This window comes from Streptomyces sp. NPDC056169 (genome assembly GCF_042268445.1).
Taxonomy (GTDB): Bacteria; Actinomycetota; Actinomycetes; order Streptomycetales; family Streptomycetaceae; genus Streptomyces.
Genome location: NZ_JBHJUO010000001.1, coordinates 223,440 through 280,526, shown reverse-complemented (window position 1 = coordinate 280,526; position 57,087 = coordinate 223,440). Strand labels below are relative to the sequence as shown.

Genomic DNA, 57,087 nt, shown 5'->3' with positions numbered 1-57,087 from the left:
AGATCAACAACGTGCTGGGTCAGGCCCTGCTGACCAAGCGCATGGGCAAGACGCGGGTCATCGCCGAGACCGGCGCCGGTCAGCACGGCGTGGCCACCGCCACCGCCTGCGCCCTCTTCGGCCTCGACTGCACCATCTACATGGGCGAGATCGACACCCAGCGCCAGGCCCTCAACGTGGCCCGGATGCGGATCCTCGGCGCCGAGGTCATCGCCGTGAAGTCCGGCAGCCGCACCCTCAAGGACGCCATCAACGAAGCGTTCCGCGACTGGGTCGCCAACGTCGACAGGACGCACTACCTGTTCGGCACCGTGGCCGGCCCGCACCCCTTCCCCGCCATGGTCCGGGACTTCCACCGGGTCATCGGCGTCGAGGCCCGCCGCCAGATCCTGGAGCGCGCCGGACGCCTCCCCGACGCGGCGATCGCCTGCGTCGGCGGCGGCTCCAACGCCATCGGCCTCTTCCACGCCTTCGTCCCCGACGCGGACGTGCGCCTGATCGGCTGCGAGCCGGCCGGTCACGGCGTCGAGACCGGCGAGCACGCGGCCACCCTCACCGCCGGCGAGCCCGGCATCCTGCACGGTTCGCGCTCGTACGTCCTCCAGGACGAGGAGGGCCAGATCACCGAGCCGTACTCGATCTCGGCCGGCCTCGACTACCCGGGCATCGGCCCCGAGCACGCGTACCTCAAGGACAGCGGCCGCGGCGAGTACCGCGCCGTCACCGACGACGCCGCCATGCAGGCGCTGCGGCTGCTCTCCCGTACCGAGGGCATCATCCCGGCCATCGAGTCGGCGCACGCTCTGGCCGGCGCCCTGGAGGTCGGCAAGGAGCTCGGCAAGGACGCGCTGCTCCTGGTCAACCTCTCCGGGCGCGGCGACAAGGACATGGACACGGCCGCCCGCTACTTCGGCCTGTACGACGGGGAGGGTTCCAAGTGACGACCGGAAACATCCAGCTGCTGAGCGAGACCCTCGCCAAGGCCAAGGCCGAGAACCGGGCGGCGCTCATCGCCTACCTGCCCGCCGGCTTCCCGACCGTCGACGGCGGCATCGCGGCCGTCAAGGCCGTCTTCGACGGCGGCGCTGACATCGTCGAGGTCGGTCTCCCGCACAGCGACCCGGTCCTCGACGGACCGGTCATCCAGACGGCCGACGACATCGCCCTGCGCGGCGGCGTCAAGATCGCCGACGTCATGCGCACGGTCCGCGAGGCCCACGAGGCCACCGGGAAGCCGGTCCTCGTCATGACCTACTGGAACCCGATCGACCGCTACGGCATCGAGCGCTTCACCGAGGAGCTCGCCGCCGCCGGCGGCGCGGGCTGCATCCTGCCCGACCTGCCGGTCCAGGAGTCCGCCGTCTGGCGCGAGAACGCCGACAAGCACGGTCTCGCCACCGTCTTCGTCGTCGCGCCCAGCAGCAAGGACGCCCGCCTCGCCACCATCACGGCGGCCGGCTCCGGCTTCGTCTACGCCGCCTCGCTCATGGGTGTCACCGGCACCCGCGAGTCGGTCGGCGAGCAGGCGGCCGATCTCGTCCGCCGCACCCGCGCCACCTCCGAACTGCCGGTGTGCGTCGGGCTCGGCGTCTCCAACGCCACCCAGGCGAAGGAGGTCGCCGTCTTCGCCGACGGCGTCATCGTCGGCTCCGCCTTCGTCCAGCGGATCCTCGACGCCGACGGCGACGAGGCCGCCGGGCTCGCCGCCGTAAGGGAACTGGCAGGCGAACTCGCGGCCGGCGTGCGTCGCGTTTCGTAACCCATTTGGGTGGATCTGAAACCGGGGAGGCACGTACGTGCCTCCCCGGTTCGTTGCTGTGGGCGTGAGCGAGAAGAACCGTGGTGACGGTAACCGGAGCGCGCGGGAGCGCCTCCAGCAGCAGCGCGAGCGCGACAAGGCCCGTGAGAAGCAGCGGCGCGTCCTCATCGTGTCGGCGGCGGTGGTCGGTGTCCTCGGCCTGGCCGCGGTCGTCGGGGTGATCGCCGCGAACAGCGACGGCGGCGGCGGATCGGACAAGGCGGGCCCGGTCGTGGCGCCGACGGGGGCCATCGAGGGCGACAAGCCCGCCGTCCCCACGGGCAAGGCGGACGCCCCGTCGACGCTCACGATCTGGGAGGACTTCCGCTGCCCGGCGTGCGCCCAGTTCGAGAACGTCATGCGGGACACCATCCACGAGCTGGAGGCCTCCGGCGCGCTCAAGGCCGAGTACCACCTCGCCACCCTCATCGACGGGAACATGGGCGGCAGCGGCTCGCTCCGCGCGGCGAACGCGGCCGCGTGCGCCCAGGACGCGGGGAAGTTCACCGCGTACCACGACACGCTCTACATCAACCAGCCGCCGGAGACGGACGACGCCTTCGGGAACAACGCCAAGCTGATCGAGCTGGCCGCGAAGGTGCCGGGGCTCGACACGCCCGCCTTCCGCAGCTGCGTCGAGGACGGCACGCACGACAGCTGGGTGGCGAAGTCCAACGAGGCCTTCCAGAACGGCGGCTTCCGCGGCACCCCGACCGTCCTCCTCAACGGCGAATCGATCTTCCCGACGAAGGGGAGCGAGCAGATCTCCCCGGAGAACCTGAAGAAGTGGGTCGCCGAGGCCAACAAGGGCAAGAAGTCCGGAACGGCCTCTCCGGCGGCCTCCTCGGCCGCTCCCTCGGCGGGTTAGTTACCCATACGTTGCCGGGTGGGCTGCCGTCGTGCCCGCCCGGCAAGGTAGCGTCGGACCTGCCATGGACCTTGCCTATATTCCCAGCCCGTCGACCGGCGTGATCAACCTCGGACCGATCCCGCTGCGCGGCTATGCCTTCTGCATCATCATCGGTGTCTTCGTCGCCGTCTGGTACGGCAACAAGCGCTGGATCGCCCGGGGCGGCACCGCCGGCACCGTGGCCGACATCGCCGTCTGGGCGGTGCCCTTCGGCCTCGTCGGCGGACGCCTCTACCACGTGATCACCGACTATCAGCTGTACTTCAGCGAGGGTGAGAACTGGGTCGACGCCTTCAAGATCTGGGAGGGCGGCCTCGGTATCTGGGGCGCCATCGCGCTCGGCGCGGTGGGTGCCTGGATCGGCTGCCGTCGACGGGGCATCCCGCTCCCGGCGTACGCGGACGCGATCGCGCCCGGCATCGCCCTCGCCCAGGCCATCGGCCGCTGGGGCAACTGGTTCAACCAGGAGCTCTACGGCAAGCCCACCGATCTGCCCTGGGCCCTGAAGATCACCGAGAGCGCGAACCGCGAGGCCGGGCTCTACCACCCGACCTTCCTGTACGAGTCGCTCTGGTGCGTCGGCGTCGCCGCCCTGGTCGTCTGGGCCGACCGCCGCTTCAAGCTGGGCCACGGGCGCGCCTTCGCGCTCTACGTCGCCGCGTACTGCGCGGGCCGCGTCTGGACCGAGTACCTGCGCGTCGACGAGGCGCACCACATCCTCGGTCTGCGCCTGAACGTGTGGACGGCGATCATCGTCTTCCTGCTCGCGGTGACCTACATCGTGATCTCGGCGCGGATCCGGCCGGGACGCGAGGAGATCGTGGAGCCCAAGGCCGAGAAGACCGACAAGGCCGACAACGCCGATGAGGGCGACGAGGGCGAGACGGCTGATGAGGCCGGGAAGTCCGGGGACGACGCCGTCGGTGGTGAGCCCGGGGACGCCGTGACGGACACGGATACGGACACAGACACGGATACGGATACGGATACGGACGTGGATCACGGTGCCGACAACGGCGCCGGATCGGCCGCCAAGGGCTGATCCTCCGTCGTCGAAGGGCCGTCGGGACCGAGAGGTTCCGGCGGCCCTTTCGCATGCGGCGGGTCAGGCCGTGCGGGAGGCGAGGGCGAGGACCCGGTGGGCGCCCTCCACGACCGCCGCGTCGACGAAACGGCCGTCGGGGAGAGCCAGGGCACCCCGGCCGGTCCGGGCCGCAGCGACGACCTCCCGCGCCGCGTCGACCTCATCCGGGGTGGGGAGGTAGGCCCGCTCGATGACGGGGAGCTGGCGGGGATGGATCGCCGCCCGGCCGAGGAAGCCCATCGCCCGGCCCCGGGCGCAGCCGGCGGCCAGGGCGTCCAGGTCGCCGATGTCGGGGTGGACCGACTGGGCCGGGGGCGGCAGGGCGGCCGCGCGGGCGGCGACCACGACGCGGCTGCGCGGCCAGTCGAGGCCGCTGTCGTCCCGTACCCCCAGGTCGGCGCGGAGATCGGCCTCGCCGAGCGCGATGCCGCGCACGTCGGGGTGGGCGGTGGCGATGGCGTAGGCGTGCTCCACGGCGAGGGCGTTCTCCAGGAGCGGGTAGAGGGGCAGACCGGGGGCGAGGCCCGCGATCCGGTGGATGTCAGTGGCGTGTGTCACCTTGGGTACACGGAGACCGCAGAGGCCGGGGAGGGGGGCCAGGGTGGGGATGTCGAGCGGGGAGTGGACGCGGACGTGCACCGGGACGGGGTGGGCGTCGGCGAGCAGATCGACCGTGGCGTCGAGGGCGTACGCCTTGCGGTGCGGGGCGACCGCGTCCTCCAGGTCGACGATGACGACGTCGGCGCCGGAGAGCAGGGCCTTGGACACGACCCCGGGGCGGTCGCCGGGCGCGTACAGCCAGGTGAGGGGAGTGCGCAGCCGCTCCATACCGGTCATACCGCTCCCTGGGCGCGGAGGGCGTCGATCTCGGCGGGGGTGAGGCCGAGCTCGGTCAGGACGTCGGCGGTGTCGGCGCCGTGCGGGCGGCCGGGCCAGCGGATCGCGCCGGGGGTCTCGGAGAGCCGGAAGAGCACGTTCTGCATCTTGATCGGGCCGAGTTCCGGGTCCTGCACCTCGGTGACGGTGCCGAGTGCCCGGAACTGCGGATCGTCGAGGACGTCCCGGACGTCGTAGACCGGGGCGATGGCGGCCTCGGCCTTCTCGAAGGCGGCCATGGCCTCGTCGCGGGTGTGGCGGGCGATCCAGGTGCCGACCGCCTCGTCCAGGACATCCGCGTGCGCGGCGCGGCCCGTGCCGTCGGCGAACCACGGCTCGTCGACGAGCTCAGGGCGGCCGACGAGACGCAGCACCCGCTCGGCGATCGACTGGGCGGAGGTGGAGACGGCGACCCAGGAGCCGTCGGCGGTCCGGTAGGTGTTGCGCGGGGCGTTGTTGCGGGAGCGGTTGCCGGTGCGGGGCTGGACGTAGCCGAGCTGGTCGTACCAGAGGGGGTGGGGCCCGATGACGGAGAGCATCGGTTCGATGATCGCCATGTCGACGACCTGGCCGCGGCCGGTCGTGGTCCTGGCGGTGAGCGCGGTCATCACCGCGTACGCCGTGGCGAGGGCGGCGATGGAGTCGGCCAGGCCGAAGGGGGGCAGGGTGGGCGGGCCCTCGGGCTCGCCGGTGATCGCGGCGAAGCCGCTCATCGCCTCGGCGAGGGTGCCGAAGCCGGGGCGGTGGGCGTACGGGCCGAACTGGCCGAAGCCGGTGACGCGGGCGAGGACGAGACGCGGGTTGACGGTGGAGAGCTCCTCCCAGCCCAGACCCCAGCGTTCCAGGGTGCCGGGGCGGAAGTTCTCCACGATCACGTCGGCTTCGGCGGCGAGTCCGAGGAGGGTGTCGCGGCCGCCCGGTGCAGAGAGATCGAGGGTGATCGTCCGCTTGTTCCGGCCGAGGACCTTCCACCACAGACCGACGCCGTCCTTCGCGGGGCCGTGGCCGCGGGACGGATCGGGCTTGCGGGGGTGCTCGACCTTGATGACGTCGGCGCCGAAGTCGCCGAGCATCGTCGCCGCGAGCGGGCCGGCGAAGAGCGTCGCGAGGTCCAGGACGCGCAGTCCGTGGAGGGGAGGTGCGGGGGCGGCGGGGGCGTGGGGGGCGGTCGTCATGCGGGGTCGGCCTCCAGGTCGTCGAGGGAGCCGAAGGCCGCCTCGATCTCGGTCCGGTACGGCATCGAGGTCGACGCGCCCTCGCGCTGGACGGAGAGCGCGGCGGCGGTCTGCGCCCAGGCGAGCGCCTCGGGGACGGGCCGGCCCTCGCCGAGGGCGACCGCGAGGGCACCGACGAAGGTGTCGCCTGCGGCGGTGGTGTCCACGGCCCTGACACGGGGGGCGGGCACGGTGACCGGTTCGGCGCCGCGCGCCGCGTACAGGCTGCCGGCCGCGCCCAGGGTGACGACGACCTCGGGGACGTCCCGCAGCAGGGCCTGGGCGGCGGCGTGCGGGTCGGTGAGTCCGGTGAGCGCGGTGGCCTCGTGCTCGTTGGGCACCAGCAGGTCGGTGGCGGCGAGGAGTTCGGGAGGGAGCCGTTGGGCGGGGGCGGGCGTCAGGACGGTGCGGACGCCGAGACGGCGGGCGGTCGCGGCGCCCTCGACGACGACGGAGAGGGGGAGTTCGAGCTGGAGGAGCAGGGCGTCGGCGGTGCCGATCAGGGCCTCGTCGCCGTGACTGAGCGAGACGACGGCGGCGTTGGCGCCGGGGACGACGACGATCGCGTTGCCGCCCTCGTCGTCGACGACGATGTGGGCGGTGCCGGAGGGGCCCTCGGCGGTGCGCAGGAGGTCGGTGTCGACGGCGCAGTGCTCCAGGTTGGCCCGGAGCCGCGCGCCGAAGTCGTCCGCGCCGACCGCGCCGATCATCGCGACCTCGGCGCCGGCGCGGGCGGCGGCGACGGCCTGGTTGGCGCCCTTGCCGCCGGGGATCGTGCGGAACGCGCGGCCGGTGACCGTCTCGCCGCGGGCGGGTGCCCTCGGGACGTAGGCGACGAGGTCCATGTTCGTGCTGCCGAGTACGACGATGCTGGTCATGGGCGTACTGCCTCCAGATGTGTCAGTTCGGCCAGGGTGTCGAAACCGATGCCGTCGAAGGACGGGACCGAGGTCGCGAGACGGTTCTTGAGGGGGGTGGTCCAGTGCTCGGGCAGCCGGTCGGGGTGACCGGCGAGCAGCCCGGCGACCGAACCGGCGGTGGCGCCGTTGGAGTCGGTGTCCCAGCCGCCCGAGACCGCCGCGCAGACGGAGCGGGAGAAGTCTCCGTCGCCGTGCGTGAGGGCGGCGGCGAGCAGGGCGGCGTTGGGGACGGCATGGACCCAGTGGTACCCGCCGAGTTCGGCGTGCAGACGGTCGACGACGGTGTCGAAGTCGCTCTCCTCGCGGGCGGACGCGATGCCCAGGCGGACGGCCGCGGCGAGGCGGGAGCGGGGCGGGATCACCGCGAGTCCGGCGGCGAGCGACCGGTGGACGTCGGCGGTGCCGGTCGCGGCGGTGGCGAGGGCGGCGGCGACGAACATGGCGCCGTAGACGCCGTTCGCGGAGTGGGTGAGCGCCGCGTCCCGGTAGGCCTGCGCGGCGGCGGCGACCGGGTCGCCCGGGTGGGTCCAGCCGTGGACGTCGGCCCGGATCTGGGCGCCGATCCACTCACGGAAGGGGTTGCGGTGGACGGCGGTCAGCGGGGGTTCGACGCCGTCGAGGAGATTGCGGTAGGCGACGCGCTCGGCCGTGAAGGTGCGGCCTGCGGGGAGTTCGTCGAGCCAGAGGCGGGCGACGTCGGCGGTGGTGAAGTCGCGGCCGTACCGCTGGAGGAGCAGCAGGTTGAGGAGGGGGTAGTTGAGGTCGTCGTCCTCGGGCATCCCGTCGATGTTCTCGGCGAGGGAGGTGGGGGCGGAGCGGCGGTTCCAGGGGTGGGCGGCGAGCAGGTCCGGGGGGACGCCGCGGGCGGTGAACCAGGTGGAGAGGGGCCAGTTGCCGGTGGCGCGGGCGAGGGCGCGGATGGCGGGGAGGGGCAGCTTCTCGACGGGCTTGCCGAGCAGACACCCGACGGCCCGCCCGAGCCAGGCGGCGTGCAGCCGGTGGAGGAGGGAGCCGCTTTCCCCCACCCCGCCCCTTCCCGAAACCCTGACGGGACCGGGGGCGACACCCCCGAACCCCGGGGTCCCCGGCGCTTCGCGCGGGGGGTGGTGCGGGGCTTCGCCCTGGAGTCCCTGGGGTCCCGGCGCTTCGCGCGGGGGGTGTTGGGGGGCTGCGCCTCCGAGTCCTCGGGTTTCCGGGGCTTCGCTCGGGGGGTGGTGGGGGGTGTCCGGTGTCGGGGGGTGTGGCCGGGCGTTCCTGTCTCCGGTGAAGCCGGGGGTGGGTGCTTCGTGAGGGGGTTCGGCGGTGGAGACCCCGCTGCCGGCAGGGTCGGGGGGAGGGGTGGTGAGAGGGGTCGTCAGAGTTTGGATGCTGGACAGTGGTGTCGGTTCGTGCTTCGCCGACGGTGTGGGGAGGGTCGCGAGGGCGTCCAGGAGTTCCTCCGCCAGGGGGCGGAGGTCCGGGCGGGGTACGGCGGAGGCACCGGCCGTCTCCGGGGCCGGCGGGCCGCCCGCCGCGTGCCAGCGCGCGGCGATCGCGGCGGCGTCGCGGCCGTCCTCCGCCGCCTGGCGCAGCTCGTGGCCCACCAGGTCCTCCGGCTGCACCCAGGTCAGCCGGAGGTTCACCGGTCCGCGCTCGTCAGTGTCGTGAAGGCCGCCTCGTGCGCCCGGCGCGCCTTCTCGTCCTGGGCGAAGACCTCGCGCGTCACCCGGGCCAGCGCCGCCGCCGGGGCGTGCAGGTCGAGGCGGCTCGCCTCCGCGACCCGCTTCGCCCAGTCGGCGGGAACGGCGGACTCGCCGTGCAGGGCGCCCACGATCGCGCCCGCCATCGTGGCGATCGAGTCGCAGTCGCGGCCGTAGTTGACCGACCCCAGGACCGTACGACGGAAGTCGCCCTCGCCGACGAGCAGCATGCCCAGGGCGATCGGCAGCTCCTCGATCGCGTGCAGGCGGGACGGGCGGCGGGCGCCGAGGGAGGGGGAGCGGTAGTCGGGGCCGACCGTGTCGAAGGGGGCCACCGCCGCGCGGAGCGGGGTGAGCGCGGACTCGAAGTCCGTGTGGCGGGCCGCCACTTCCGCGACCGCCTCGATCGCCGACCTGGTGCCGTCCTTCGCGAGGGTGAGGGCTGTGTCGACGATCGAGGAGGGCGTCGCGCCCGGCGCGCAGGCCGCGGCGACCGCCGCCGCGAAGACGCCCGCCGCCTCCCGGCCGTACGAGGACTGGTGCGCGCCCGCGACGTCGAGGGCCTCGGCGTAGGCGGCCGCGGGGTGGCCGGCGTTGACGAGCCCGACCGGCGCCATGTACATCGCGGCGCCGCAGTTGACGATGTTGCCGGCACCGGCCTCGCGCGGGTCGACGTGACCGTAGTGGAGCCGGGCCACGAGCCACTTCTCGGCGAGGAAGATCCGCTGGAGGGGGAGGGCCTCGGCCTCCAGCTCCGGGATCCAGACGGGGGAGCCCATGAGTTCGGGGACGAGGAAGTCCGCGACCGCGTACGCGTCGAGGTGGCTGCGGACCTTCTCGTACACCCGGATCAGGGCGTGGGTCATCAAGGTGTCGTCGGTGACGTGCCCGTCGCCCTTGTGGTACGGCGCGATGGGGCGGGCGGTGCGCCAGTCGTCGCCGTTCCAGGGGCCGACGATCCCGGTGACGCGGCCGCCGTGCCGCTCCAGGATCTGCTGGGGGGTGTAGCCCTCGACGGGGCCGCCGAGCGCGTCGCCGACGGCGGCCCCGAGGAGGCTGCCGGTGATCCGGTCATCCAGGGTGGGCACAGCCAGTGTGGGTGTCATGTCGGAATTGTCCACCTGGGGAGGCCGGTTCCGTGGCTCCCAGGAGCCCGGCGAGTTCGACCAGATCCGTCCCCGCGAGCCGGGGCAGCGCGCACCCCGCGAGCGTCCGGCAGGCCTCGCGCCAGGTCGCCGGCACCGAACGGCCGCCGCCCAGCGCGCCGGTGAGCGCGCCCGCGAGCGCGGGGGCGGAGTCCGCGACCCGGGAGAGGCAGACGGCGGCCGGTACCGCCGCCGTCATCTCGCCCCGGGCGGCGGTGGCGAGCGCGAGGGCGACCGGGACGGTCTCGGCGGCGGCGATCCCGTAGCTGTAGACGTGGTCCACGATCCGGTGCTCCAGGAGCGGGACCAGCTCGAAGGCCGAACCGGCGGTCCGGGCCAGCTTCACCGCGTACCGGGCGTTGCGGCCGATCTCGGTGACGGGCGGGAGTTCGGCGAGTGCCGCCTCGACGGCCTCGTCGACCGTCGCCCCGCCGAGGGCCGCGGCGACGGCCGCCGCCGTCGCGCGGGCGCCGTGGACGCCGTCCCCGTCCTGGGTGTACCGGGCGTCGAACTCGGCGAGTTCGGCGGCGGCGTGCGGGTCGCCGGGGTGGACGACGGCGAGGACGGCCGCCCGGACGCAGGCGGCGTCGTCGAAGTAGTGCGGGTTGTCGTGGCCGGTGGCGGGCGGGCGCAGACCGGTGGCGAGATTGCCGAGCCCGGCGCGTACGGAGATGCGGGCGCGGAGGGGGAGGACGGCGGACTCGACCTCGGGGGCGCGCTCGGCGGCGGCGGCGACCTGGCCGGCGAGGGCGTTCCAGGCGAGGTCGACGGCGGCGCGGAGGCGGCGCTCCGGGGGGAGGCCGGCGAAGACGGGGCCGGAGGCGGTGAGGATCGCCTCGGCGGTGAAGGCCGCCCACTCGGCGTCGTCGGAGGGGCCGAGGCGGAGGGGCTCGGGGGGCTGGTTGAGGGCGATGGGGACGGGGAGGGTGGTCGTCGCGTTCTGCTCGGCGAAGGTGTCGAGTTCGCGGGTGAGGCGGCGGGTCCACTCCGGCATGCGGGCGGCGCGGTGGCGGGCGGCGGGCCAGCCGGCGGCGTCGCCTGCGGCGAGGCCGAGGAGGAGGCCCTCGGTCTTGTCGCGACCGGCCCTGCGGGGGGCCTTCGGCTGAGGGGCGTCGGGCTGCGGGGCCTCGTGGGCGCCGGCGCCCCATGATCCGGTCCCGCGTACTGGGGCGGGGGCCAGGGGGTGGGTGTCCGGGAGTGGGGTGGGGGCCTGTGTGTCGGTGCCTGGGAGTGGGGCGGGGGCCAGGGTTTCGGTGCCCGGCAGTGGGGCGGGGGCCAGTGTGTCGGCGCCCAGTAGCGGGGCGGGGGCCTGCGGGTCACCGAGCAGGGGGCCGGTGCCCGGCATCGGGGGCTGTGCCCACCCGTCCCGCCCTGCGGGACGATTGCCCACAGCCGGCGCGGTGGTGGTGCCCACAGCGTTGGTGGCGGTAGCGCCTGCTGGGGCGGCGGTGTCCGCAGCGGTGGCGCCCGTGGTGGCGGTGGCGCCCGGGGTGGCGGCCGCGGCCGCCGCGGTGGTCGTCGTCGTGTTTGCGGTCATGTCAGGGTCTCCTCCGGGGTCAGCAGGTCCGCGATGTCCAGGACGTGGTAGCCGCGCATGGAGGGCAGGCAGCTGCCGGTGACCGGGGCGATGGCCGTCGACCATTCCTCCGGGATCGCCGAGGCGCCCGCCATCGCTCCGGCGAGGGCGCCCGCGACCGCTGCCGTCGTGTCGGCGTCGCGGCCCATGTTGACCGCGGTCAGGACCGCCGTACGGAAGTCCCCGCGGGCCGCCGCGAAGGCGCCGAAGGCCAGGCCCACCGCCTCCGGTGCCAGGTCCGTCCACGGGTAGCCGCCGATGACGACCGCCGAGCGGACCTGCCGTTCGCGGGTGAGCGGGTCCGGCTGGACGCGTTGCGCGGCGACGACCGCGCGGCGCAGGGAGCGGGCCGTCCAGGAGTCCATCGGGACGACGGAGAGCGCCGCCGCGATGATCGAGGTCACCCCCGCGCCCGCCATCGCCGCCGCGACGCCCGCCGCGACGGCCTGGCCCCCGTAGATGCCCTCGCCCTCGTGGCTGACGCTGCCGTCGATCGCGACGAGGCGCGCCGCCTCCGCCGGACGTCCGGCCGCGAAGACCCCGAAGGGCGCGGCGCGCATCGCGAGCCCGTCGCTCCAGGCGTGGCGGTGCTGGGCGGAGATGGGTGCGGCGAGGCCCCGGCGGAGGTTCTCCAGCGTGCCGCGCTCCGAGAAGCCCGCGCCGCGGAAGGGGCCCTCGTCGAGGTCGGCGATCCAGTGGTGCCAGGCCCGTTCGACGTGGTGGACGGTGAGCGCCGAGCCGTGCCGGGCGAGGAGCAGGGCCGAGAAGATCGCGTACTCGGTGTCGTCGGTGCCCGCCGGGCGGTCCGTCACGAAGCCCTCGATGCGGCCCCATCGGCGGCGGATCTCCGAGGGGCGCATGTTCTCGGCGGGCGCGCCGAGCGCGTCGCCGACGGCGAGGCCGAGGAGCGCCCCCCTCGCCCGTTCGCGCGTGTCGCATGCCGTGGTCGTCATTCTCGCGGCCCCTTCCTCGGTGGGGGCGCGCAGTGCGGCGTGCCCCGATGCCTGGATCTGTGCCACCGCGCGCCGCGAACTCGCTGAAGAAACGTCTCTGTCACCCGGCTGACACCTCGCCAGAACCAGGTTCACCCGGAGGGGCACTCCTAAGGGGCGCCTTAGTAAGTACGGCCTGCCTTGCTGGCGGGCCCCTTACATCGCGCGTATTTTCGAGGTGTTGGGGGCGGCGGGTGCGACCCGGCCCGCCGGAACGAGGGGAGAGCCATGTCCATCATCGAAGCTCAGGCGCCACTGCACGAGGCCCACCGCGACAACCACACGCACCGTGACGTGAACGGCGGTTGGCTGCGGCCCGCGGTGTTCGGCGCGATGGACGGACTCGTCTCCAACCTCGCCCTGATGACCGGTGTCGCCGGCGGCGCGGTCTCCACGCAGACCGTCGTCATCACCGGCGTCGCGGGGCTCGCCGCCGGTGCCTTCTCCATGGCGGCCGGCGAGTACACCTCCGTGGCCTCGCAGCGCGAGCTCGTCCAGGCGGAACTGGACGTCGAGCGCCGCCAGTTGTGCAAGCACCCCATCGACGAGATGGAGGAGCTCGCCGCGCTGTACGTGTCCCGGGGCGTCGAGCCCGCGCTCGCCCGCGAGGTCGCCATGCAGCTCTCCCGGGATCCGGAGCAGGCCCTGGAGATCCACGCCCGCGAGGAGCTCGGCATCGACCCGGACGACCTGCCGTCGCCGATGGTCGCCGCGGTGTCGTCCTTCGCCTCCTTCGCGCTCGGCGCCCTGCTCCCCGTCCTGCCGTTCCTGCTCGGGGCGACCGCGCTGTGGCCCGCCGTGCTGCTCGCGCTCCTCGGGCTCTTCGCCTGCGGCGCGCTGGTGGCCCGGGTGACGGCCCGCGGCTGGCTCTTCAGCGGGATGCGCCAGCTGGTCCTGGGCGGGGCCGCGGCCGCCGTCACGTACGGGCTCGGGATGCTCTTCGGAGCGGCGTTGTAGCTCCGGATATCGGAACGGATTCCGTACCCGCAGAGAAGGCCGGGAGGTCCCTACAAGGGGCCTTTTCGGCATTTTGGGGCACCTTTTCGGGACGAAGGGCCCGTATCGGTTGTGACGTATATCCCTGGCTGGATCCGCCGCGGCGATGAGACACTATGCACGACGCCACATAAGTAGCCGGTTACCCGGCGGTTTCGAACCCGTGACCAACGGGAAGAAGGCATGAGCGTCGTTGGGCAATGAGGCCCACTCAGTGTCGGACCGCCGGAAGCCCGGAGATCCTCCGGCTCCCCCCCCGGTCCGTCCCCCGCGGGACAGCCCCCTGTCCTCGCACCCCACAGGTGAGAACACACCACCATTGCGTGTCGGTGGTGTCCGCATGCTGGAATGAGCTATCCACTTCGCGAGAAGCCAGCCATCATGTAACCTGCACGAAATTTCGCGGAGGGCCAACGTCGTCCCTCGGCATCTGCATATGCCAATACGACGACGGGAGAGCCGATGCGTTCCGACGCCTGGTCGCCCATGGACGGTCGCCCTGCTCCGCAGGGGATGTACGACCCCCGTAACGAACACGACGCCTGTGGTGTCGGATTCGTGGCCACCCTCACTGGTGTAGCCAGCCACGCACTGGTCGAGCAGGCGCTGACCGTACTGCGCAATCTCGAGCACCGCGGCGCCACCGGCTCCGAGCCCGACTCCGGAGACGGCGCCGGCATCCTTTTCCAGGTCCCGGACGCCTTCCTCCGCGAGGTCGCCGGATTCGAGCTCCCCGAGGCCGGCGCGTACGCCGTCGGCATCGCCTTCCTCCCCGAGGACGGCACGGACGAGATCGTCTCGAAGATCGAGACGATCGCCGCCGAAGAGGGCCTCACCGTCCTCGGCTGGCGCGAGGTTCCCGTCGCCCCCGAGCTGCTCGGCGCCTCCGCCCGCTCCACCATGCCGGTCTTCCGCCAGCTGTTCGTGAAGGACGCCGACGGTACGGCCACGGGCATCGTGCTGGACCGCAAGGCGTTCGTGCTGCGCAAGCGCGCCGAGCGCGAGGCCGCGACCTACTTCCCGTCGCTCTCCGCCCGCACGATCGTCTACAAGGGCATGCTGACCACCGGCCAGCTGGAGCCCTTCTTCCCGGACCTGTCGGACCGCCGCTGCGCCTCCGCCGTGGCCCTGGTCCACTCCCGCTTCTCCACCAACACCTTCCCGAGCTGGCCGCTGGCCCACCCGTACCGCTTCGTCGCCCACAACGGTGAGATCAACACCGTCAAGGGCAACCGGAACTGGATGACCGCCCGCGAGGCGCAGCTCGACTCCGCCGTCTTCGGCGAGGGCTCGCTGGACCGGATCTTCCCGATCTGCACCCCGGACGCCTCCGACTCGGCCTCCTTCGATGAGGTCCTGGAGCTGCTCCACCTCGGCGGCCGTTCCCTGCCGCACGCGGTCCTGATGATGGTCCCCGAGGCGTGGGAGAACCACGACTCGATGGACCCGGCCCGCCGCGCCTTCTACCAGTACCACTCCACGATGATGGAGCCCTGGGACGGACCGGCCTGCGTCACCTTCACCGACGGCGTCCAGGTCGGCGCGGTCCTCGACCGCAACGGCCTGCGCCCCGGCCGCTACTGGGTCACCGACGAGGGCCTCGTCGTCCTCTCCTCCGAGGTCGGCGTCCTCGACATCGACCCCGCCAAGGTCGTCCGCAAGGGCCGCCTCCAGCCCGGCAAGATGTTCCTCGTCGACACCGCCGAGCACCGGATCATCGAGGACGACGAGATCAAGGCCGGTCTCGCCGCCGAGAACCCGTACCAGGAGTGGCTGGAGACCGGGGAGATCGAGCTCTCCGACCTCCCCGAGCGCGAGCACATCGTGCACACCCACGCCTCGGTCACCCGCCGCCAGCAGACCTTCGGCTACACCGAGGAAGAGCTCCGCGTCATCCTCGCCCCGATGGCCCGCACCGCCGGCGAGCCGCTCGGCTCCATGGGCACGGACTCCCCGATCGCGGCCCTGTCCGCCCGCCCGCGGCTGCTCTTCGACTACTTCACCCAGCTCTTCGCGCAGGTCACGAACCCGCCGCTGGACGCCATCCGTGAAGAGCTCGTGACGAGCCTCCGCTCCTCGCTGGGCCCCCAGGGCAACCTGCTCGAACCGACCTCCGGCTCGTGTCGCAGCGTGACCCTGCCCTTCCCGGTGATCGACAACGACGAGCTGGCCAAGCTCATCCACATCAACGCCGACGGCGACATGCCCGGCATGAAGGCCGTGACCCTCTCCGGTCTCTACCGGGTCTCCGGCGGCGGCGAGGCCCTCGCCGCCCGCATCGAGGCGATCTGCGCCGAGGCCGACACCGCGATCGAGGGCGGCGCCCGCCTGATCGTGCTGTCCGACCGGCACTCCGACGCCGAGCACGCGCCGATCCCCTCGCTGCTGCTCACCTCGGCCGTCCACCACCACCTCATCCGCACCAAGCAGCGCACCAAGGTGGGTCTGCTCGTCGAGGCCGGTGACGTCCGCGAGGTCCACCACGTCGCCCTGCTCATCGGCTACGGCGCCGCGGCGGTCAACCCGTACCTCGCCATGGAGTCCGTCGAGGACCTGGTCCGCGCCGGCACCTTCATCGAGGGCCTGGAGCCCGAGCAGGCCATCCGGAACCTGATCTACGCCCTCGGCAAGGGCGTCCTCAAGGTCATGTCCAAGATGGGCATCTCCACCGTCGCCTCCTACCGCGGCGCGCAGGTCTTCGAGGCCGTCGGCCTGGACGCCGGCTTCGTCGCCACGTACTTCAACGGCACGGCCACCAAGATCGGCGGCGCCGGTCTCGACGTCGTCGCCAAGGAGGTCGCCGCCCGCCACGCCAAGGCGTACCCCGTCTCCGGCGTCCCCTCGGCGCACCGCGCCCTGGACATCGGCGGCGAGTACCAGTGGCGCCGCGAGGGCGAGCCGCACCTGTTCGACCCGGAGACGGTCTTCCGCCTCCAGCACGCCACGCGCAACAAGCGGTACGACATCTTCAAGCAGTACACGGAGCGGGTGAACGAGCAGTCCGAGCGCCTCATGACGCTCCGCGGCCTCTTCGGCATCACCTCCGACCGCCCGTCGATCTCCGTCGACGAGGTCGAGTCCGTCAGCGAGATCGTCAAGCGGTTCTCGACCGGCGCCATGTCGTACGGCTCCATCTCCCGCGAGGCGCACGAGACCCTCGCCATCGCCATGAACCAGCTGGGCGCCAAGTCCAACACCGGTGAGGGCGGCGAGGACCCGGACCGCCTGTACGACCCGGCGCGCCGCTCCTCCATCAAGCAGGTCGCCTCCGGCCGCTTCGGCGTCACCAGCGAGTACCTGGTCAACGCCGACGACATCCAGATCAAGATGGCGCAGGGCGCCAAGCCCGGCGAGGGCGGCCAGCTGCCCGGCCACAAGGTCTACCCGTGGGTCGCCAAGACGCGTCACTCGACGCCCGGCGTCGGCCTCATCTCGCCGCCCCCGCACCACGACATCTACTCCATCGAGGACCTGGCTCAGCTGATCCACGACCTCAAGAACGCCAACCCGGTCGCCCGCATCCACGTGAAGCTGGTCTCCGAGGTCGGCGTCGGCACGGTCGCCGCCGGTGTCTCCAAGGCCCACGCGGACGTCGTCCTCATCTCCGGCCACGACGGCGGAACGGGCGCCTCCCCGCTGACCTCGCTGAAGCACGCGGGCGGCCCCTGGGAGCTCGGCCTCGCCGAGACCCAGCAGACCCTGCTGCTCAACGGCCTGCGCGACCGCATCGTCGTCCAGACCGACGGCCAGCTCAAGACCGGCCGCGACGTCGTCATCGCCGCGCTGCTCGGCGCCGAGGAGTTCGGTTTCGCGACCGCGCCGCTCGTCGTCTCCGGCTGCGTCATGATGCGCGTCTGCCACCTGGACACCTGCCCGGTCGGCATCGCCACCCAGAACCCCGCCCTGCGCGACCGGTTCTCCGGCAAGGCCGAGTACGTCGTCAACTTCTTCGAGTTCATCGCCGAGGAGGTCCGCGAGCTCCTCGCCGAGCTGGGCTTCCGCACCATCGAAGAGGCCGTCGGCCACGCCGAGCTGCTCGACACCAGCCGTGCCGTCACGCACTGGAAGGCGCAGGGTCTCGACCTGGAGCCGCTCTTCTACGTGCCCGAGCTGCCCGAGGGCGCGGTCCGCCACGCCCTGATCGAGCAGGACCACGGTCTGGAGAAGGCCCTCGACAACGAGCTGATCGAGCTCGCCGCCGAGGCCCTGAACGCCGCCTCCGCCGAGGAGGCGCAGCCGGTCCGCGCCCAGGTCGCGATCCGCAACATCAACCGCACGGTCGGCACCATGCTCGGCCACCAGGTGACGAAGAAGTTCGGTGGCGCCGGCCTCCCGGCCGACACCATCGACATCACGTTCACCGGCTCCGCCGGCCAGTCCTTCGGCGCCTTCCTGCCGAGCGGTGTCACCCTCCGCCTGGAGGGCGACGCCAACGACTACGTCGGCAAGGGCCTCTCCGGCGGCCGCGTCGTCGTCCGCCCGGACCGGGGCGCCGACCACCTGGCCGAGTACTCGACCATCGCGGGCAACACCATCGGCTACGGCGCGACCGGCGGCGAGCTGTTCCTGCGCGGCCGCACCGGCGAGCGCTTCTGCGTCCGCAACTCCGGCGCGCTGGTCGTCTCGGAGGGCGTGGGCGACCACGGCTGCGAGTACATGACCGGCGGTACGGCGGTCGTCCTCGGCGAGACCGGCCGCAACTTCGCGGCGGGCATGTCGGGCGGCGTCGCCTACGTCGTCGACCTCGACCGGGACAACGTCAACTCCGGCAACCTGGGAGCGGTCGAGTCCCTGTCGGACTCCGACAAGGCGTGGCTGCACGACGTCGTGCGCCGCCACCAGGAGGAGACCGGCTCGACGGTCGCCCAGAAGCTCCTCGCCGACTGGGACGCGAACGCGGACCGGTTCAGCAAGATCATCCCCACCACGTACAAGGCAGTGCTCGCCGCCAAGGACGCCGCTGAGCTCGCCGGTCTCTCCGAGACCGAGACCACCGAGAAGATGATGGAGGCGGCGACCAATGGCTGACCCCAAGGGCTTCCTGACCACCGGGCGCGAAGTCGCCAAGACCCGGCCGGTGGGCGAGCGAGTCAGGGACTGGAACGAGGTCTACGTTCCCGGTTCCCTGCTGCCGATCATCAGCAAGCAGGCCGGCCGCTGCATGGACTGCGGCATCCCGTTCTGCCACAACGGCTGCCCCCTCGGGAACCTGATCCCCGAGTGGAACGACTACGCCTACCGCGAGGACTGGTCGGCGGCGCAGGAGCGCCTGCACGCCACCAACAACTTCCCGGAGTTCACCGGCCGCCTGTGCCCGGCTCCGTGCGAGTCGGCGTGTGTCCTCGGCATCAACCAGCCGGCCGTCACCATCAAGAACGTCGAAGTCTCCATCATCGACAAGGCCTGGGACGCGAACGACGTCAAGCCGCAGGTGCCCGAGCGCCTGTCCGGCAAGACCGCCGCCGTCATCGGCTCGGGCCCGGCGGGTCTCGCCGCGGCCCAGCAGCTGACCCGGGCCGGCCACACCGTGGTCGTGTACGAGCGTGCCGACCGCATCGGCGGCCTGCTGCGCTACGGCATCCCCGAGTTCAAGATGGAGAAGCGGCACATCAACCGCCGCATCGAGCAGATGCGCGCGGAGGGCACCAAGTTCCGCACCGGCATCGAGATCGGCCGCGACCTGACGTCGACGGACCTGCGCAAGAGGTTCGACGCCGTGGTCATCGCCGCCGGCGCCACCACCGCCCGTGACCTGCCCGTCCCGGGCCGCGAGCTCAACGGCATCCACCAGGCCATGGAGTACCTGCCGCTGGCCAACAAGGTCGTCGAGGGCGACTTCGTGGCCCCGCCGATCACCGCCGAGGGCAAGCACGTCGTCGTCATCGGCGGCGGCGACACCGGCGCGGACTGCGTCGGTACGGCGCACCGCCAGGGCGCGGCCTCGGTCACGCAGCTGGAGATCATGCCCAGGCCGGGCGAGGACCGGAACGCCGGCCAGCCCTGGCCGACCTTCCCCATGCTGTACAAGGTCACCTCGGCGCACGAGGAGGGCGGCGAGCGGGTCTACTCCGTCTCCACCACCCACTTCGAGGGCGACGAGGACGGCAACGTCCAGTTCCTCCACCTCGTCGAGGTCGAGTTCGTCGAGGGCAAGCTGACCCAGAAGCCGGGCACGGAGCGCAAGATCCCCGCCCAGCTGGTCACGCTCGCGATGGGCTTCACCGGAACGGACGTGGAGAACGGCCTGGTCGCGCAGTTTGGTCTGGACCTGGATGCGCGGGGTAACATCGCCCGTGACGCGGACTTCGCCACCAACGTCGATGGCGTGTACGTCGCCGGTGACGCGGGTCGCGGCCAGTCCCTCATCGTGTGGGCCATCGCCGAGGGCCGCTCCGCCGCTCGTGGCGTGGACCGCTTCCTGACCGGAGCCAGCTCGCTGCCGGCCCCGATTCGCCCGACGGACCGTTCGCTGACGGTCTGATCCCGCCGGATCACCCCTGAACGTCCCGTACAACGACGTGCGGAACTGAGCGCGGCGCCCCCCGAATGTCCCCGACCGGACGACTGGGAGGGCGCCGCGGTGCGTTCACCCGCCGGAGAGCGCCCGGAAGTGCGGGATGACCTTCGTGCCCCACTGCCGGATCGTCTCCAGGCAGACCTCCTGCGGCACCGTGCCCATCTGGATCAGGCACATCACCTCGTCGACGCCGATCTCCCGCAGCCGCTCGACGTAGGCGATCGCGGTCGCGGCGTCCCCGTACGCGTGGTCGGTGTTGTACGTGCCGGTGTCGACCGGGCGGGCCGGGATGCTCGCCTCGTGGAGCCGGGCCACCAGCTTCCGCCGCTCCTCCTCCAGGGCGCCCGTGTGGTCCTCGTCCTCCGCGTAACCGGTGGGCGCGGGGGCGCCGCCGTACCAGTGGGCGATCGACTCGGCGAAGAAGCGCTGGCCGCGCGTGCCGAGCCGCAGCGCGCGGTCGGCGTCGTCCAGGACGACCGTCGGGCACAGGGCCGAGAAGTGGTCGTTGACCTCCGTGGAGACGAACCGCGACCCGTCCCGTACGGAGATGGCCCCGTCGTACACCGCGCGCATCGCGCGGACGTCGTCGGCGCCCGCGAAGCCCATCACCAGCGCCCCGATGCCCAGTTCGGCCGCCTGCCGCAGGGAGTCGTGCTGCGAGCAGGCCATGAAGAGGGGCGGGTGCGGGTGCTGCACGGGGCGCGGCAGGACCGCGCCGGGGCCGATGTCGAGGGAGCCGTGCCACTCGAACTCCGGCTCGCGCCACGCGGCGGCGAAGATCCGCAGGGCCTCCTCGGTCTGCGGCCGGGTGTCCTCGGGGTCCACCCCGAACATCCGCATCTCCTGGCGGGTCGCGCCCCGGCCGGCGCCCACGTCGAGCCGGCCGCCGGAGAGCACGTCGAGCATGGCGGCGCGTTCGGCGACCCGGACCGGGTGCTGGTAGCCGAAGGGCATGGTGACCACGCCGTGGCCGACGCGGATCGTCCGCGTACGGGCGGCGACCCAGGTCAGGAAGATCTCGGACGCGCTCATGTGGGCGTACTGGGTGAGGGAGTGGTGCTCGACCGCCCAGACGCGGTCGAAGCCCATCTCCTCGGCGAGGACGGCCTGTTCGACGCAGTCGTGGATGACCGCGCGTTCGCGTGCGGGGGTGGGGTCGACGAGCTGTGCTTCGAAGATCATGGAGAACTTCACGGTGAGCTCCTCCCGGACCTGAGCGGGGACCTGTGCGGGGACCCGTGCAGGGACCCGTGCGGGGTCCTGCGTAGGGTCCTGCGCGGCGGATATGCCTAATCGAAATACTTCTAGCAGGCATAGGGAGAGGAGGGAAGCGCCGTACACTTCCGCCCGTGGACGAGAAGACGGAGGGGACTCCGGAACCGCTGCCCGGGCTTCCGGCGACCGGCTGGGCCGTGCTCGGACTGCTCTCCTTCGGACGGGAGCTGTCCGGCTACGACCTCAAGAAGTGGTCGGACCGGTCGCTGCGCCTCTTCTACTGGAGCCCGTCGTTCAGTCAGATCTACAGCGAGCTCAAGCGGCTGGAGAAGACCGGCTACGCCACCTCGCGCCTGGTCGCACCGGAGGCCGGCACCCGTGACAAGCGCGTCTACCGGATCACCGACGAGGGCCTCGCCGCCGTCCGGACCTGGGCCCGCACGGCCCCCCTCGACCCGCCCGTCCTCAAGCACGGCCCGATGCTGCGGCTCTGGCTGGGCCATCTCGTCGAACCCGACCGGATGCGCGAGATCCTGGCCGGACACCGGGAGTACGCCGAGAGCATGCGGCTCCGTGCCGAGGCCGACGTGGCGGACGCCGGTGCCGACGAGGCGTGGGCGTACCCCCGGCTCACCCTCACCTGGGCCGAGCGGTACTACGCGGCCGAGCGCGACCTCGCCGACGCCATGCTCGCGGACATCGAGCGGCTGGACATCGAGCGGCTGAAGGCCGAGCGGCTGGAGACCGAGCCTCCACGGCCGTGAGTGTCGGCTTCAGTCCTCCTTCTTCCCCAGGCGCGCGAACTGCTCCTCGGTGAGGGTGACGTCGAGCGCGCCCAGGTTCTCCAGGAGGTGCGCCGCCGAGGACGTACCGGGGATGGGGAGGATGTGCGGGGCCCGGTGCAGGAGCCAGGCCAGGGCCGTCTGGGACGGGGTGGCGCCGACCTCGCGGGCGACCCGGGCCACCGGGCCGTCCGGCCCCGCGTGCCCGCCCATGGCGATCGGGAAGAAGGGGACGAAGGCGATGCCGCGGCCCGCCGTGTGCGCGACCACGGCCTCGTGGTCGCGGGTCGCCAGGTTGTAGAGGTTCTGCACCGCGGCGACCGGGGCGACCGCCTCGGCCTCCTCCAGCTGGGCGACCGTCACCTCCGAAAGACCGATGTGCCGGACCTTGCCCTCCTCCTGGAGCCGGCGCAGCGCGCCCACCTGCTCGGCGACCGGGTAGTTCTCGTCCAGGCGGTGCAGGTACAGCAGGTCGATCCGCTCCGTCCGCAGCCGGCGCAGGCTCAGTTCGGCCTGCTGGCGCAGATAGGCGGGGTGGCCGAGCGGCACCCACTCGGTGGGGGAGGGCCTGACCACACCGACCTTGGTGGCCACCGCCACGGCGTCGCCGTACGGAGCCAGCGCCTCGGCGAGGAGCTCCTCGCCCGCCCCCAGCGCGTACGCGTCGGCCGTGTCGAAGAGGGTGACCCCCGCCTCGGCGGCCGTCCGCAGCAGGGCCAGCGCGGCCGCCCGCTCGGCCGGGGCCGACCAGATGCGGGCCTCGGGTCCCGTCGGGTCGCCGGGGCCGTCGGCGAGGCGCATCGTGCCGTATCCGATGCGCCGGACCGGGAGGTCGCCGCCGAGCTGGAATATCGTCGGGTCGATGCCGGACGTCCGGTCGGTACGGGCTTCGGCGTCCGTGGTGTTCGTGTCATTCGTGGTGTTCGTGCTGTTCGTCATGTCCGGAACCGTAGGAGCTCACACCGGTGTGAGCTTCAAGCGGGAACGGGCCGATGTGAGGGGGGTCACAGTGAAGATCGGTGAGCTGTCGCGTGAGACCGGGGTCGGCGTCCGGCTGCTCCGCTACTACGAGGAGCAGGGCCTCCTCTCCTCGGAGCGGACCCCGGGCGGGCAGCGGGTGTACGGCGCCGACGCCCCCGCCGTCGTCCGCCGCATCCGGGCCCTCCTCGGCGCCGGACTGCCGACCAGGGTCATCGCCGAGGTCCTGGACTGCGTCTGCGGCAGCGAGGCGGAGATCGAGCCCTGCCTCAGCCCGATGCTCGTCGCCCAGCTCGACGCCATCGACGAGAAGATCCACGGCCTCCAGGACACCCGTTCCTCCCTCGCGGCACTCGTCGCGGTCACCGAGAACCGGCAACTCGCCGCCACCGACCGGGCGATGGGTATTCCGGTGGCCGGCGCCGCGACGCCCGGGCGATCATGACGCCATGACTTCTCTCGTACGCCACGTGACCATCGACTGCGCCGACGCCCACGCCCTGGCGAGCTTCTGGGCCGCGGCGCTGGACGCGAAGCTCGCCGACGACGACTTCCCCGGCGACCCCGAGGCCACCGTCGAGTCGCCCGGCGCGAACCTCCTCTTCATCCAGGTCCCCGAGGCGAAGGCGGTGAAGAACCGCGTCCACCTCGACCTCCAGCCGCAGGACCGCACCCGCGACGAGGAGATCGAGCGGCTGCTCGCCCTCGGCGCCACCCTGCTCGACGACCGGCGGAACGCCGACGGCACCGGTTGGGCGACCCTCGGGGACCCGGAGGGCAACGAGTTCTGCGTCGAGCGCAGTGCGGCGGAGCGCGCCGCGGCCTCCTGAGCCGGCCGCCCGAGCCTTTCGGGAAACGTTCGGAGTAATCCGGACAGAAGATGTCGGGTATCCGGGGTTTCCTGGAGTCATGGGAGACACCGGAACCACCTGGTCGGCCTTCGAGGCCGCCGAACCCGAGCTCGCCGCGGCCGTGCGCGAGCGCTTCGGGCAGTACACCCATCACGCGCTCGCCACCGTACGGAAGGACGGCTCGCCCCGCCTCAGCGGCATCGAGGCGGACTTCCGCTTCGGCGAGCTCTGGCTCGGCATGATGCCGAACTCCCGCAAGGCGCTCGACCTGCGCCGCGACCCCCGCTTCGCGCTGCTCGCCAACCCCGGCTCCGGCACCGACATGGGCGGCGGGGACGTCCGCGTCTCCGGGCGGGCGGTCGAGATCACCGACCCGGAGACCGTCGACCGGTACGCCTCCGAGGCCGGCGCGCCGCTGCCCTTCCACCTCTTCCGGGTGGAGCCCACCGAGGTCGTACGGACCCGGGTGGACGGCGAGGAGCTGGTCGTGCGGACCTGGGCCCCCGGGCGTCCGGCGCGGACGATCCGGCGCGGCAACGACGACAGCCCGCCGCGCGGGGAGTCCTGAGACACCCGCTGGGGCCAGAATGGACGGGTGCCGAACACTGTCAGCAAGAAGAAGACCCAGGTGAGTGCCGGGCCCGAGCGGCGCCGTGAGCTCCTCGACACGGCGGCCGAGGTGTTCGCCGCCCAGGGGTACAACGCCACCACCGTGCGCAAGATCGCGGACGCCGCCGGCATGCTCGCCGGCAGCCTCTACTACCACTTCGACTCCAAGGAGTCGATGCTCGACGAGATCCTCTCCAGCTTCCTGAACGAGCTGTGGGAGGGGTACGACGCCGTCCTCGACGCCGGGCTCGGGCCCCGCGAGACCATCGAGGCCCTGGTCACCGAGTCCTTCCGGGAGATCGACCGGCACCGCGCCGCCGTCGCCATCTACCAGAAGGAGTCCCGGCACCTCACCGACCTGCCCCGCTTCCACTACCTCGTGGACTCGCAGGAGAGGTTCGAGAAGGCCTGGCTCGGCACGCTGGAGCGCGGGGTCGCGGCCGGGGTGTTCCGGGCGGACCTCGACGTCCGGCTGACGTACCGCTTCGTGCGCGACACCGTCTGGGTCGCCGCGTCCTGGTACCGGCCCGGTGGGCAGCACAGCCCGGAGGAGATCGCCCGCCAGTACCTGAGCATGGTCCTGGACGGCGTCGCCGTACGCGCGTGAAGGGAGTGCCCGACAGGGCCGGGTCCACCCGACGATCACCGAACGGCTGTGAAGTCGCCCACGTCGCGGCGTCCGGGCCTGGTCTGATCCGTCCGGGCATCGGTCGCGCGGGGCGGGAAGGTCCTGAGGCGCACTATTGTTCCGGTAGAGACATCCGGAGTGCGTATCGCGTGTTCCGGGAGAAACAGCCGGGGTCCGTTCACGTGCTCCGGGAGACACAGCCGGGGCCCGTTCGCGTGTTCCGGGTAGAACAGCCGGGGCCCGCATCGTGCAGGTGCGGGCCCCGGCTGTGCCGCGAGCACCGGCCAGGAAGGCACGCATGACCCGCTCCGAACGCCCCTTTAAGCGCGGCCCCCGCACCGCCCAGGCGAAGTCCACGTCACAGCCGAAGGCCTCCCGCGGTGGCCGTCGTCCCACCGCGCCCCCGCCGCCGAGCGAGTTCACTCCGCCGGAGACGGTGACGCCCGCGCTCCCCGCGGTGGCCTCCTTCGCCGACCTGGACATGCCCGAGGGCCTCCTGCGGATTCTGGGCGAGCAGGGTGTGACGGAGCCGTTCCCGATCCAGGCCGCGACCCTCCCGAACTCGCTTGCCGGGCGCGACGTCCTCGGCCGGGGCCGCACCGGCTCCGGCAAGACGCTCGCCTTCGGCCTCGCGCTGCTGGCCCGCACCGCCGGCCGCCGCGCCGAGCCGACCGCGCCCCTCGCGCTGGTCCTGGTGCCCACCCGTGAGCTCGCGCAGCAGGTCACCGACGCCCTCACCCCGTACGCCGGCGCCCTGCGCCTGCGGATCACCACGGTCGTCGGCGGCATGTCGATCTCCCGGCAGTCCTCCGCGCTGCGGCGCGGCGCCGAGGTGCTCATCGCCACGCCCGGCCGGCTCATGGACCTCATCGAGCGCGGCGACTGCCGTCTCGACCAGGTCGCCGTCACCGTCCTCGACGAGGCCGACCAGATGGCCGACATGGGCTTCCTGCCGCAGGTCACCAAGCTGCTCAAGCAGGTCGAGCCCGGCGGCCAGCGGCTGCTCTTCTCGGCCACGCTCGACCGGAACATCGACAAGCTCGTCAAGATGTTCCTGGACGACCCGGTCGTGCACTCGGTCGACCCCTCGGCCGGCGCGGTGACCACCATGGAGCACCACGTCCTGTACGTCATGGACGAGACCGACAAGAAGGCCGTCACGCTGAAGATCGCGGCCCGCGACGGCCGGACGATCCTCTTCCTCGACACCAAGCGGTCCGTGGACCGGCTGGTCAAGCGGCTCCTCGCCAACGGCGTGCGCGCCTCCGGCCTGCACGGCGGGCGCTCGCAGCCGCAGCGGAACCGGACCCTGGACCAGTTCAAGAACGGCCAGGTCACCACGCTCGTCGCGACGAACGTGGCGGCCCGCGGCATCCACGTCGACGACCTCGACATGGTCGTGAACGTCGACCCGCCGATGGACCACAAGGACTACCTGCACCGCGGCGGCCGGACCGCCCGGGCCGGCGAGTCCGGCAGCGTCTTCACCCTGGTCCTGCCCGAGCAGAAGCGGGACATGGGCCGGCTGATGTCGAACGCGGGCATCAGCCCCCGTACGGCGCAGATCAAGTCCAGCGACCAGCACCTGACCGATCTGACCGGCGCCAAGGAGCCCTCGGGCGTCCCGATCGTCATCGAGACGCCGCAGCCGACCCCGCCGCGCAAGGCGGCGGGAGCCGGCGGCTCGGGCTCCGGCGCCGGCCGAGGCCGTCGTCGCCGTCCCGCGGGCACCGGTGGCGGTACGGCCGCCACCGGCACGTCGATGGGTTCGGGGCGCGCCTCCGGCTCCGGTACGTCCACGGGCCGTGGATCCGGTTCCGCGGGCGGCTCCGGGCGCTCCGCGGGCGGCACGGGCCGTTCCGCGGCCGGTGCGGCGCGCGGCTCCGGCACGGGCCGGGGCTCCGGTTCCGGCGCGGGCGCCGGGCGCGGTGCCGCCGCGGGGGCCGGCCGTGGTGGGCGTCAGGCGCCGGCCACGAGCCGTTCCCGCAGCGCCAGCACGTCGCGGAACTCCAGGCCGAGGCCGACGGAGTAGTAACGGGCGAGGCTTCCGTACGAGGCCCGGACCTGGTCGAGGGCGGTGTCGAGATACTCCGGACGCACCTCCTGGAGCGGCACGATCAGGTCCGGGTTCTGCATGAACCCGCCCTGCCGGAGGCCCTCGCGCACCTGGGCGTCGTAGGCGGCGCGGATCGTGTTCGAGGCCAGGTAGTCGGCGCGGGCCTCCGCCGTCGGCACCCCCAGCAGGGTGAGCAGGAGATAGCCGGTCCAGCCGGTGCGGTCCTTGCCCGAGGTGCAGTGGAAGAGCAGCGGCCCCCGGGCGGGGTCGGCCAGGTCCCGCAGGTTCGCGGCGAAGGCGGCCCGGTTCGCGGGCTCGGTGACGAAGGTCCGGTACACGTCGCTCATGAAGGCGGCGCCCCGCCCGCCGCCGAGCATCTCCTCCTGCCGCACCGGGTCGCGGGAGCCGATCGCGGCCATGAGGCGCCCGAAGAGACCGTTGTCGGTGACGGGCCGGGCGACCGGGAGCACGCCGGACGGCAGCCGGTCGGCGCCGTCGTATCCGACCTCCAGCGGGATCCGCAGGTCCACGACCGTGCCGAGGCCGAGCCCGGCGAGCGTGGCGAGGTCGGCGGCGGTGAGCTTTCCGAGGTGGTCGCCCCGGTAGGCGAGGCCGTGACGGACCCGGCCGCCGTCGTAGGTGCGGTATCCACCGAGGTCACGGACGTTGACCGCGCCCTGGAGCGGGATCTGCCGGATCGTGTTCCGGGGGGCTCGCGGTGTCGTGCGCGCCTCCGCGTTCGCCGGCAGGGCCGCGAACAGGGCGGTGGCGCCGGTGGTGGTGAGCAGCGCGCGTCGGGACAGGGGCATGACGGACTCCCTCATGGACGTACGGGCTGACGGGCGGACGGGCCCACCAAACGTTTGTTAGACGATTGGGGAGGAAGGTAGCAGCCGCCGGGTCCGGGCGGGAGGGTCCTGCTCGTGATCGGTGACGCGTGCCCGGTGGCGAGACCGGTGACGAGCCCGGCCGGTGGCGAGCCCGGCTGGTGGCGAGCCCGGCTGGTGGCGAGCCCGGCTGGTGACGAGCCCGGCCGGTGACGAGCCCGGCTGGTGACGAGCCCGCCGGCGTGCTCGGTGAAACGTCGTGCACGACATCCCCACGACTGGTGACGAGTGGTGAACGTCCGGGGAATTGAAGGGCGTCGGCCTTCCGGGGGCCGCTCTACGCGCGTCATCATCCAGCCATGCGCATCCCCCCTCGATTCACCCTCGCCGGCGGTGTCGCCGCCGCCCTCCTCTCCTCCCTCCTCCTCGGCGCCCCCGCCACCGCCGCGCCGGCCCCCGCACCCGTCACAGTCGCGTCCTCGCTCGCGGCGACCGCGGCCGTCGGGGACATCTGCTACTCCGACCTGCCGTCCCAGGCCCACGACACCCTGCGGCTGATCGACGCGGGCGGCCCGTTCCCGTACCGCCAGGACGGCGTCGTCTTCCAGAACCGGGAAGGGGTCCTCCCGTCCCACTCGCTGGGCTACTACCACGAGTACACGGTCAAGACCCCGGGCGTCTCGACCCGCGGCGCCCGCCGCATCGTGACCGGGAACTCCGTCCAGGAGGACTACTACACGGCCGACCACTACGCCACGTTCGACCTGATCGACCACGGCTGCTGACACACCGCCGGCGCCGGGGCCGACGCGACTGACGGCGCCCGCGGCCGACGCGACCGCCGAGCGCGCGTCAGCCCCGGCGCGGCGCCGTCCACTCCAGGCGGGTCCTGACCCGGGCGTCCCGGACGTGTTCGAGGGCGGCGAGCGCCGTCTCGCGGGCCGCGCCGTCCGGGTCGCCGTCCGCCAGCACCGTCGCCAACGCGTCGACAGCACGCGGATCCTGACGGATCGCCAGTCCGCGCGCCGCCTCCGCCGCCGTCTCCGGATCGTCGTCGCCGAGCCGCTCCGCGAGCCCCTCCCGTACGAGAGGGGTGTCGTCGGGCAGCTCGGCGAGGGCCAGCGTCGCCCAGTCCCGCACCCGGGCGTCGCCGTCCCGGCTCAGCGCGAGGAGCACCCCGAGGGCCTCCGTGTGCCCCGCCGGCACGATCCCGGCCAAGGCCCCCGCGACCGCCCGCCGTACCGCCGCCTCGGGATGCCCCGCCGCCGCGAGCAGCTCGGGCACGGCCTCCGCGTCCCCGCACTCCCCGAGCGCGAGCACCGTCGACAGCAGGGGCTCCCGCGCCGTGGGCGCGGCCTCCGAGGCCAGCCGCCGCAGCACCGGCTGCGCGCTCGCCGCGAAGCCCGGCAGTGCGCCGAGCACCCGCGCGCCGAGCGCCCGGCGCAGCGGATCGCGGTAGGCACACCAGCCCGCCGCCGCCACGAAGGTCTCCTCGTCGGCCCGGCCGGCCAGTTCGGCCACCGCCGTCGTCCAGGCGTCGAGCTCCGGGTCCCCGCAGCGCAGCGCCCGCGCCGCGAGCTCCTCGTGCGGGGTGCGCAGCCCGATCGCCGCCTCCAGGAGCGTGGCGATCGCCGCGTGACCGGTCTGCCGCTCGTCGCCGCGCGTGGGCGCGCCGTCCTCCCGCAGCAGCTCGACGACGACCGTCACCCCGCCGTCCTCCCGGACCCGGCGGACGACCGCCTCGTACGTCTGCCCGCCGTCGTTCCCCGCGACGAGCCCGCGCCGCAGCTCGGCCGCGATGTCGGCGCCGATCCACCGCCGCGCCTCCCGCAGCGCGGCCTCCGGGGCCGCCGCCTCGTGGTCGAGCAGCGCCCGTACGCAGGCGGCGGAGCCGCGCCGGGCGGCGGCGACGAGCGGGAGGAACCCGTCCGGCCCCGGCCGGTCCGGGTCGGCCCCGTGCTCCAGGAGCACCCGGGCCGTGTCGGCGTGCCCGAGCCGGAGCGCCCAGGCGAGCGCCGTGAAGCCGAACTCCTCCTCCTGGTCGGCCGGCGCGCCGGCCGCGAGCAGCGCCCTGACGACCTCGGCGTGCCCGCCGCAGGCCGCCCCGCACAGCGGCAGGTCGCCGTCCTCCTCGCCGCTGCGGCGCGCCGGATCGGCTCCGGCGGCGAGCAGCACCCGGACGATCCCGGCCTCGTCGCCGACGGCCGCGCGGTACAGCGGTGTCTCCCCGTCCTCCCGGCCCTCGGGGTCCGCCCCGCTCCGCAGGGCCCGTACGGCCCCGTTCTCGTCCCCGGCTCGGATGGCGTCGAACAACGTACTCATGCGTCGACCCTGACGCGCCGTCCGCACATGGCGCAAATCCATTCCCCGTACGGAGGCAGGGGTTCGCGCCGCCGAACCCCCGTACGGGGGCAGAGGTGTGCGCCGCCGCGCCCCGGACGGGCGCTCCTGTTTCGCCGTACGCGGGTCAGGGCGCGCACTCCAGGACGGAGCCGCACACTCCGCACCGCGCCCGCACGGTCCGCCCGGCCGGGACCCGCAGCCGCTGGAGGCAGACCGGGCAGGCGAAGGAGACGCCGGTCGCCGGGGCCCCGCCGTCGAAGGCGTACGGGGCGCCCGCCGCCGCCCGGCCCTGGCGCCGCTCCCTGCCGTACCGCCGGCGCTCCGCCCAGCCCGCCCCGGCGAGCGGCGGCTGCCGCAGCTCCCGCTCCGCCTCGGCCCGGCCCCGTACCCACGCCTCGTACGCCACCGCGCTGGTGAACCACGGCGAGGGGTCCTCGCCGAAGAGCGCGGCCCGCTTGGCGAGGACGTAGCCGAACTCCTCCGGGGTCAGGTAGCCGAGCTTCTGGCTCTCGACCCCGTCCTGGCGGTACGCGTCGAGGAGCAGCCAGCCCGCGCCCAGATAGGTGGTCACGACGTCGGTGAGGATCTCGTTCTCCGGGGTGCCGGGGAAGCCGAGTCCGAGCCGGTGCAGCAGGACATGGGTGATCTCGTGCGCCAGGGCCGCGCCGATGTCCCGGCGGCGGGTCCGGAAGCGGTCGTTGAGCTCGACGAAGTACTCGGGTCCGGCGGTGAGTTCGACGGTCGCCGCGTGCTCCATGGGGCGGAAACTCGCCACGATGCGGGCGTCGGGGAGCCGCAGGTGGTGCACGAGGGCGCGGGCCACCCGCTGGGTGCCCAGGTGGAGGTCCTCGTCGTCGCCGATGGCCATGTCGGCGGCCGGCACGCTCACCGGAAAGCGCTGCACACCGTCGGGGGAGAGGCGTCGGTAGAGCGCGGTGAGCGAGCCCCGGACCGCGGCGCGGTGCGGGAAGCCGTGGCCGACACGGTCGGCCCCCTGACGGTTCGGCATACGGGATCCCCCCTTCGTTCCACTGTACGGTCCCTCCACCGGTTCTGGCCGAAAAGGCTTTCTTGTGGCGGCAGTTGAGCGCTGTCCATAATCCGGACATGGCTTGACGGGCGCATGTCATGCCCGTCGGGCTCAACCCCCCATGGCAGAAGGAGCACGCGTGAAGAAGAACCGACTGGTCAGCGCCCTCCAGAAACTCGCGGCAGCCGGCGCCGTCGTCCTCGCCGCCGTCAGCCTCCAGCCCACCACGGCCTCCGCCGCCCCGGCCCCCGTCGTCGGCGGCGTGCGCGCCGCCCAGGGCGAGTTCCCCTGGATGGTCAGGCTCTCGATGGGCTGCGGCGGCTCGCTCATCACCCCGCAGGTCGTGCTCACCGCGGCCCACTGTGTGAGCGGCTCCGGCAACAACACGAGCATCACCGCCACCGCCGGAGTCGTGGACCTCCAGTCCAGCAGCGCCATCAAGGTCAAGTCCACCAAGGTCCTCCAGGCCCCCGGCTACAACGGCAAGGGCAAGGACTGGGCGCTGATCAAGCTCGCCAGCCCCATCACCTCGCTGCCCAACCTGAAGATCGCCGAGACCACCGCCTACAACAGCGGCACCTTCACGGTCGCCGGCTGGGGCGCCGCCCGCGAGGGCGGGGCGCAGCAGCGCTACCAGCTCAAGGCGAACGTCCCGTTCGTCTCCGACGCCTCCTGCCAGTCCTCGTACGGCACCGACCTGGTCCCGGCCGAGGAGATCTGCGCGGGGTACAGCCAGGGCGGGGTCGACACCTGCCAGGGTGACTCCGGCGGCCCGATGTTCCGCAAGGACAACGCCGGCGCCTGGATCCAGGTCGGCATCGTGAGCTGGGGCGAGGGCTGCGCCCGGGCCGGCTACCCCGGCGTCTACACGGAGGTCTCGACCTTCGCCGCCGCGATCAAGTCGGCCGCGGCCACGCTGTAACGGCGTCCTGAGAACGGGTGCCCCGGAGCGGCCTCGGCTCCGGGGCACCTTCACGCGCGCTTGCTCCGCGAACTCAGCGGACGCCGATGGCGTCGATGCCGTCAACGCCGTCAACGCCGTCAACGCCGTCAACGCCGTCAACGCCGTCGATGTCGTCAGCGCCGTCGAGGACGTGGAGGACGACATCCGTCGCCGTCCCGCCCTCCAGTTCGAGCACCCACACCTCGTTGGCGCCCTCCCGCAGCACCGGCCCCGGCACGAACAGCGACTCCTGCGGGCCGGCGTTCCAGTACCGGCCCAGGCAGAAGCCGTTCACCCAGACGAAGCCGCGCGTCCCGCCCGGCAGGGAGAGCAGCGCGTCCCCCGGCCCGGCCACCTCGACCGCCCCCCGGTACAGCCCCGAGCCCGCTCCCTCCCCGGCCACCGGCCGGAACGGCACCTTCGCCACCGCCGCCGCCTCGAAGGCGTCCAGACGCAGGCCCTGGGCCCGGAACCCGTGCAGGTACTGCCGCTCGTGCCGCACCCCGCCTGTGATCCCCTTCGGCTCCGCGAGCCGCGGCCCGTAGTTGACCCGGCCCAGCGACTCCACCCACAGGTCCACGACGGCCGGCCCCGCCACCGGCTCCACCAGCGCCGGGTCCTCGGTGTCCCCGGTGCCGAGCACCCCCGCCAGGACCCCGTCGACGTACACCGTCGCCCGGTCCCGCAGCCCCGTCACCCCCAGCGGGTACGGCTGCCGGGGCCCCGGGACCTCCACCCGGTAGCGGACCAGACCCCGGTCCACCCCCAGCTCCTCGAACGTCGGCGGCACCGGCGCGGACCGTTCCTCGTCGCCGAGCACCTCCAGGACCTCGCCGAGCGGCGCCCACCCGCCGAGGGCGCCCCGCACCGGGGCCGCGAGGCGCGCCGGCGGCTCGGGGAGCCCGGGCAGCGGCCCCTCCGCGTACTCCGCGAGCACCTCGCGGAAGCGCCGGAACTTCTCCGTCGGCCGCCCCGCCTCGTCCACCGGCGCGTCGTAGTCGTACGAGGTCACCGTCGGCCGCAGCGCCCCGTCGTGCAGCTCACCCGTCCGGTTCGCCCCCGCCCAGCCGCCGAAGTTGGTCCCGCCGTGCGCCATGTACACATTGACCGACGCCCCGCACTCCAGGATCTCCCGCAGTGCCGCCGCCGCGTCCGCCGCGTCCCGCACCGCGTGCTCCGTGCCCCAGTGGTCGAACCAGCCGCACCAGAACTCCATGCACATCAGCGGCCCCGAGGGCTGATGGCGCCGCAGCGTCGCGAAGCCCTCCCGCGCCCCCGAACCGAAGTTCGCCGTCGCCAGCACCCCCGGCACCGAACCACCCGTCAGCATGTGGTCCTCGGGCCCGTCCGAGGTGAAGAGCGGCACGCTCACCCCGCACGCGCGCAGCAGCTCCGCCACCCACTCCAGATAGCCCCGGTCGCTGCCGTAACTCCCGTACTCGTTCTCCACCTGCACCAGGACCACCGGGCCGCCCCGGTCGACCTGCCGCTCCACCACCTGCGGAAGCAGCCGCCGGAACCAGGCCTCCACCGCCGCCAGGAACTCCGGATCGAGCGTCCGCACGCGCCGCCCGAGCGGCCCCGTCAGCCAGTGCGGAAGCCCGCCGTTCTCCCACTCGGCGCAGATGTACGGCCCCGGGCGCACGATCGCCCGCATCCCGGCCCGCTCCACCGCGTCCAGGAACCGGCCGAGCGCCTCCACGTCCCCGTACCGGCCGGGCTCCGGCGCGTACAGGTTCCAGGGGACGTACGTCTCGACACAGTTCAGGCCCATCGCGCGCAGCATCCCGAGCCGGTGCTCCCACTGCTCCTCGTGCACCCGGAAGTAGTGCAGCGCCCCCGAGAGGAGGCGCACCGGCCGCCCGTCGAGCAGAAAGTCCTCGTCACCCACAGCGAACGTGCTCATGGCCTCACTTTTGCCCTCTGGCGGCGAGCCGGTCCATGGACAAAGATCGTCGAAGTTTGGACGTTACGGAGGGGCCCGCCGCATGTACCACACCTGGATGCGTTACTTCACGCCCAGCCCCGTCCACCACCGCCTCGGCCTGGTCTGCCTCGGCGTCGGTCTCCAGCACGGCACCCTGCCCACCGTCGGACCCCGCACCCTCGACCACCACGTCGCCGTCGTCGTCTCCGCGGGCAGCGGCTGGTACCGGGGCGCCGACGGGCGCCGCACCACCGTCACCGCCCCCGCCCTCATCTGGCTCACCCCCGGCACCCCCCACCACTACGCCGCCGACCCCGGCACCGGCTGGGACGAGGCCTTCGTCGACTTCTCGGGACCGGCCACCGCCACGTACACCGAGCTCGGCTACATCGAGCCCGACCGGCCGGTGGTCCCCCTCTCCGACGCCGCGCCCGCCCGCGCCGCCATCAGCCGCATCGCCCGCGCCGCCCGCCCCGGCAACCCCCTCCTGGAGGTCGAGACCGGCGCCGCCGTCCACGAACTCCTCGTCGCCCTGCGCCGCGCCCGCGCCGACACCAACGCCGACGGCGACCCCGTCCTCGCCGCCCTCGCCCGCGACGCCTTCCAGCCGCTGTCCGTCGCCGAACACGCCGCCCGGCACGGCATGACCGCCGCCGACCTGCGCACCGCCGTCCGCCGCGCCGCCGGCTGCAGCCCCAAGGACTACCTGCTCACCGTCCGCCTCGGCCGCGCGAAGGAACTCCTCGCCGCCACCGAGCTCCCCGTCGCGGCCGTCGCCCGCCGCGTCGGCTACGACGACCCCGCCTACTTCTCCCGGCTGTTCACCCGCCGGGTCGGCACCGCCCCCATCCGCTTCCGCGAGCAGCAGGGGCGGTCCGTCCCCGGAGGCTGGAGCAACCGCGTACCGGATCCCGAACACCCGCCCACGATCCGGCCGAGATCCGTCTAAGCTCGCAGATCATGAGTGACTCCACCCTGCCCCGCCCGGTCGACGACTCCGTACGGGCCGAACTGACCCGGCTCCGCGAGAGCATCGACAACATCGACGCCGCGGTCGTGTACATGCTGGCCGAGCGCTTCAAGTGCACCCAGCAGGTCGGCGTCCTCAAGGCCGAGCACAAGCTGCCGCCCGCCGACCCCGCCCGCGAGTCCCGCCAGATCGCCCGGCTGCGCGAACTGGCCGAGAGCGCGAGACTGGACCCGGCCTTCGCGGAGAAGCTCCTGAACTTCATCATCGCGGAGGTCATCCGCCACCACGAGACGATTGCGGACGGAGCACGCTGATGGCCCGCGTCACGGTCTTCACCCTCGGCGGGACGATCTCCGCGCGAGGCGGTGACGCGGCCCGCATGACCGGCCAGGAGGTCCTGGCCGGCCTCGGCGCGCCCGAGGACGTCGTCCTCCGCGACTTCCGGCGCGTCCCCAGCTCCTCCCTCACCCACGAGGACCTCGCCGCGCTCGCCGCCGAGGTCCGCGCCACCGTCGCCGACGGCTCCGGCGTGGTCGTCGTCCAGGGCACCGACACCCTGGAGGAGACCGCCTTCCTCCTCGACCTGCTCTGCACCACCGAGCAGCCGATCGCCGTCACCGGCGCCATGCGCCGCCCCGACCTGCCCGGCGCCGACGGCCCCGCCAACCTCGCCGCCGCGCTCGCCGTCGCCGCCGACCCCGCCTGCCGGAACCTCGGCGTCATCGTCGTCCTCGCCGACGAGATCCACGCCGCCCGCCTCGCCCGCAAGACCCACACGACCTCGGTCACCACCTTCGGCTCGCCCGGCGCGGGCCCCATCGGCACCGTCGTCGAGGGCGAGCCGCGGATCCTGCTCCGCCCCGCCGTCCGCACCGCCCTCTGCCCCCTGAAGTTCGACCCCGACGCCAGGGTCGCCCTCCTCACCCTGTCCCAGGGCGACCGGGGCGAACTCCTCGAAGCCGTCGACCACCGCTTCCAGGGCCTCGTCGTCGCCGCCTTCGGCGCCGGCCACGTCCCCACCTGGTTCGTCGACCCGCTCGCCGAGCTCGCCCGCCGCATCCCCGTCGTCCTCGCCTCCCGTACGGGCGGCGGAGCGACCCTCTCGCACACCTACCGCGGCCCCGGCTCCGAGTACGACCTGCTGCAGCACGGGCTGATCCCGGCCGGCCCCCTCGACCCCGCCAAGGCCCGGATCCTCCTCCACACCCTGATCTCCAGCGGCGCGGCCGGCCCCACCGGCTACGACCGCCCCCGCATCACGGCCGCCTTCGCCCACCTGAACGGCTCCGGACTGGCCTGAGCGCGGTTCTTCCCACCACCCCTGCCGCAGGCCGGAGGCATCGGGCAGCATAGGGCCCATGTCCGTACTGACGCGCGACGAAGCGCAGACCCGTGCCCAGCTCCTCGACGTCCACCACTACCTCGTGGACCTCGACCTCACCACCGGCGCCGAGACCTTCGAGTCCACCAGCACCGTCCGGTTCACCGCCCGCACAGCCGGGGACACCTTCGTCGAGCTCAAGCCCGAGACCCTCCACTCCGCCACCCTCGACGGAGAGGCCCTCGACCCCGCCGCCCTCACCGGCAACCGGCTCCCGCTCCGCCTCACCGAGGGCGAGCACGAGCTGAGCGTCACCACGACCATGCGGTACTCCCGCACGGGCGAGGGCATGCACCGCTTCACGGACCCCACCGACGGCGAGTCGTACGTCTACACGCAGCTCTTCATGGAGGACGTCCAGCGCGTCTTCGCCGCCTTCGACCAGCCCGACCTGAAGGCCGTCTTCGAGCTGACCGTCACCGCCCCCGAGGGCTGGACCGTCCTCGCCAACGGCATCACCGAGCAGCAGGCCGACGGCAGCTGGAAGGCCGCCGCCACCCCGCTGCTCTCCACCTACTTCGTCTGCGTCGCCGCCGGCCCCTGGCACTCGATCCGCACCGAGCACGCCGGGCTCCCCTTCGGCATCCACTGCCGCCGCTCCCTCGCCCCCCACCTCGACGCCGACGCCGACGAGATCCTCGCCGTCACCAAGGCCTGTTACGACCGGTACCACCAGAAGTTCGACGAGCCGTACCCCTTCGACTCGTACGACCAGGCCTTCGTCCCCGAGTTCAACGCGGGCGCGATGGAGAACCCCGGACTCGTCACCTTCCGCGACGAGTTCGTCTTCCGCTCCGCCGTCACCGTCACCGAGCGGCAGACCCGCGCCATGGTCATCGCCCACGAGATGGCCCACATGTGGTTCGGCGACCTCGTCACCCTGCGCTGGTGGGACGACATCTGGCTGAACGAGTCCTTCGCCGAGTACATGGGCTTCCAGACCGTCAACGAAGCCTGCGCCGACCTCTTCCCCGACACCTGGGTCGACTTCGGCGTCACCAGGAAGGCCTGGGGGTACGAGGCCGACCAGCGGCCCTCCACCCACCCCGTCGCCCCGGACCCGGAGGCCGTCCCCGACACCGCCTCCGCGCTCCTCAACTTCGACGGCATCTCCTACGCCAAGGGCGCCTCCGCGCTCCGCCAGCTCGTCGCCTGGCTCGGCGAGAAGGACTTCCTCGCCGGCATCAACATCCACTTCAAGCGCCACAAGTTCGGCAACGCGACCCTCGCCGACTTCATCGACAACCTCGCCGCCGCCACCGACCGCGACGTCCACGGCTGGGCCGAGCAGTGGCTGCGCACCACGGGCGTCGACACGCTCACCCCGCGCCTCGACGGCGAGGGCGCCCGTCGGCGGCTCACCGTCGACCGCGAGGGCAGCCGCCCGCACCGCGTCGACGTCGGTGTGTACGACCGGGACGCCCTGGACGCCCTGGTCCTGCGGGAGCGGCGCGAGATCGACGTCCCGCAGGAGGCACCGCTCGACCTGACCGGTCCGCGCCCGGCGCTCGTCGTCCTCAACGAAGGGGACCTCACCTACGCCAAGGTCCGCTTCGACGAGGCCTCCGGGGCGACGGTCCTGCGGTCGCTCTCCGCCATCCCGGACCCGGTCACCCGCGCCGTCGTCTGGAACAGCCTGCGCGACATGGTCCGCGACGGCGAGCTGGCCCCGGCCGCCTACCTGGAGGCCGCCCGCACGCACCTCCCGCAGGAGACCGAACTCTCCCTCGTCCAGGGCGTCCTGGGCTTCGCCCGCACCCAGATCGCCGACCGGTACGTCACCGAGGACGAGCGCCCCGCCGCCCTCGCCGCGATCGTCGAGATCGCCCGCGCGCTGCTGCGCCGCACCGAGGACGGCGAGGCCCCGGGCCTGCGCCTCACGGCCGTGCGCACCTTCGTCGACAGCGCCGGCACCCCCGAGAAGATCGCCTCCTGGCTGGAGGAGGGCACCGTCCACGGCGGCCCCGAGCTCGACCCCGAGCTGCGCTGGCGGATCCTCGCCCGCCTCGCCGTCCTCGGCGCCACCGACGAGACGGTGATCGCCGCCGAGCTGGAGCGCGACCCGAGCGCCACCGGCCGGGAGGGCGCCGCCCTCTGCCGGGCCGCCCTCCCGGACCCGGCGGCGAAGGCGGCCGCCTGGTCGGCCCTCTTCGACACGGACGACCTGTCCAACTACCTCTTCACCGCCACCGCCCGCGGCTTCTGGCAGCCCGAACAGGCCGAGCTCGTACGGGACTACGTGCCCCGCTTCTACGCCGCCGCCGCCGCGCTCGGCGACCGGCGCGGCGCGGCGATGGCCGAGGCGGCGGGCCGCTACGCCTTCCCGTCGTACGCGATCGACGCCGACTCCCTGGCGTTGGGCGAGACCCACCTGGCCACCGACACCATGATCCCGGCCCTCCGCCGCAAGCTCGTCGACCAGCTCGACGACCTCCGCCGCGCCCTGGCGGTCCGCGAGGCCTGACGGCACGGGCGGCGCGGGTCGGCGACGACGACCCGCGCCGCCCGTCCAGTCCCGTGTCCCCCGTTCGGGTCACAAGGGACGACTCCCCGGACAAACCCCGACAACCCCCGGCACCCTGTCGTCCATGCGTGCCGCACCCCCACCCCTCGCCGGAGGAACCCCCGGCGCCGAGGCCCTCCGCCCCCTCCTGGACACCGTCCTCGACGCGCTCCGCGCCGGTGCGGAGGAGCGGGGCGGCCCCCTCCCGGCCGGCGGGCCCCAGGCCGTCACGGCCAGGGCGCGAGCCCTCGGAGCCGTACTCCCCGAGACCGGCACCGGCGCCCACGAGGCCCTCCGCGCCCTCGTCACCGCGCTCGCCGCCGGCGCCGCCGACCCCGCGCACCCCCTGTGCGCCGCCCACCTCCACACCCCGCCCCTCGCGCTCGCCGCCGCCGCCGACCTCGCGGCCTCCGCGCTCAACCCGTCCATGGACTCCTGGGACCAGGCGCCCGCCGCCTCCGCCCTGGAGGCCGAGGTCACGGCGGCCCTCGCCGCCGAGGTCTTCCCCGCGGCGGGAGCCCCCGACGCCCTCGTCACCACCGGCGGCACCGAGTCCAACCAGCTCGCCCTGCTCCTCGCGAGGGAGCGCCACGGTTCCGTACGGACCGTCGTCGGCGCCAACGCCCACCACTCCTTCCACCGCGCCGCCTGGCTCCTCGGCCTCCCCGCCCCGGTCACCGTCCCCACCCCGCACGGCATCCTCGAACCGGCCGCCCTGGCCGAGGCCCTGACCACGACGAACGGCCCCGTCCTCGTCGTCGCCACCGCCGGCACCACCGACGAGGGCCTGATCGACCCCCTGCCGGAGCTCGCCGACGTCGCCGCCGCCCACGGCGCCGAACTCCACGTCGACGCCGCCTACGGAGGCCCCGTCCTCCTCAGCCCCACCCACCGCCGGCTCCTGGACGGCCTCGACCGGGCCCGTACCGTCACCGTCGACCTGCACAAACTCGGCTGGCAGCCCGCCGCCGCCGGGCTCCTCGCCGTACGCGACGCCGCCGACCTCGCCGTCCTCGGCCACACCGCCGACTACCTCAACGCCGACGACGACACCGAGGCCGGCCTCCCCGACCTCCTCGGCCGCTCCCTGCGCACCACCCGCCGCCCCGACGTCCTCAAGACGGCCGTCACCCTCCGCGCCCTCGGCCGCTCCGGCCTCGCCGCCCTCGTCGACGCCTGCATGGAGCTCGCCCAGGACCTCGCCGACCTCGTGGAGAAGACCCCCGGCCTCGACCTGCGCGCCCGGCCCACCCTCACCACCGTCCTCTTCCGGCCCGCCGGGGCCGGCGACGAGACCGTCGCCGCGATCCGCCGCACCCTCCTCGCCGAGGGCCGCGCGGTCCTCGGCCGCGCCGAGGCGGACGGCCGCCTCTGGCTCAAGGCCACCCTGCTCAACCCCCACGCCACCCCCGGCGACCTGGCCCAGCTCATCACCCTCGTGGAAGGCAGCACGCACCGATGACCGGCAGCACCCCCAAGGACGACGACCTCGACCGGCCCCACGACCTGGTGGGTGTCGGCATCGGCCCGTTCAACCTCTCGCTCGCCGCCCTCGCGCACGGCATCCCCGGCGGCCTCGCCGCCACCTTCTACGAGCAGCGGCCCGCCTTCCACTGGCACCCCGGCCTCCTCATCGAGGGCGCCACCCTCCAGGTCCCCTTCCTCGCCGACCTGGTGACCCTCGCGGACCCCGCGAGCCCCTGGACCTTCCTCAACTACCTGAAGAGCCGCGAGCGCCTCTTCCCCTTCTACTTCGCCGAGAAGTTCCACATCCAGCGCGCCGAGTACGACGCGTACTGCCGCTGGGTCAGCGAGCGGCTCCCCGGCCTCCACTTCGGCCACCAGGTCGACTCGGTCCGCTGGAACCCCGAGCGCCGCCTCTTCGAGGTCGACTTCACCCAGATCGACCCGGACGGCGAGGCGGAGGCCCTCGGCCGCGCCTACACCCGGAACGTCGTCCTCGGCGTCGGCACCGAGCCGTACGTCCCCGAGCCGCTCCGGCCGCTCGCCGAGGCCCCCGGCGTCCCCGTGATCCACTCCGCCGACTACCTCGCCCACCGCGAGACGCTCCTCGCCGCCGGCCACGTCACCGTCATCGGCTCCGGCCAGTCCGGCGCCGAGATCTTCCTCGACCTCCTCCGGGCCCGCCCCGCAGGAGCCGAGAGGATCCACTGGCTGGCCCGTACCGAGGCCTTCGCCCCCATGGAGTACTCCAAGCTCGGCCTGGAGCACTTCACCCCCGACTACACCCGCTACTTCCACTCCCTGCCCGAGACCGCACGCGGCGAACTCGTGCCCCGCCAGTGGCAGCTGCACAAGGGCATCGACGCCGACACCATCGCCGCGATCCACGACGAGCTCTACCGCCGCACCCTGCACGGCGGCTGGCCCGACGCCGTCCTCACCCCCGGCGTCCGGGTCCGCACCGCCGGCCGCGTCGCCACCACCCAGGTCGAACTGCACCTGGAACACCTCCAGCAGGGCACCCGCTCACGGCTCACCACCGACGCCGTCGTCCTCGCGACCGGCTACCGCGAGCGCCCCGTCGACCGGATGCTCGCCGGACTCGACCCGTACCTGCGTCACGACGCGGCGGGCCGCGCCCGGATCGACGAGCGGTACCGGCTGGTCCTCGACCCCTCCGTCACCGGCTCCGTCTACGTCCAGAACGCCGAGAAGCACACCCACGGCGTCGGCGCCCCCGACCTCGGCCTCGCCGCCTGGCGCAGCGCGACCATCCTCAACACGGTCACCGGCAAGGACCCCTACCCGCTGCCGCGCCGCACCGCCTTCACCAGCTTCGGCCTGGAGACGCGAGAGGCGCCGAGCATCCCGGCCCAGGACCGGAAGCTGACGCCTCTCGTACAACACTGACGCGGGGAAGACCGCGGTACTAGAAGACCGGCACGCCGTCCCGGGTCAGCTTCCAGTCCACCGAAGCGAACAGACCCGGGTCGACCGTCCCCTTCGCCTTCACCCACTGGATGATGGTGTTGCGGATCTCGTCCGAGTTCGCCCACAGCTGCTGGGCGTTCGCGACGTGCGGGAACGCGCCGCCGCCGCTCGCCCGGTAGTTGTTGACCGCCAGGACGAACTGCGCCGCCGGGTCGAGCGGCTTGCCCTCGAAGGACAGGTTCACGATCCGCGAGCCGGCCGCCTTGGCGATGTCGATCTCGTACGTCAGACCCGACACGGCGTCGTAGTTGTAGTCCGGCGTCCCGCCCGCGTTGGTCAGCAGCGCGGTGTCCACCGGCGCCCCCGCCGCCGTCTGGACGTAGTACTTCGCCGAGTACTCCAGGTACTCCTTCAGCTGGGCGCCCGTCATCAGTCGGGCCTCCAGGGTGTTCTCGAAGGGGTACAGGCCGGCGGCGTCCTTGATGCTGATCTGACCGGCCGGGATCCGGGCCGTACGGGAGAAGCAGGAGGCCTGGGAGAGCACCGGGAGGGCCGCGTGCGCGCCGCCCGCGAGGGCCGCCTTCACCGTCTCGGCCTGGACCACGTTGATCAGGTCGATGATCGGCTCGTCCTTCCACGGCGCGTCGGCCGTGGTCATGGCCGCCGTGGAGGTGCCGATGACCTGGTTGACGTACGCGACGACCTTCTCGTGCTCGTCCGCGAGCAGCCCGGTGATCTGCGGGTCCTCCGCCACCGTGTTGGAGTTGAGGACCTGCGCGCCGACCTTCTCGACGACCCAGCGGCCCTTCTCCCACACCAGGTCGAAGTCGAAGAGGGTGAGACGCTGGCCCCACTTGAGCGGCTCGGACAGGACGACGTCCTTGCCGGTCTCCTTGTTCTTCACCCGGTACTCGGGGATCTCGGTGTGCGCGTGGCCGACGAGGATCGCGTCGATGCCCGGCACCTGCTCGGCGACGAGTCCGGCCGCGTTCTCGATGTGGGGGAGCTGGTCACCGTACGAGGAGGTGCCGCTGGAGCCGGAGTGCGCCGAGACGACGACGACGTCCGCGCCCATCGAGCGCAGCTTCGGCACCCACTTCGCGGCCTGCTCCTCCAGGCCGGGGAAGACCATCTTGCCCTGGACGTTCGCCTTGTCCCAGATGGCGATGCCCGGGTTCGTCAGGCCGAGTATCGCGACCTTGACGTCCTTGCCGTGCGGGGTGCGCATCCGGTGCATGCTGTACGGCGCGAAGGCCGGGCGCAGGGTCTTCGCGTCGAGGGCGTTGGCGCCGAGGAGCGGGAAGTCGCACTGCTCCTCGAACTTCCGGAGCACCGGGATGCCGTAGTTGAACTCGTGGTTGCCGAGGGCGGCGGCGTCGTAGCCGATGGCGTTCATCGCCTGGGCCATCGGGTGGACGGGGCCGCGGCGGGCGGTGATCGGGTCGACCTTGGCGTAGTAGTAGGACAGCTGGGTGCCCTGGATGGTGTCGCCCGCGTCGATGAGGAGGGTGTTGCGGCGGCCCTTCGCCGCGCGGACCTGGTCGACGAGGGTGGAGATCTTGGCAAGGCCGATGTCGTTGTGCGCCTTGTCGTCGAACTCCTTGTCCGTGAAGTAGTCCCAGTTGAAGACGTTGCCGTGCAGGTCGGTCGTCCCCATCACCGTGAACGAGTACCGCCTGGCCGGCTTGGGGCGGCGGTCGTGGGCCTCGGCGGGAGCGGCGATCCCCGTGGCGAGGGCGGCTCCGGCCCCGACGGCCACGGAGCTCTCCAGGAACGTCCGGCGGTTCAACGGCATGTGCTTCTCCTTGGTTCAGTGGCGTTGGTTCAGGCGCGCGGTCAGGCACGCACAACGCGCGTAGATTCTGGCTCAGGCGGCACGTCGGCAACAGCCCTTTCGGGTTACGGAGTGGGAAAGTGTTCGGTGGACGATCGTTACCGAACATGGAGGAGTCAGGACGTGACGCAGGAACACGCGACCCCGGGAGCCCCGCAGGTGACGGTGCGTGGCGAGGGCCGGCTGGAGGTCGATCCCGAGTTCGCCCGGATCTGGGTGACGGTCTCCGCGCGGGGTACGGACCGGTCGGCGACGCTCGCGGAGCTGACCCGGCGGAACGCGCAGGTGCTCGACCTCGTCAAGGCGCAGGGGGAGACGGTCGAGAAGCTGGAGACGGGCCGTTTCTCGATCTCGCCGGAGCTCGGCAGGCGCGGTCGGGGCGAGCGGGTGCACGCCTTCGTGGGCCGGGTGCGGATGACGGCCGAGCTGACCGACTTCACGGTCCTGGGGGAGCTGGTGACCCGCCTCGCCGATCTGGACATGACGGGCGTCGACGGTCCGTGGTGGGAGCTGCGGCCGGACTCCCCGGCGTACGCGGAGGCGCGGCGCCTCGCGGTGACGGAGGCCGTGCAGCGGGCGCGGGCGTACGCGGAGGCGCTCGGCACCTCGCTCGCCTCACTCCTCGAACTCTCGGACGCCGGTCTCGCGGGGCCGGGGATGTCGCAACTGCCGCCGGTCTTCGCCGCGGCGCCGGCGGGCTTCGCGACGGAGCGGGCCGGCGAGGCGCCTCCGCTGGACCTCGAACCGCAGCGGCAGACGGTCACGGCGGAGGTCGTCGCGCGCTTCACGATGGTGCCGCCCGCACTCTGAGACAGGGGTCGCGGGGGCGCGAAAATCGCTCATCGGAGCACCCCGGTGCACAGATTCAATACTTGTCAACAACCTTTCACGGAAAGGTTGTTGAGTAGTCATGCCCAGCCAATTTCCTACTGATGGGTAAGGCCTAGGCTCGCCTCATGCGCCGAGCGAAAATCGTTTGTACCCTTGGGCCCGCCACCGAAACATACGACCAGATCAAGGCGTTGATCGAGGCCGGAATGGACGTGGCCCGCTTCAACCTCAGTCACGGCTCGTACGTCGAGCACGAGGAGCGCTACCAGCGCGTACGCAAAGCCTCCGACGAGACCGGCCGCAGCGTCGGTGTCCTCGCCGACCTTCAAGGTCCGAAGATCCGTCTCGGCCGCTTCCGCGAAGGTCCCGTACTCCTTGAACGCGGCGACGAGTTCACCATCACCGTCGAGCCGATGGAGGGCGACCGCCACTGCTGCGGGACGACCTACTCCGGTCTCGCCGCGGACGTGACCGCCGGCGAGCGCATCCTCGTCGACGACGGCCGCGTCACCCTGGAGGTCACCTCCGTCGAGGGCCCCCGGGTGAACACCCTGGTCATCGAGGGCGGCATGGTCTCCGACCACAAGGGCCTCAACCTGCCCGGCGTCGCCGTCTCCGTACCCGCCCTGTCCGAGAAGGACATCGAGGACCTCCGCTGGGCCCTGCGCATCGGCGCCGACGTCATCGCGCTCTCCTTCGTCCGCAGCGCCCAGGACATCGTGGACGTCCACCGGATCATGGACGAGGAGGGCCGCCGGCTGCCCGTCATCGCCAAGATCGAGAAGCCGCAGGCCGTCGAGAACATCGAGGAGATCGTCGCCGCCTTCGACGGCATCATGGTCGCCCGCGGCGACCTGGGCGTCGAGATGCCCCTGGAGCAGGTGCCGATCGTCCAGAAGCGGGCGGTCAAGCTGGCCAAGCGGAACGCCAAGCCGGTCATCGTCGCCACCCAGATGCTCGACTCGATGATCGACAACTCCCGCCCCACGCGCGCCGAGGCGAGCGACGTGGCGAACGCGGTCATCGACGGCACCGACGCCGTCATGCTCTCCGGCGAGACCAGCGTCGGCCGCTACCCGATCGAGACGGTCCGCACCATGAGCCGGATCGTCGAGGCCGCGGAGGAGGACGTCCTCGCCAAGGGGCTGCCCCCGCTGACCGAGCGCAACAAGCCCCGCACCCAGGGCGGCGCCGTGGCCCGGGCCGCCGCGGAGATGGGCGACTTCCTCGGGGCCAAGTTCCTCGTCGCGTTCACCCAGTCCGGCGACACGGTCAAGCGGCTCTCCCGCTACCGCTCGCCGATCCCGCTGCTCGCCTTCACGCCGGACCCGGCGACGCGCTCGCAGCTCAACCTCACCTGGGGCGTCGAGACCTTCCTCGGCCCGCACGTCGACTCCACGGACGCGATGGTGGCCCAGGTCGACGAGGAGCTGCTGCGGATCGGGCGCTGCAAGAAGGGCGACACCGTGGTCATCACGGCCGGTTCCCCGCCGGGTGTCGCCGGCTCGACGAACCTGGTCCGGGTGCACCACATCGGCGAGCCCCTGACGTGAACCGTCCGTAGGCCGTCCGGCGGAGCGGGCGGTGCTCGTCTCGATCCTTGGAATCAAAGGTAAAGTGCCCCGGGTGGGATTCGAACCCACGCTGTATGGTGTTTGAGACCACTGCCTCTACCGCTGGGCTACCGGGGCATCCTTCGAAACGAAGGTCGGTGATCACCCGCCGTGCCCCTACCTTACAGGAGGTGGGTAGGCTCATGGGGAGCTGTATCCGCCTCCGAAACGAGGCCATGGAACGAGGAGCCCGCGTGACCGCCCCCGAGTCGCCCCAGCCCGCCGACGACGCCGAGCCGTCGCACGTCCCGCCGCTGACGACCCGCGTCGTCATCGCCGAGGACGAGGCGCTCATCCGCCTCGACCTCAAAGAGATGCTGGAGGAGGAGGGCTACGAGGTCGTCGGTGAGGCCGGAGACGGCGCCACGGCCGTCGAGCTCGCCCGCGAGCACCGCCCCGACCTCGTCATCCTCGACGTCAAGATGCCCGTCCTCGACGGCATCTCGGCCGCCGAGAAGATCGCGGGCGAGTCCATCGCCCCGGTCCTCATGCTGACCGCCTTCTCGCAGCGCGACCTCGTCGAGCGCGCCCGGGACGCCGGCGCCATGGCGTACCTGGTCAAGCCGTTCAGCAAGAGCGACGTGGTGCCGGCCATCGAGATGGCCGTCTCCCGCTTCGCCGAGCTGCGCGCCCTGGAGAAGGAGGTCGCCGACCTCTCCCTCCGCCTGGAGACCCGCAAGCTGGTGGACCGCGCCAAGTCGATCCTCCAGACCCAGTACGGGCTGACGGAGCCGGCCGCGTTCCGCTGGATCCAGAAGACCTCCATGGACCGGCGCATGTCGATGCAGCAGGTCGCCGAGGCGGTCATCGAGGACGCCGAGGAGAAGAAGGCGGCCAAGGGCCAGCAGTAGCCGCCCCGCCGCACTCCGGAACGGAGAAGGCCCGCCCCACGACCTTGTGGGGCGGGCCTTCTGTCCTTGGTGCGGACCGGCGGGGGTCAGTCCTCGCCGAGGTACGCCTTGCGGACGGACTCGTCGTGGAGCAGGTTCTGGCCCGTGCCCGAGAGCACGACCTTGCCGATCTCCATGACGTGACCGTGGTCCGCCAGGGCGAGCGCGGCCTGGGCGTTCTGCTCGACGAGCAGGATGGTGGTGCCCTGGGCCTTCAGCTCGGCGATGGTCGCCATGATCTTCTGCATCATGATCGGGGAGAGACCCATGGAGGGCTCGTCGAGCATGAGCAGCTTCGGCTGGGACATCAGCGCCCGGCCCATGGCGAGCATCTGCTGCTCACCGCCGGAGAGCGTGCCGGCCGCCTGCTTGCGACGCTCGCCCAGGATCGGGAAGAGGTCGTAGGCGCGCTGGACGTCCTTGGCGATGCCCGCGGTGTCCTTCCGGAGGAAGGCGCCGAGGAGGAGGTTCTCCTCGATCGTCATCCGGGGGAAGATGTGCCGGCCCTCGGGGGAGTGGGCCAGACCCAGCGAGACGATCTTGTGCGCGGGGATCTTGCGGAGGGACTTGCCCTCGAACTTGATCTGGCCGCCGACCGGCTTCAGGAGCCCGGAGAGGGTCCGCAGGGTGGTGGTCTTCCCGGCGCCGTTGGTGCCGATGAGGGTGACGACCTCACCGGCGTCGACGGAGAAGGAGATGCCCTTGACGGCCTCGATCTTTCCGTAGGCGACGCGCAGGTCCTCGACTTCGAGCAGTGCGGTCATGCGTCGTTCTCCTTGCCCGAAGCAGGGTCGTGCGGGGTGTCCTCCGAGGCCTCCGGGGCGTCGGCGGCCTCCGGGGCGTCCTCGGAAGAGGCGTCCTCGGAAGGCGCGTCCTCAGCGGGCGTGTCCTCGGACGGTGCGTCCTCGGCGGGCGCGTCGTCCTCGGCGGGCGCGTCCTCCGACGGAGCCTCCTCGGCGGGCGCGTCCTTCGCGGGGGTCGCCGCGGCCGGCGCGTCCTCCGCGGCCGGCTCGCCCAGGTACGCGGCGATGACCCGCTCGTCGCCCTGGACGGTCGCGCTGTCGCCCTCGATCAGCTTCTGACCCTGGACGAGCACGGCGACCCGGTCGCAGAGGTTGAAGATGAACCGCATGTCGTGCTCGATGACGAGCACGGCGATGCCCATGTCCCGGATGGCGAAGATGAGTTCCTCCGCCGCCCGCGTCTCCTGCGGGTTCATGCCGGCGGTGGGCTCGTCGAGCAGGATCAGGCCGGGGTCGCTCGCGAGGGCGCGGGCGATCTCCAGCTTGCGCTGCTCGCCGTACGGGAGGTTCTTGGCGAGGTGCTGCGCCTTGTCCTGGAGGCCGATGAACTCCAGGAGCTCCATGGCCCGCTGCGTGGCCTCCGCTTCGGCCTTCTTGAAGGAGGGGAGGCGGAGCAGCGCGGACCAGAGGCCCTGCTTCATCCGGGTGTGACGTCCGACGAGGACGTTCTCCAGGACGGTCATGTTGTGGAAGAGGCGGATGTTCTGGAAGGTGCGGGCGATGCCGGCGTCGGTGACCTTGTACGACGTGGGCGGCAGGACCGTGCCCTTGTACCGGACCTCACCCTCGGTGGGGACGTAGAGACCGGTGAGGCAGTTGAAGAAGGTGGTCTTGCCGGCGCCGTTGGGGCCGATGAGACCGACGATCTCGCCGCTGTTGACGGTCAGGTTCACATCGCGGACGGCGGTGAGGCCGCCGAAGCGCATGGTGACCCCGCGCGCGTCGAGAACGGTCTCGCCGGCGGCCGGCGCGGTGGTGGCGTCGGCGGTCTTGGTGGTGGTCGTCATGGTTCACGCACCTGCCTTGGTGAGCGTGGCGGGCGTCTCGTCGTTCTCGTGGAACTCCAGCTGGTTGCGCCGGTTGGCGATCATGCCCTCCGGGCGGAAGCGCATGAGCAGGATCAGCGCGACGCCGAAGGCGAAGAGCTGGTACTCGCCCATGAACTGGAGCTTGTTGGGGATGAGGAAGAGCAGCGAGGCGCCGACCAGGGGACCGCTCATGGTGCCCATGCCGCCGAGGACGACGGCGGCGAGCAGGAAGGCGGAGTTGGGCGGGATGGGCCCGGCGAAGAGGTACTGCTCCGGCGTCACCGTGTAGGTGACGTGAGCCTGCACCGTACCGGCGAGACCGGCGAGCGAGGCACCGAGCGCGAAGGCGATGAGCTTGACCCGGAAGCCGTTGATGCCCATGGCGAGCGCGGCGGTCTCGTCCTCGCGGATGGCGACCCAGGCGCGGCCGATCCGGGAGTCGCCACTGCGGCGGAACACCATCACGACGACCGCCATGATCAGCAGCATCAGGAAGAAGTAGTTCGCGAAGCGGCCGATGGTGAAGCCGGCGATCGAGTGCTCGGCGCCGAAGTCGAACCCGAACATGCTGAGGTTCGGGATGGACGCGATGCCGTTGGAGCCGTTGGTGATGTCGGGACCGGAGGTGCCGTCGGTGTTCATCACCGCGATGCGGAAGATCTCACCGAAGCCGAGCGTGACGATGGCGAGGTAGTCGCCGCGCAGCCGCAGGGTCGGGGCACCGATCAGGACACCGAAGACCAGGGAGGCTCCGGCGCCGACCAGGATGGCGGCCCAGAAGGGGAAGTGCACGCCGAACGGGGAGGTCGGGGCGCCCGAGACGAGGGCGGCCGCGTAGGCGCCGACGCCGAGGAAGGCGACGTACCCGAGGTCGAGGAGACCGGCGAGGCCGACGACGATGTTCAGACCCAGGGCGACCGTGGCGAAGATCAGGATGTAGACGCCGAGCGTCGCGTACTGGTCGTCGGTCTGGGTGAAGGGGAAGAGCGCCGCCGCGGTGAACGCGCCCGCGATGGTGAGGTTCTGGTGCTTCTTGGTGAGCTGCGTGGCCTGCTGCATGAGGCCCGACTTGTTGATGGCGGCGAAGCCGAGGCCCGCCGTGATCAGGAAGCCGAGGAACAGCTCGTCGTACTCGGTGCCGACACCGTAGGTGAAGACGCCGAGCGCCACGGCGAGGATGCCCGTGATGATCAGGATCTCGACGGAGGAGTGCATCGGGGGCAGCTTGCGGGCGGGGCCCGTGGCGGCGAAGGCGCCCTTGAAGGCGGTCCAGCCGTTGCCGGCCCGGTGCTTGAACTGGTCCCAGGCGGTGTCCTCCGGGTCCACGGGCAGCACCTGCGGCCGCTCGAAGGGGAGGGCGAGGGCGCCGAGGAGGGTGATCAGGGTGGCGAGCGCGACGACCGCGCCGCCGGGCTCCAGGTTGACCGGGCCGCCGAGCTGGATGCTGATCGCGCAGACCGTGAACCAGGCGGTGCCGAAGGCGGCGAGCGCGGCGACCTTGACGGCCGCGTCGGCGCCGGCCGGGGTCAGCCAGCGGGTGCCCTTGACGCCGTACGACGAGAGGGCGAAGAGGGTGGTGAGCACGCCCAGGACCAGGACCTGGAGCTGCAGGCCGGCGGGGGAGCCGTAGTACGTGAGGTCACCCGGGAAGGTGGGCGTCCAGGTCCAGGAGAGGAAGCAGGCGGCGACCGTGAGGACGCCACCGCCCAGGACGAGGGCGCGGGCGATCCGGGCCGGCACGAAGCCGATGAGGCCGGTCGGCTCGGTCGACTTGGGGGTCGTGGCCGCCGTCGTGTTCTCGGAGATGGTGGTCATGGTGCTCACGCCCTGTCCGCGACGCGCTCGCCGAGGAGGCCTTGTGGCCGGGCGAGGAGTACGACGATGAGGAGTACGAAGGCCCAGACGTCGGCCCAGGACTGGCCGCCGAGCTGCTCCATACCGGGGATGTGGCTGATGTACGCCGTCGCCATGGTCTCGGCGACACCGAGGACGACTCCGCCGATCATGGCTCCGTAGATGTTGCCGATACCGCCGAGGACGGCGGCCGTGAAGGCCTTGAGTCCGAGGAGGAAGCCCATCTTGTAGTCGACGACGCCGTACTTGAGGCCGTAGGCGACGGCTCCGACCGCGGCCATGGCGGCGCCGAGGGCGAACGCGATCACGATGATCCGGTCGGTGTTGACGCCCATGAGCTTCGCGGTGTCCGGGTCCTGCGCCGTGGCCTGCATGCCGCGGCCGACGCGGGTGCGCATGACGAAGAAGGCGAGGACGGCCATGCAGATCGGGGCGGCGATCAGGAGGAAGACGTCGCCGGTCTGGATGGTGACCGGGCCGAGCTCGATCGGGCCGCCGGGGATCTGCGGGAAGGTCCGGGCGGACTTCGCCTCGGGGTACCACACCCACACCGCGTACTGCAGGGCGAGCGAGAGACCGATGGCCGTGATGAGGGGGGCGAGGCGGGGGCCACCGCGCAGCGGGCGGTAGGCGAACCGTTCCGCCCCCACGGCTATGGTCGTCGCGACGAGTACGGCACCGATGATCATGACGGGCAGCGCGACCCACATGCTGGTGCCGCCGGGCAGGATGAGCCAGACCGTGAGCGCCCCGAAGCCGCCGGTCATGAAGATCTCGCCATGGGCGAAGTTGATGAGCTGGACGATGCCGTAGACCATCGTGTAGCCGACGGCGACGAGCCCGTACATGGATCCCAGTAGCAGGCCGTTGACCAGCTGCTGCGGCAGTTCGTTCACCGCATTGTCCTCCGAGACTTTCGACGGATGTGACACCGCGCGGGGCGCCTTGTGCGGCCCCCCGCGCGGTGAAGGTGGTGCTGGAGTGGTGGGGTTGATCAGCCGCCGAAGGTGCCGGACTCGACCGGCTTGAACGCGCCGCCCTCGACCTTGTAGACCGTCAGCTGCTTGTTGGTGGTGTCACCGAACTCGTCGAAGGAGACCTTGCCGGTCACACCCTCGAAGGAGACGCCCTGCATGGCCTCGACGACCTTGGCGCGCTCGGGGACCTTGCCGCCGTTGCCCTCGGTGGCCTTCTTGACGGCCTCGATGATCGCCCAGGTCGAGTCGTAGGCGTAGCCGCCGTAGGCCTCGTAGGCCTCCTTGTAGCCCTTGGCCTTGTAGTTGGTCAGGAACTCCTTGGCGGAGGCGAGCTCCTCGATCGGCGAGCCGACGGAGGTGGCGATGTCGCCGTTGGTCGCGGCCGCGCCGCCGAGCTTCACGTACTCGGGGCTGTAGATCGCGTCGCCGCCGACGACGACGACCTTCGCGCCGGCTTCCTTGATCTGCTTGGCCAGCGGGCCGGCGGCCGGGTACTCGCCACCGTAGTAGACGACGTCCGCGCCGGAGCTCTTCACCTTGGTGGCGACCGCGGAGAAGTCCTTGGTGTCGGGGTTGATGTGCTCGGTGCCGAGGACCTTGCCGCCGAGCTTCTCGAACTCGCCCTTGAAGGTGCCCGCGAGGCCGGCGCCGTAGGTCTTCTTGTCGTCGATGATGAAGGCCTTGGTCTTCTTGGCCTTCTTGAAGACGTACTGGGCGGCGAACGGGCCCTGGATGGCGTCCGTGGTCGCGGTGCGGAAGTACGACTTGTAGCCGCGCTTCTTGTCGCCGGTGCTCCAGTTGACGCCCTGGCTCAGCGACGGGTTGGTGTTGGCCGGGGAGACCTGGACCAGCTTCGCGTCGTCGAAGACCTTCTGCATCGACTCGGAGACCGAGGAGTTCAGCGGGCCGACGACGCCGATGACGGCCTTGTCGGCGACGAACTTGGTCGCGTTCTGCTGGCCGGCGGAGGGCTGGGCCTGGTCGTCCAGGGACTCCAGCTTGAAGGTCACGCCCTTGACGTAGGCCTTCTCGTTGGCCGTCTTGACCGCGAGGTCGGCCGAGTTCTTGATGCCGAGGCCGAGGGCGGACAGCTCACCCGTGAGCGGCGCGTCGAGACCGATGGTCACGGTGACGTTGCCGTCGCCGCCGCCCTTTTCGGCGCCGCCCTTGTCGTCACGCGAACCGCAGGCGGTGAGGGTGAGTGCACCCGCGGTGACCGCGGTGGTGAGTATGAGCAACGAACGGTTTCGCACGAAGGGTCCTTTCCCTGGCGCGGCCCCCTCGGATGAGGCGGTGCCGTGAAGCTGCGGAGCGAGGGGTGCCGTTGTCGAACGCCGGGCCGTACTGAGTTGGTACAGGGCCGTGCAGTTAGGACGCGCCCGGCGGCGCGGTGACTGGCGGTGACTCTAAGCGCAGGTGGGGAGGGTCGGGGAGCGCCGAGGGCATGATGTGACTGTCTTGTTATGCCGACGGGGAAAGAGTGTGCGCAGCGGTGGGGAATACCGGGGCATAGGGGTTGGTATTGCGGTGTTCACATAGTGAGAACGTGCAGTTCCGCTAAGGGGCTTGAGCGATTCTTGGTACTGACGGTCCGCTCAGCGGACTCTCCGGATATCGGACAGTGGCAGAAACCTCAGCGGACGAATCGGCCCTTCCGTTCCCTTCGGATTCCTCCCGTTCACCTCCCGAACGAAGATCACGGAGAGTGACAGCCGGCGGAATCGAAGAGGGGACGCCGAAGGGGTGGCACCTTGTCCGGTGCCACCCCTTGATCGTTCGACTCCGCGCGTCAGCCGCCCGCGACGATCCCCGCGTCCTTGGCGTCGACCTCGCGCAGCAGGCAGGTCAGCCGCGCCGAGCAGACCCGCTTGCCCTGCTCGTCGGTGATCACGATCTCGTACGTGGCGGTGGACCGCCCGCGGTGCACGGGCGTCGCGACGCCCGTCACGAGGCCGCTGCGCACCCCGCGGTGGTGGGTGCAGTTGAGGTCGACGCCGACCGCGATCTTGGAGACACCGCCGTGCAGCATCGAGCCGACGGAGCCCAGCGTCTCGGCGAGCACCGCCGAGGCGCCGCCGTGCAGCAGCCCGTACGGCTGCGTGTTGCCCTCCACGGGCATCGTGCCGACGACCCGCTCGGCCGAGGCCTCCAGGATCTGCACGCCCATCCGGTTGCCGAGGTGCCCGGCGGAGAAGAGCGCGGGGAGGTCGACGCCGAGTGCCGCGTACTCGTCGATGATCTCCTGCGGGAACTTCACGTGCTGCTGTTCACCCATGGCCCGGCTCCGTTCGTCTTTGTACGGCCGCGTGTCGCGTTCCGACCCGCCTGAGCAAACGCTTAGGCGGACTGCGATTGTTCCAGACGGACGATCACGGACTTGCTGGCGGGTGTGTTGCTCACGTCCGCCGTGGACTCCAGCGGGACGAGGACGTTCGTCTCCGGGTAGTAGGCCGCCGCGCAGCCCCGGGACGTCGGGTAGTGCACCACCCGGAAACCGGGCGCCCGGCGCTCGGTCCCGTCCGTCCACTCGCTCACCAGATCCGTGTACGCCCCGTCGGCGAGCCCGAGCGCCGCCGCGTCCTCGGGGTGGACGAGGACGACCCGGCGGCCGCCCTTGATGCCCCGGTAGCGGTCGTCCAGGCCGTAGATCGTGGTGTTGTACTGGTCGTGCGAGCGGAGCGTCTGGAGCAGCAGCCGGCCCTCCGGCACCTTCGGGTACTCGACGGCCGCGGCCGTGAAGTTGGCCTTGCCGGTCTTCGTGGGGAAGCGGCGCTCGTCGCGCGGACCGTGCGGCAGCGCGAAGCCGCCCGCGTTCGCCGCGAGGCGGGCGTTGAAGTCCTCGAAGCCCGGCACCACGCGCGCGATGCGGTCCCGGATCGTGGCGTAGTCCGCCTCGAACTCCTCCCAGGGAGTGGCCGATTCGCCGCCGAGCGCGGCGCGGGCCATGCGCGCGACGATCGCCGGTTCGGACAGCAGGTGCGGGCTCGCGGGCGGCAGATTGCCGCGCGAGGCGTGCACCAGGCTCATCGAGTCCTCGACGGTCACGATCTGCCGACCGCTCTTCTGCACGTCCTTGTCGGTGCGCCCGAGGGTGGGCAGGATCAGCGCGCGCGTGCCCGTGACCGCGTGCGAGCGGTTCAGCTTCGTCGAGACGTGGACGGTCAGGCGCGCGTTCCGCATCGCCGCCTCCGTCACCTCCGTGTCGGGCGTCGCCCCCACGAAGTTGCCGCCCATCGCGAAGAACACCTTCGCGTCGCCGTCGCGCAGCGCCTCGATCGAGCGGACCACGTCGTAGCCGTGGTGGCGCGGCGAGACGATCCCGAACTCCTTGTCCAGGGCGTCGAGGAAGGCCGGCGCGGGGCGCTCGAAGATGCCCATCGTCCGGTCGCCCTGCACGTTCGAATGGCCGCGCACCGGGCACACGCCCGCGCCCGGCCGCCCGATGTTCCCGCGCAGCAGAAGAAAGTTGACCACCTCGCGGATGGTCGGCACGGAGTGCTTGTGCTGCGTGAGCCCCATCGCCCAGCAGACGATCGTCCGCTCCGAGGCGAGCACCATCTCGAGGGCCCGCTCGATCTCGGCGCGGTCGAGGCCGGTCGCGGCGAGCGTCTCGTCCCAGTCGGCCGCCCGCGCCGCCGCGGTGAACTCCTCGTACCCGTGGGTGTGTTCCCGTACGAACTCCTCGTCGACCGCCCCGGGCGTCTCCAGGACCAGCTTGTTGAGGAGCCGGAAGAGGGCCTGGTCGCCGCCTATCCGGATCTGGAGGAAGAGGTCGGTGAGCGCGGCGCCCTTGAGCATGCCCTGCGGGGTCTGCGGGTTCTTGAACTTCTCCAGGCCGGCCTCGGGCAGCGGATTGATCGAGATGATCTTCGCGCCCGCCGCCTTCGCCTTCTCCAGGGCCGAGAGCATCCGGGGGTGGTTCGTGCCGGGGTTCTGCCCCGCCACGACGATCAGGTCCGCCCTGTGCAGGTCCTCGAGGGAGACGCTGCCCTTGCCGATCCCTATGGTCTCCGTCAGCGCCGAACCCGAGGACTCGTGGCACATGTTGGAGCAGTCCGGCAGGTTGTTCGTACCGAACTCGCGGGCGAAGAGCTGAAGCAGGAACGCGGCCTCGTTGCTGGTCCGGCCCGACGTGTAGAACAGCGCCTCATCGGGCGAGCCCAGGGCCAGGAGCTCCTCGGCGATGATCGCGAAGGCCCGTTCCCAGGTCACCGGCTCGTACCGCTCGCCGCCCTCCGGCAGCAGCATGGGCTGGGTGATCCGGCCCTGCTGGCCCAGCCAGTACCCGCTGCGCGTCGCCAGGTCCGCCACCGGGTGCGCGGCGAAGAACTCCGGGGTCACCCGGCGCAGCGTCGCCTCCTCGGCGACCGCCTTCGCCCCGTTCTCGCAGAACTCGGCGACGTGCCGCTTGTCCTCCTCCGGCCACGCGCAGCCCGGACAGTCGAAGCCGTCCTTCTGGTTGACCTTGAGCAGGGTGCGCGCGGTGCGCCGCAGCCCCATCTGCTCCTGCGCGATCCGCAGGGTGTGCCCGATGGCGGGCAGGCCTGCTGCGGCGTGCTGCGGCGGCGTGACCTGCGGTGCGTCCTGTACCGGGTCACCGGCCGGGGGCTTGCTGACCATCGCGCTCTCCCTTGAGCGGTAATCCTGCGGCGTACGCCTCCGATCCTGTCACGCGCCACCGACGGAGCACCGGGCCGGGCAGCGCGACGGGGCACGGGCGACCGGGAATGTCAGTGGGGCGTGGGAGGATCGTTCCGTGGCCGAGACAGCATCGAAGAAGACCGAGAAGACCGAAGCGGACCGCCCGCGACTCCTCCTCATGGACGGGCACTCCCTGGCGTACCGCGCGTTCTTCGCGCTGCCCGCGGAGAACTTCACCACCGCGACGGGACAGCCGACGAACGCGATCTACGGGTTCGCCTCGATGCTGGCGAACACCCTCCGCGACGAGGCGCCCACGCACTTCGCCGTCGCGTTCGACGTGTCCCGCAAGACCTGGCGGTCCGACGAGTTCCCGGAGTACAAGGCGAACCGCTCGAAGACCCCCGACGAGTTCAAGGGGCAGGTCGAGCTCATCGGCGAGCTCCTCGACGCGATGCACGCGCCGCGCTTCGCGGTCGACGGCTTCGAGGCCGACGACGTCATCGCGACCCTCGCCACCCAGGCCGAGGCCGAGGGCTTCGAGGTCCTGATCGTCACCGGCGACCGGGACTCGTTCCAGCTCGTCACCGAGCACACCACCGTGCTCTACCCCACCAAGGGCGTCTCCGAGCTGACCCGCTTCACCCCGGAGAAGGTCCAGGAGAAGTACGGCCTGACCCCCTCGCAGTACCCCGACTTCGCCGCCCTGCGCGGCGACCCGTCCGACAACCTCCCGGGCATCCCCGGCGTCGGCGAGAAGACCGCCGCGAAGTGGATCAACCAGTTCGGCTCCTTCGCCGAGCTGGTCGAGCGCGCCGACGAGGTCAAGGGCAAGGCCGGGCAGAACTTCCGCGACCACCTGGAGTCGGTCCAGCTCAACCGCCGCCTCACCGAGATGGTCCGGGACGTCGAGCTGCCGAAGACCGTGGTGGACCTCGCCCGCGAGCCGTACGACCGCGGGGCCGTCGCGC

46 protein-coding genes and 1 tRNA gene (2 of these 47 running past the window's edge) are annotated in these 57,087 nt (G+C 72.2%); 25 read left to right on the top strand and 22 right to left on the bottom strand.

Annotation, left to right across the window (positions count from 1 at the left end):
- The 4 genes from trpB to lgt all read left to right on the top strand — a co-directional run.
- Positions 1-941, top strand: the 3' portion of a protein-coding gene (gene trpB, locus ACFC0G_RS01275; protein ID WP_376396133.1) for a tryptophan synthase subunit beta. 298 nt of this gene lie to the left of the window's left edge; only the last 941 of its 1,239 coding nucleotides appear in the window; its start codon lies beyond the left edge, outside the window; it ends in the stop codon at positions 939-941.
- Entirely contained in the window at positions 938-1,759 is an 822-nt protein-coding gene (gene trpA, locus ACFC0G_RS01270) for a tryptophan synthase subunit alpha (RefSeq protein ID WP_376395267.1), read from the top strand. The genes trpB and trpA overlap by 4 nt, the downstream gene beginning before the upstream one ends.
- A 64-nt stretch (positions 1,760-1,823) precedes the next feature.
- Positions 1,824-2,666, top strand: coding sequence for a DsbA family protein (locus tag ACFC0G_RS01265; RefSeq protein WP_376395265.1), 843 nt, complete (start codon positions 1,824-1,826; stop codon positions 2,664-2,666).
- Positions 2,667-2,730: 64 nt separating this feature from the next.
- Positions 2,731-3,750 carry a prolipoprotein diacylglyceryl transferase gene (lgt, locus tag ACFC0G_RS01260; RefSeq protein ID WP_376395262.1) on the top strand — a complete coding sequence of 340 codons (1,020 nt, stop codon included), beginning with the start codon at positions 2,731-2,733 and terminating at the stop codon, positions 3,748-3,750.
- A 63-nt stretch (positions 3,751-3,813) separates the two neighbouring features.
- Here the strand turns inward: lgt and ACFC0G_RS01255 are convergent, their stop codons facing one another.
- From ACFC0G_RS01255 to ACFC0G_RS01225, 7 genes are all read right to left on the bottom strand, one after another.
- On the bottom strand, positions 3,814-4,629 hold the full coding sequence (locus ACFC0G_RS01255) for an HpcH/HpaI aldolase/citrate lyase family protein (protein WP_376395259.1): 816 nt from the start codon (positions 4,627-4,629) through the stop codon (positions 3,814-3,816).
- Entirely contained in the window at positions 4,626-5,843 is a 1,218-nt protein-coding gene (locus ACFC0G_RS01250; RefSeq protein WP_376395256.1) for a CaiB/BaiF CoA transferase family protein, read from the bottom strand. Before ACFC0G_RS01250 ends, ACFC0G_RS01255 begins: the two co-directional genes overlap by 4 nt.
- Positions 5,840-6,760: a ribokinase gene (rbsK, locus tag ACFC0G_RS01245; protein ID WP_376395253.1), complete on the bottom strand. Its 921-nt coding sequence runs from the start codon at positions 6,758-6,760 to the stop codon at positions 5,840-5,842. The genes ACFC0G_RS01250 and rbsK overlap by 4 nt, the downstream gene beginning before the upstream one ends.
- A complete protein-coding gene (locus ACFC0G_RS01240; RefSeq protein ID WP_376396131.1) occupies positions 6,757-8,334 on the bottom strand; it encodes an ADP-ribosylglycohydrolase family protein in 1,578 nt (525 codons plus the stop codon). Before ACFC0G_RS01240 ends, rbsK begins: the two co-directional genes overlap by 4 nt.
- Before the next feature lie 86 nt (positions 8,335-8,420).
- Positions 8,421-9,587, bottom strand: a complete 1,167-nt coding sequence (locus ACFC0G_RS01235) for an ADP-ribosylglycohydrolase family protein (protein ID WP_376395250.1) — start codon at positions 9,585-9,587, stop codon at positions 8,421-8,423.
- The gene (locus tag ACFC0G_RS01230; RefSeq protein WP_376395247.1) at positions 9,553-11,163 is read right to left on the bottom strand and encodes an ADP-ribosylglycohydrolase family protein; all 1,611 of its coding nucleotides are present in this window, start codon (positions 11,161-11,163) and stop codon (positions 9,553-9,555) included. The genes ACFC0G_RS01235 and ACFC0G_RS01230 overlap by 35 nt, the downstream gene beginning before the upstream one ends.
- The gene (locus ACFC0G_RS01225; protein WP_056645764.1) at positions 11,160-12,155 is read right to left on the bottom strand and encodes an ADP-ribosylglycohydrolase family protein; all 996 of its coding nucleotides are present in this window, start codon (positions 12,153-12,155) and stop codon (positions 11,160-11,162) included. Before ACFC0G_RS01225 ends, ACFC0G_RS01230 begins: the two co-directional genes overlap by 4 nt.
- Before the next feature lie 267 nt (positions 12,156-12,422).
- On the opposite strand from ACFC0G_RS01225, the gene ACFC0G_RS01220 reads away from it, so the two are divergent.
- The 3 genes from ACFC0G_RS01220 to ACFC0G_RS01210 all read left to right on the top strand — a co-directional run bounded on the left by ACFC0G_RS01220 (position 12,423) and on the right by ACFC0G_RS01210 (position 19,671).
- Positions 12,423-13,151, top strand: coding sequence for a VIT1/CCC1 transporter family protein (locus ACFC0G_RS01220; protein ID WP_376395243.1), 729 nt, complete (start codon positions 12,423-12,425; stop codon positions 13,149-13,151).
- Between the two features lie 501 nt (positions 13,152-13,652).
- On the top strand, positions 13,653-18,218 hold the full coding sequence (gene gltB, locus ACFC0G_RS01215; RefSeq protein WP_376395240.1) for a glutamate synthase large subunit: 4,566 nt from the start codon (positions 13,653-13,655) through the stop codon (positions 18,216-18,218).
- Positions 18,211-19,671 carry a glutamate synthase subunit beta gene (locus ACFC0G_RS01210; RefSeq protein WP_376395238.1) on the top strand — a complete coding sequence of 487 codons (1,461 nt, stop codon included), beginning with the start codon at positions 18,211-18,213 and terminating at the stop codon, positions 19,669-19,671. The genes gltB and ACFC0G_RS01210 overlap by 8 nt, the downstream gene beginning before the upstream one ends.
- 105 nt (positions 19,672-19,776) lie before the next feature.
- Here the strand turns inward: ACFC0G_RS01210 and ACFC0G_RS01205 are convergent, their stop codons facing one another.
- Positions 19,777-20,901: an LLM class flavin-dependent oxidoreductase gene (locus ACFC0G_RS01205; protein WP_376395235.1), complete on the bottom strand. Its 1,125-nt coding sequence runs from the start codon at positions 20,899-20,901 to the stop codon at positions 19,777-19,779.
- 155 nt (positions 20,902-21,056) lie between these two features.
- Between ACFC0G_RS01205 and ACFC0G_RS01200 the strand changes: the two genes are divergently transcribed.
- Entirely contained in the window at positions 21,057-21,686 is a 630-nt protein-coding gene (locus ACFC0G_RS01200) for a PadR family transcriptional regulator (protein WP_376395232.1), read from the top strand.
- 9 nt (positions 21,687-21,695) lie between these two features.
- Here the strand turns inward: ACFC0G_RS01200 and ACFC0G_RS01195 are convergent, their stop codons facing one another.
- Complete coding sequence (locus ACFC0G_RS01195; protein WP_376395229.1) at positions 21,696-22,643, bottom strand: aldo/keto reductase; 948 nt, start codon at positions 22,641-22,643, stop codon at positions 21,696-21,698.
- A 70-nt stretch (positions 22,644-22,713) separates the two neighbouring features.
- Between ACFC0G_RS01195 and ACFC0G_RS01190 the strand changes: the two genes are divergently transcribed.
- The 5 genes from ACFC0G_RS01190 to ACFC0G_RS01170 all read left to right on the top strand — a co-directional run bounded on the left by ACFC0G_RS01190 (position 22,714) and on the right by ACFC0G_RS01170 (position 26,802).
- On the top strand, positions 22,714-23,127 hold the full coding sequence (locus ACFC0G_RS01190; RefSeq protein WP_376395226.1) for a MerR family transcriptional regulator: 414 nt from the start codon (positions 22,714-22,716) through the stop codon (positions 23,125-23,127).
- Between the two features lie 4 nt (positions 23,128-23,131).
- Positions 23,132-23,512, top strand: a complete 381-nt coding sequence (locus ACFC0G_RS01185; protein WP_376395223.1) for a VOC family protein — start codon at positions 23,132-23,134, stop codon at positions 23,510-23,512.
- A 79-nt stretch (positions 23,513-23,591) separates the two neighbouring features.
- Positions 23,592-24,101: a pyridoxamine 5'-phosphate oxidase family protein gene (locus ACFC0G_RS01180; RefSeq protein WP_376395220.1), complete on the top strand. Its 510-nt coding sequence runs from the start codon at positions 23,592-23,594 to the stop codon at positions 24,099-24,101.
- Between the two features lie 27 nt (positions 24,102-24,128).
- The gene (locus ACFC0G_RS01175) at positions 24,129-24,749 is read left to right on the top strand and encodes a TetR/AcrR family transcriptional regulator (protein WP_376395217.1); all 621 of its coding nucleotides are present in this window, start codon (positions 24,129-24,131) and stop codon (positions 24,747-24,749) included.
- Between the two features lie 319 nt (positions 24,750-25,068).
- Positions 25,069-26,802 carry a DEAD/DEAH box helicase gene (locus ACFC0G_RS01170; RefSeq protein ID WP_376395214.1) on the top strand — a complete coding sequence of 578 codons (1,734 nt, stop codon included), beginning with the start codon at positions 25,069-25,071 and terminating at the stop codon, positions 26,800-26,802.
- Here ACFC0G_RS01170 and ACFC0G_RS01165 read toward each other — a convergent pair.
- Complete coding sequence (locus ACFC0G_RS01165; RefSeq protein WP_376395211.1) at positions 26,730-27,635, bottom strand: tyrosine-protein phosphatase; 906 nt, start codon at positions 27,633-27,635, stop codon at positions 26,730-26,732. The genes ACFC0G_RS01170 and ACFC0G_RS01165 overlap by 73 nt on opposite strands.
- 377 nt (positions 27,636-28,012) lie before the next feature.
- Between ACFC0G_RS01165 and ACFC0G_RS01160 the strand changes: the two genes are divergently transcribed.
- Positions 28,013-28,438 carry a ribonuclease domain-containing protein gene (locus ACFC0G_RS01160; protein ID WP_376395208.1) on the top strand — a complete coding sequence of 142 codons (426 nt, stop codon included), beginning with the start codon at positions 28,013-28,015 and terminating at the stop codon, positions 28,436-28,438.
- Between the two features lie 67 nt (positions 28,439-28,505).
- Here the strand turns inward: ACFC0G_RS01160 and ACFC0G_RS01155 are convergent, their stop codons facing one another.
- Entirely contained in the window at positions 28,506-29,975 is a 1,470-nt protein-coding gene (locus ACFC0G_RS01155) for an ankyrin repeat domain-containing protein (RefSeq protein WP_376395205.1), read from the bottom strand.
- Positions 29,976-30,120: 145 nt separating this feature from the next.
- Complete coding sequence (locus ACFC0G_RS01150; RefSeq protein WP_376395202.1) at positions 30,121-31,005, bottom strand: hypothetical protein; 885 nt, start codon at positions 31,003-31,005, stop codon at positions 30,121-30,123.
- Between the two features lie 142 nt (positions 31,006-31,147).
- On the opposite strand from ACFC0G_RS01150, the gene ACFC0G_RS01145 reads away from it, so the two are divergent.
- Complete coding sequence (locus tag ACFC0G_RS01145) at positions 31,148-31,948, top strand: trypsin-like serine protease (protein ID WP_376395199.1); 801 nt, start codon at positions 31,148-31,150, stop codon at positions 31,946-31,948.
- Positions 31,949-32,021: 73 nt separating this feature from the next.
- On the opposite strand, the gene ACFC0G_RS01140 is transcribed toward ACFC0G_RS01145, so the two are convergent.
- Positions 32,022-33,875 carry a beta-galactosidase gene (locus ACFC0G_RS01140; protein WP_376395196.1) on the bottom strand — a complete coding sequence of 618 codons (1,854 nt, stop codon included), beginning with the start codon at positions 33,873-33,875 and terminating at the stop codon, positions 32,022-32,024.
- Between the two features lie 82 nt (positions 33,876-33,957).
- Here ACFC0G_RS01140 and ACFC0G_RS01135 point away from each other — a divergent pair, with 82 nt between their 5' ends.
- From ACFC0G_RS01135 to ACFC0G_RS01110, 6 genes are all read left to right on the top strand, one after another.
- Positions 33,958-34,845 (top strand): helix-turn-helix domain-containing protein, encoded by an 888-nt coding sequence (locus ACFC0G_RS01135; RefSeq protein WP_376395193.1) that lies wholly within the window; start codon positions 33,958-33,960, stop codon positions 34,843-34,845.
- Positions 34,846-34,856: 11 nt separating this feature from the next.
- On the top strand, positions 34,857-35,180 hold the full coding sequence (locus ACFC0G_RS01130; RefSeq protein ID WP_056645811.1) for a chorismate mutase: 324 nt from the start codon (positions 34,857-34,859) through the stop codon (positions 35,178-35,180).
- Positions 35,180-36,166, top strand: a complete 987-nt coding sequence (locus ACFC0G_RS01125) for an asparaginase (RefSeq protein ID WP_376395190.1) — start codon at positions 35,180-35,182, stop codon at positions 36,164-36,166. The genes ACFC0G_RS01130 and ACFC0G_RS01125 overlap by 1 nt, the downstream gene beginning before the upstream one ends.
- A gap of 58 nt (positions 36,167-36,224) precedes the next feature.
- Positions 36,225-38,711, top strand: a complete 2,487-nt coding sequence (gene pepN / locus ACFC0G_RS01120; RefSeq protein ID WP_376395187.1) for an aminopeptidase N — start codon at positions 36,225-36,227, stop codon at positions 38,709-38,711.
- Positions 38,712-38,835: 124 nt separating this feature from the next.
- A complete protein-coding gene (locus ACFC0G_RS01115) occupies positions 38,836-40,212 on the top strand; it encodes a pyridoxal phosphate-dependent decarboxylase family protein (protein ID WP_376395184.1) in 1,377 nt (458 codons plus the stop codon).
- Positions 40,209-41,624, top strand: coding sequence for a lysine N(6)-hydroxylase/L-ornithine N(5)-oxygenase family protein (locus ACFC0G_RS01110; protein WP_376395181.1), 1,416 nt, complete (start codon positions 40,209-40,211; stop codon positions 41,622-41,624). Before ACFC0G_RS01115 ends, ACFC0G_RS01110 begins: the two co-directional genes overlap by 4 nt.
- Before the next feature lie 19 nt (positions 41,625-41,643).
- Here ACFC0G_RS01110 and ACFC0G_RS01105 read toward each other — a convergent pair whose 3' ends face one another.
- A complete protein-coding gene (locus ACFC0G_RS01105; RefSeq protein ID WP_376395178.1) occupies positions 41,644-43,440 on the bottom strand; it encodes a bifunctional metallophosphatase/5'-nucleotidase in 1,797 nt (598 codons plus the stop codon).
- Positions 43,441-43,602: 162 nt separating this feature from the next.
- Here ACFC0G_RS01105 and ACFC0G_RS01100 point away from each other — a divergent pair, with 162 nt between their 5' ends.
- Positions 43,603-44,289, top strand: a complete 687-nt coding sequence (locus ACFC0G_RS01100; RefSeq protein WP_376395175.1) for an SIMPL domain-containing protein — start codon at positions 43,603-43,605, stop codon at positions 44,287-44,289.
- 146 nt (positions 44,290-44,435) lie between these two features.
- The gene (gene pyk / locus ACFC0G_RS01095; protein ID WP_376395172.1) at positions 44,436-45,863 is read left to right on the top strand and encodes a pyruvate kinase; all 1,428 of its coding nucleotides are present in this window, start codon (positions 44,436-44,438) and stop codon (positions 45,861-45,863) included.
- A gap of 65 nt (positions 45,864-45,928) precedes the next feature.
- On the opposite strand, the gene ACFC0G_RS01090 is transcribed toward pyk, so the two are convergent.
- Positions 45,929-46,001 (bottom strand) — tRNA-Leu (locus ACFC0G_RS01090).
- 116 nt (positions 46,002-46,117) lie between these two features.
- On the opposite strand from ACFC0G_RS01090, the gene ACFC0G_RS01085 reads away from it, so the two are divergent.
- Entirely contained in the window at positions 46,118-46,774 is a 657-nt protein-coding gene (locus ACFC0G_RS01085; protein ID WP_376395169.1) for an ANTAR domain-containing response regulator, read from the top strand.
- An 86-nt stretch (positions 46,775-46,860) separates the two neighbouring features.
- On the opposite strand, the gene ACFC0G_RS01080 is transcribed toward ACFC0G_RS01085, so the two are convergent.
- From ACFC0G_RS01080 to ACFC0G_RS01050, 7 genes are all read right to left on the bottom strand, one after another.
- Positions 46,861-47,577 (bottom strand): ABC transporter ATP-binding protein, encoded by a 717-nt coding sequence (locus tag ACFC0G_RS01080; RefSeq protein WP_024757294.1) that lies wholly within the window; start codon positions 47,575-47,577, stop codon positions 46,861-46,863.
- The gene (locus tag ACFC0G_RS01075; protein ID WP_376395166.1) at positions 47,574-48,623 is read right to left on the bottom strand and encodes an ABC transporter ATP-binding protein; all 1,050 of its coding nucleotides are present in this window, start codon (positions 48,621-48,623) and stop codon (positions 47,574-47,576) included. Before ACFC0G_RS01075 ends, ACFC0G_RS01080 begins: the two co-directional genes overlap by 4 nt.
- A 3-nt stretch (positions 48,624-48,626) precedes the next feature.
- Positions 48,627-50,459, bottom strand: a complete 1,833-nt coding sequence (locus ACFC0G_RS01070; RefSeq protein WP_376395163.1) for a branched-chain amino acid ABC transporter permease — start codon at positions 50,457-50,459, stop codon at positions 48,627-48,629.
- Between the two features lie 5 nt (positions 50,460-50,464).
- Positions 50,465-51,394 (bottom strand): branched-chain amino acid ABC transporter permease, encoded by a 930-nt coding sequence (locus tag ACFC0G_RS01065; RefSeq protein ID WP_376395160.1) that lies wholly within the window; start codon positions 51,392-51,394, stop codon positions 50,465-50,467.
- Positions 51,395-51,492: 98 nt separating this feature from the next.
- Complete coding sequence (locus ACFC0G_RS01060; RefSeq protein ID WP_376395157.1) at positions 51,493-52,728, bottom strand: branched-chain amino acid ABC transporter substrate-binding protein; 1,236 nt, start codon at positions 52,726-52,728, stop codon at positions 51,493-51,495.
- A 536-nt stretch (positions 52,729-53,264) separates the two neighbouring features.
- Positions 53,265-53,750 (bottom strand): PaaI family thioesterase, encoded by a 486-nt coding sequence (locus tag ACFC0G_RS01055; RefSeq protein ID WP_376395154.1) that lies wholly within the window; start codon positions 53,748-53,750, stop codon positions 53,265-53,267.
- Between the two features lie 62 nt (positions 53,751-53,812).
- Positions 53,813-56,095 carry an FdhF/YdeP family oxidoreductase gene (locus tag ACFC0G_RS01050; protein ID WP_376395151.1) on the bottom strand — a complete coding sequence of 761 codons (2,283 nt, stop codon included), beginning with the start codon at positions 56,093-56,095 and terminating at the stop codon, positions 53,813-53,815.
- A 136-nt stretch (positions 56,096-56,231) separates the two neighbouring features.
- On the opposite strand from ACFC0G_RS01050, the gene polA reads away from it, so the two are divergent.
- Positions 56,232-57,087, top strand: partial view of a DNA polymerase I gene (polA, locus tag ACFC0G_RS01045; RefSeq protein WP_376395148.1) — the 5' end (the start) only. 1,865 nt of this gene lie beyond the right edge of the window; 856 of the gene's 2,721 nt are visible here — the first part of the coding sequence; the start codon lies at positions 56,232-56,234; the stop codon falls past the right edge of the window.

What these genes read in the sequence shown, in the direction of transcription:
- lgt (WP_376395262.1), top strand. Translation starts at nt 2,731, where the DNA reads ATGGACCTTGCCTATATTCCCAGCCCGTCGACCGGCGTGATCAACCTC.
- ACFC0G_RS01255 (WP_376395259.1), bottom strand. Translation starts at nt 4,629, where the DNA reads ATGACCGGTATGGAGCGGCTGCGCACTCCCCTCACCTGGCTGTACGCG.
- ACFC0G_RS01250 (WP_376395256.1), bottom strand. Translation starts at nt 5,843, where the DNA reads ATGACGACCGCCCCCCACGCCCCCGCCGCCCCCGCACCTCCCCTCCAC.
- rbsK (WP_376395253.1), bottom strand. Translation starts at nt 6,760, where the DNA reads ATGACCAGCATCGTCGTACTCGGCAGCACGAACATGGACCTCGTCGCC.
- ACFC0G_RS01235 (WP_376395250.1), bottom strand. Translation starts at nt 9,587, where the DNA reads ATGACACCCACACTGGCTGTGCCCACCCTGGATGACCGGATCACCGGC.
- ACFC0G_RS01230 (WP_376395247.1), bottom strand. Translation starts at nt 11,163, where the DNA reads ATGACCGCAAACACGACGACGACCACCGCGGCGGCCGCGGCCGCCACC.
- ACFC0G_RS01225 (WP_056645764.1), bottom strand. Translation starts at nt 12,155, where the DNA reads ATGACGACCACGGCATGCGACACGCGCGAACGGGCGAGGGGGGCGCTC.
- ACFC0G_RS01220 (WP_376395243.1), top strand. Translation starts at nt 12,423, where the DNA reads ATGTCCATCATCGAAGCTCAGGCGCCACTGCACGAGGCCCACCGCGAC.
- gltB (WP_376395240.1), top strand. Translation starts at nt 13,653, where the DNA reads ATGCGTTCCGACGCCTGGTCGCCCATGGACGGTCGCCCTGCTCCGCAG.
- ACFC0G_RS01210 (WP_376395238.1), top strand. Translation starts at nt 18,211, where the DNA reads ATGGCTGACCCCAAGGGCTTCCTGACCACCGGGCGCGAAGTCGCCAAG.
- ACFC0G_RS01195 (WP_376395229.1), bottom strand. Translation starts at nt 22,643, where the DNA reads ATGACGAACAGCACGAACACCACGAATGACACGAACACCACGGACGCC.
- ACFC0G_RS01185 (WP_376395223.1), top strand. Translation starts at nt 23,132, where the DNA reads ATGACTTCTCTCGTACGCCACGTGACCATCGACTGCGCCGACGCCCAC.
- ACFC0G_RS01180 (WP_376395220.1), top strand. Translation starts at nt 23,592, where the DNA reads ATGGGAGACACCGGAACCACCTGGTCGGCCTTCGAGGCCGCCGAACCC.
- ACFC0G_RS01170 (WP_376395214.1), top strand. Translation starts at nt 25,069, where the DNA reads ATGACCCGCTCCGAACGCCCCTTTAAGCGCGGCCCCCGCACCGCCCAG.
- ACFC0G_RS01165 (WP_376395211.1), bottom strand. Translation starts at nt 27,635, where the DNA reads ATGCCCCTGTCCCGACGCGCGCTGCTCACCACCACCGGCGCCACCGCC.
- ACFC0G_RS01160 (WP_376395208.1), top strand. Translation starts at nt 28,013, where the DNA reads ATGCGCATCCCCCCTCGATTCACCCTCGCCGGCGGTGTCGCCGCCGCC.
- ACFC0G_RS01155 (WP_376395205.1), bottom strand. Translation starts at nt 29,975, where the DNA reads ATGAGTACGTTGTTCGACGCCATCCGAGCCGGGGACGAGAACGGGGCC.
- ACFC0G_RS01150 (WP_376395202.1), bottom strand. Translation starts at nt 31,005, where the DNA reads ATGCCGAACCGTCAGGGGGCCGACCGTGTCGGCCACGGCTTCCCGCAC.
- ACFC0G_RS01145 (WP_376395199.1), top strand. Translation starts at nt 31,148, where the DNA reads ATGGCAGAAGGAGCACGCGTGAAGAAGAACCGACTGGTCAGCGCCCTC.
- ACFC0G_RS01140 (WP_376395196.1), bottom strand. Translation starts at nt 33,875, where the DNA reads ATGAGCACGTTCGCTGTGGGTGACGAGGACTTTCTGCTCGACGGGCGG.
- ACFC0G_RS01135 (WP_376395193.1), top strand. Translation starts at nt 33,958, where the DNA reads ATGTACCACACCTGGATGCGTTACTTCACGCCCAGCCCCGTCCACCAC.
- ACFC0G_RS01130 (WP_056645811.1), top strand. Translation starts at nt 34,857, where the DNA reads ATGAGTGACTCCACCCTGCCCCGCCCGGTCGACGACTCCGTACGGGCC.
- ACFC0G_RS01125 (WP_376395190.1), top strand. Translation starts at nt 35,180, where the DNA reads ATGGCCCGCGTCACGGTCTTCACCCTCGGCGGGACGATCTCCGCGCGA.
- pepN (WP_376395187.1), top strand. Translation starts at nt 36,225, where the DNA reads ATGTCCGTACTGACGCGCGACGAAGCGCAGACCCGTGCCCAGCTCCTC.
- ACFC0G_RS01115 (WP_376395184.1), top strand. Translation starts at nt 38,836, where the DNA reads ATGCGTGCCGCACCCCCACCCCTCGCCGGAGGAACCCCCGGCGCCGAG.
- ACFC0G_RS01110 (WP_376395181.1), top strand. Translation starts at nt 40,209, where the DNA reads ATGACCGGCAGCACCCCCAAGGACGACGACCTCGACCGGCCCCACGAC.
- ACFC0G_RS01105 (WP_376395178.1), bottom strand. Translation starts at nt 43,440, where the DNA reads ATGCCGTTGAACCGCCGGACGTTCCTGGAGAGCTCCGTGGCCGTCGGG.
- pyk (WP_376395172.1), top strand. Translation starts at nt 44,436, where the DNA reads ATGCGCCGAGCGAAAATCGTTTGTACCCTTGGGCCCGCCACCGAAACA.
- ACFC0G_RS01080 (WP_024757294.1), bottom strand. Translation starts at nt 47,577, where the DNA reads ATGACCGCACTGCTCGAAGTCGAGGACCTGCGCGTCGCCTACGGAAAG.
- ACFC0G_RS01075 (WP_376395166.1), bottom strand. Translation starts at nt 48,623, where the DNA reads ATGACGACCACCACCAAGACCGCCGACGCCACCACCGCGCCGGCCGCC.
- ACFC0G_RS01070 (WP_376395163.1), bottom strand. Translation starts at nt 50,459, where the DNA reads ATGACCACCATCTCCGAGAACACGACGGCGGCCACGACCCCCAAGTCG.
- ACFC0G_RS01055 (WP_376395154.1), bottom strand. Translation starts at nt 53,750, where the DNA reads ATGGGTGAACAGCAGCACGTGAAGTTCCCGCAGGAGATCATCGACGAG.
- ACFC0G_RS01050 (WP_376395151.1), bottom strand. Translation starts at nt 56,095, where the DNA reads ATGGTCAGCAAGCCCCCGGCCGGTGACCCGGTACAGGACGCACCGCAG.